Origin of the sequence: Lentzea fradiae, assembly GCF_900100955.1 — a bacterium.
In the GTDB taxonomy this organism is placed as follows: Bacteria; Actinomycetota; Actinomycetes; order Mycobacteriales; family Pseudonocardiaceae; genus Lentzea; species Lentzea fradiae.
Genome location: NZ_FNCC01000001.1, coordinates 113,639 through 169,667 on the forward strand (window position 1 = coordinate 113,639; position 56,029 = coordinate 169,667).

A 56,029-nucleotide genomic window follows, 5' to 3' on the forward strand; every position below is an offset into this window, starting at 1 on the left:
GTCACCGGCATCTCCGCCCTGTTCGGCGCGGTCGAGCTGAGCCCCGACCTGCTGCCGTCGCTCGGCTACGTGGTCCTGGGCGTCTGCGTCTCCGCCGTGCTGTCGGTCGTCGCCGCCGTCCGGCCCGCCCTCAACGCCGCCCGCGTGTCGCCGCTCGCCGCGCTGCGCGACGCGGACAGCGAGATGCCGACCCGGTCCGTGCGCCGCCTCCGGCTCGTGTTCGGCCTGCTGTTCACCGGTGGCGCCGTGCTGCTCGTGCTCCTCGCGATGGCGGCCAGGAGGTCCGCGGCCGGACCGCTCGCCATCACGTTCTCCGCGATCGCCGCGGTGACGGGCCTGTTCTGGATCCTCGGCCCGGTCACAGTCCCGTTCATCGCGCGGCTGTTCGGCAAGATCGGCGGCACCCAGTGGAAGCTCGCGGGAGCCGAGGTGCGCAGGATGCCGCAGCGGTCGGCGTCGGTCGCGCTGCCGCTGCTGCTGGCCAGCTCGATGGTGACGTTCTTCCTGGTCCTGCTGGGCACCGCCCAGGAGATGACCACCACGCTCGCCAACGAGGAACGCCCGGACGCCACCGTCGTGGACGCGGGCGACCGGCCGCTGCCGCCGATCCCCGCCCAGGACGGCGTGGCCGCCAGCGTCCTGCTGCACGAGGCGGAGCACGCCGCCGGCGCCGAACCCGAGGACTTCAAGAACTGGCTCAAGGCGCAGAACGTGGCGGGCGCCGAACGGTTCGCCGAGGGCACCGCGATCGTCCCCGACCACCTCTCGGACGAGAAGTTCGTCGACAGCGGCGGCAAGCGGTACGAGATCGTCGGGACCGTGCCCGGCACCCTCACCGGCTTCCAGCCGGTCCTCGGCGGCGTCACCTCGGGACCGGCGGTGAAGATGCTGGTCGCGCTCGACCAGGGCACCGACCCGGCCACGTTCCGGACGCGCCTGCAGGCCGCCCTGCCCGCCAACCCGACGGTCGTCGTGGAGACCGACGCCGACGAGCGCGCCGAGGCGGAGCGGATCATGCACCTCGGCACCGTGCTGATGATGGTCCTGCTCGGCCTGTCCGTGGCGGTCGCCGTGACCGGCATCGGCACCGCGCTGACCATCTCCGTGCAGGAAAGGCGCAAGGAGCTCGCGCTCAGGCGCGCCCTGGGCGTCACTCAAGGCGGTCTGCAGGGCGGCGTCATCGCCGAGGCGGTCATGCTCGCCCTCGTCGGGGTGATCGGTGGCGGCGTGCTCGGCTACGGGTACGCGGCACTGGCCGTCTTCGTCACCGGCATCCCGTTCGTCCTGCCGGGCGCCGGGGTGGCGTTGCCGCTGGTCATCGGGGCCGTGGGGGTCGTGGCGCTGGCCGTGGTGGCCGCGTTCGGGCCCTCCCGCGGCGCCGCCCGGATCAGGCCCGCCGCGGGACTGGCCTCCGGCTGAGCCGTGACGAGCCGTCCCCGCGCGGGTAGCCCGCCAGGGGACGGCTCGCACGTGCGACGTTCGAGCCGCGCTCACCACATTGTCGGGTCTAGGTCGTAGGGTGTGGCGTATGCGGCGGATCATGGGAACCGAGGTCGAGTACGGCATCGCGGTGCCGGGCGACGCGACCGCGAACCCGGTGCTCACTTCGACACAGGTGGTGCTCGCGTACGCGGCGGCGGCGGACATACCGCGCGCCAGGCGTGCCCGGTGGGACTACGAGGTGGAGTCACCGCTGCGCGACGCGCGCGGGTTCGACCTGGGCAGCCCCGGCGGCCACCCCGCGGACTCCGACGTGGAGGACCTCGGCGCGGCCAACGTCATCCTTACCAACGGAGCGCGGCTCTACGTCGACCACGCCCACCCGGAGTACTCCGCCCCCGAGGTCACCAACGCGCGCGACGCCGTGATCTGGGACAAGGCGGGGGAGCGGATCATGGAGGAGGCCGCGCTCAAGGCCGCCACCGTGCCCGGCCAGCCGCGGCTGCAGCTCTACAAGAACAACGTCGACGGCAAGGGCGCGTCGTACGGCACGCACGAGAACTACCTGATGCAGCGGTCGACGCCGTTCACGGCCGTCATCGCGGGCCTCACGCCGTTCTTCGTGTCGCGCCAGGTCGTCACCGGCTCCGGCCGGGTCGGCATCGGCCCGTCCGGCGAGGAGCCCGGCTACCAGCTCTCGCAGCGCTCCGACTACATCGAGGTCGAGGTCGGCCTGGAGACGACGCTCAAGCGCGGCATCATCAACACCCGCGACGAGCCGCACGCCGACGCGGACAAGTACCGCCGCCTGCACGTCATCATCGGCGACGCGAACCTGGCCGAGTACTCCACGTACCTCAAGGTCGGCACGACGTCGCTGGTCCTGGACATGATCGAGGCCGGCCAGCGGTTCGACGACCTGCGCCTGGTCGACCCGGTGCGCGCGGTGCACCACATCAGCCACGACCCGACGCTCAAGACCAAGGTCGAGCTGACCGGCGGCCGCAAGTTCACCGGCCTCGACCTGCAGTTCGCCTACCACGAGCGGGCCACCGCCTTCGTCGAGAAGGAGGGCGTCGGCGACCGCGAGGTGCTGCGCGTGTGGGGCGAGGTGCTCAACGACCTGGCCCAGGACCCGGCGCTGTGCGCGGACCGCCTCGACTGGGTCGCCAAGCTGCGGCTGCTCGAGGGCTACCGGCAGCGCGACGGCCTCGCCTGGGGCTCCGCCCGGCTCAACCTGGTCGACCTGCAGTACTCCGACGTCCGCCTGGACAAGGGCCTCTACAACCGCCTGGTCGCGCGCGGCTCGATGAAGCGCCTGGTCAGCGAGGAGGAGGTCCGCGAGGCCATCACCACGCCGCCGGAGGACACGCGGGCGTACTTCCGCGGCCGGTGCCTCGAGCGGTACCCGAGCTCCGTCGCGGCCGCGTCGTGGGACTCGGTGATCTTCGACCTCGGTCGTGAGTCACTCGTGCGGATTCCGACGCTCGAACCGCTGCGCGGGACGAAAGCGCACGTCGGAGCGCTGCTGGAGGCTTCGGACACCGCCGAGCAGCTGGTGGACGCGCTCACTCGTGGGTGATCGTCTACCCGAGTGGCTCACTATTTTTGTCGGTGCCGCTGGGTAGTGTTCTTGTCAGGCGAGTCAGTGGGAGGCCGAGATGTCCCAGGAACAGCAGCAGCGCCAGGGCGGTGGCGACGGCGACGACGGTGCCGAGGGCGCTGCCGGAGCCGGTCAGGAACGCCGCGAGAAGCTCGGTGAGGACGTGGACGCGATCCTCGACGAGATCGACGACGTGCTCGAGGAGAACGCGGAGGACTTCGTCCGCGCATACGTGCAGAAGGGTGGTCAGTAGGCCCTCGGCGGGCCTGCCGACCACCTCGGGGACGGGAGAACAACCAACACATGGACAACAGCTCGACCGGGCGTTACCCGGCCGCGGCGCTGCCGGCGGCGTACCTCACGCCGGGCTCGTCATCGTTCACGGACTTCCTGCGCGCACAGGCACCCGAGATGCTGCCCAGCGGCAGGAAGCTCCCCGACGGGGCCGTCCAGGCCCCGCACGGGACGACGATCGTCGCCGCCACCTACAAGGGCGGCGTGGTGATCGCCGGTGACCGGCGCGCGACCATGGGCAACGTCATCGCCCAGCGCGACATGAAGAAGGTCTTCGTGACCGACGACCACTCGGCCGTCGGCATCGCGGGGACCGCGGGCATCGCGATCGAGATCGTGCGCCTGTACGCCGTCGAGCTGCGGCACTACGAGAAGATCGAGGGCGTGCCGCTGTCGTTCGACGGCAAGGCGAACCGCCTCTCGGCGATGATCAGGGGCAACCTCGACGCGGCCATGGCCGGCCTCGCCGTGGTGCCCCTGTTCGCCGGGTACGACACCGCCGCGGCCGACCCGGAGCGCGCGGGCCGCATCGTGTCCTACGACGTCACCGGCGGCAAGTACGAGGAGTCGCAGGGCTACCAGGCCGTCGGCTCCGGCTCGCTGTTCGCGAAGTCGGCGCTCAAGAAGCTCTACGACCCGGACGCCGACGTCGACGGGGCCGTCCGCTCGGTCGTCGAGGCGCTCTACGACGCCGCGGACGACGACTCGGCGACGGGCGGCCCGGACCCGGTCCGCCGCCTTTACCCGATCGTGGTCACGATCAACGGCGCCGACGGCGCCGTGGAGCTGCCGGAGTCCCAGGTCCAGACGATCGCCGACGCGGTCGTCGAAGGCCGCAGGTCCCGCCCCGCGGGCTGAGTCCCCCACCGGTTCGACGTCAGGAGCACCACCCATGACGATGCCGCTGTACGCATCGGCAGAGCAGGTGATGCGCGACCGCTCGGAGTACGCCCGCAAGGGCATCGCCAGGGGTCGCAGCGTCATCGTGCTGAAGTACGCGGACGGCATTCTGTTCGTCGCGGAGAACCCCTCGAGCACGCTGCACAAGGTCTCGGAGATCTACGACCGCATCGGCTTCGCCGCCGTGGGGCGGTACAGCGAGTTCGAGAACCTGCGCCAGGCGGGCATCCGGTTCGCCGACGTGCGCGGATACCAGAACGACCCGCGGGACGTCACCTCCCGTTCCCTGGCCAACGTCTACGCGACGACGCTGGGCACCTACTTCACCGAGCAGATCAAGCCGTTCGAGGTGGAGATCTGCGTGGCCGAGGTAGGGGACGTCGCCGAGGCCGACACGCTGTACCGGCTGACCTATGACGGGTCCATCGTGGACGAGCCCCAGTTCATCGTGATGGGTGGCACCGTGGACGCCGCCAACACGGCTCTGAAGGACGCCTTCGCCGACGGGTTGTCGTTGGCTGAGGCTGTTTCCATCGCGGTGAAGGCCTTGTCGGCCGGGTCTCCGTCCACTGGGAGCTCTTCTTCCGAGCTGTTGCCCGCTTCCAAGCTGGAGGTGGCGGTGCTGGAGCGGGCTCGGCCTCGGCGGGCGTTCCGCCGGATCGCCGGTGCCGCGCTGGATTCGTTGATGCCGTCCGCTGCCGGGGCTTCCGGTGATGACAAGGACGTCAAGGATGTCGAGTTGCCTGCTTCGGACGACGAGTCCAAGTAGGGCGGTGGTTTCTGGGGGCTCTGCCCCCAGACCCCGGCGATCTGATCCGGGGCCTCCACCGCGCCACGGGTTTGTGTTGATGGCACGCCTGTTCACGTTCGGCGGTTCACTGGCAGGGCGGGTCTTGTGAAGATCGCTGCTGCTGTTGTGTCCAGCAGGCCGCCGCTGCCTGCGATTACGCCTACCTGGCTCAGGGACAGGAGCTTGCGCACGTCGCGCGGCTCGAGGACGGTCACCGCGGCACCTCGATGTCGGCAGGGTCCGCCACGGGCGCTGGTTCGTGGCGGACGAGGCTTGCCTCGCAGTGGTCGAGCCAGCGCAGCTCCGCCTCGGCCTGGAAGATCATCGCGTCGAGCACCAGCCGCCACGGCAGGTCTCCGGGTTCGGTCTTGAGCCGCGTGTACTCCTGCAGCGTCTGCGTGGTGGCCGTGCGCTGGGTCGTCACGACCGCGGTGATGTCGACGCCCGGTGTGGTGAGCGCTAGGGCCAGCTTGATCGCCACCTCGTCGCGGGGGCGGTCGACGTGCAGCACCGGCGTGGCGAACCACCTCTTCAGCTCGGCGCGGCCGTGCGCGGTGATCTTGTACGGCCGCTGGCCGTCGTTCTCGGGGAGGGCGGCGACCAGGTCGTCGCGCTCCAGGCGGGACAGGGTCGTGTAGACCTGCCCGATGTTCAGCGGCCACGTGCCGCCCGTGGCGGAGTCGAACGCCGCACGCAGCTGGTAGCCGTACATGGGTCCGCGTTCGAGCAGCGCGAGCAGACCGTGCTTGACCGACATGCCTACCGAGTATGCATACCGAGTATGTTCCTGGCAAACGGTGACGCCGAAACGCGCGTGCGAGCGGGCGGGCCATCCGGAACCCTGATGGGGCTGGAGACGCGGTTTGGGGGAAAGCACGTGGTCGACACCGCGCGGGGGCGAACGGGGCGGGTGAGCCTGCTGGGAGCGCCACGCGGACCCGAAGTGCCGCGAGTGGGCGTCCGTGACTACGAGACGGCCGACGAGACGTCGTGGCTGCGCTGCCGCGTGCTCGGGTTGCTGGACACGAGCCACCACGACGACGTGTGGCAGGTCCGGCGCCGTGCGGACCTGGAACTGGTCGTCGTGGAGAACGGCGAGGTCACCGGGGTGCTCGACGTGGCGGTGCCCGGCGCCGAGGCCGTTGTCGAGTCACTGGCTGTGCTTCCGGAACATCGGCGGCGTGGCCTTGCGTCGGCTTTGCTGGCGCAGGCGGTTCGGCGGCTCAGGCGGTGTGGTGTGCGCACGCTCGAAGCGTGGGTGCGGGACGACTCCGCGTTGACATGGTTCGACCGGCGTGGGTTCGTCGAGGCGGAACGTCACCTGCGCGTGCAGGCGTCCGCGGCCGAGATGGGCATGGTGCTGAGCGCCAGGTACGGGGTGGAGCCGGTCAGCGCCGTCCTGCGGGTCGAGGCCGGGCGGGAGGCCGAGATGCGGCGGCGGTTCGAGCGCGTCCACGTGTGCCGCAAAATGGTCCTGGACGTCAGGCCGTGATGCCGGTGAGCCGCGGGATCGTCGCGGTGCGCCCGGCCATCAGCATCACCAGCGCCTCGATCGGGCCACTGATCTCGGCGCCTTCGCCGGTCGACCAGCCGGCGTCCGTCGCCACGAGGCGATGGCCCGCGAGCCGGCGGCGTGCGTGGAACGGGAAGCCGATCCGCCACAGGTCGTCCGCCACGACCATGGCGGCGTCGACCGGCATGGGGTGCTCGACGCCGAGCGGCAAAGCGATGTCCTGCGCGTGGACCAGGACGTCGAGCAGGGCGTTCTTGAGGGTCTGACCGGGTGCGAGCCGGTGGCGGCCGACGGTGCCGCGCAGCTCGGCGACGATCTCGGGCACGGGTCTGCGGGCCTCGGCCCGTGCGGTCTGGTCGACCATGCGGTTGAAGCTGCCGCGTGCCTTCACGAACGCGGCGAGCGTGCCGCCGAGGCCCATTCGCGGGCCGAGCGTCAGGTGGGCGGCGACCTCGCGGACGGTCCAGCCCTCGCACAGCGACGGGTGGGCCCACTGTGCGTCGGTGAGGCTGGTGAGCAGGTTCGCCGTGGCCGCCCGCTCGGAGTCGATCCGCTGCCACATCGTGGTGTCGTCCATGACGGGCCTCCCTTGTTTTAGTTCGAGAGGCTGACTACTTTAGTCAGAGAATCTGACCAGTACAAGGGGTGCGCGTGAATATCGGCCTGTTGCTCTTCATCCCGAACCGCGAGGTGGAGAACCGCGTCCTGGCGGCGGTCAACGCGGCGGGCTTCGACCTCACGCAGGCCCAGCAGCGGGTGCTCATGCGCGTCGGTCCCGAAGGCACGCGGCTGACGGTGCTCGCCGAGTCCGCGCAGGTCACCAAGCAGACCGCCGGGTTCCTGGTCGACCAGCTGGAGAAGGCGGGCTACGTGGAACGGGTGCCCGACCCCGCCGACGGCAGGGCCAGGCTCGTGAAGGTCACGGACAAGGCGCTCGCGGCCGTGCCCGTCGCGAACGCCGAGCTGGCCGCGATCGAGGCCGAATGGGAACGGCACCTCGGCAAGCGGCGCATGGCCCAGCTGCGCGAGGCGCTGGAACGGCTCGGCGAGATCACCGACCCGTACCGCTGAGGGACGCCGCTACGGCCGGTAGATGCCCAGCGCCGCCGCCCGCGACCGGAACCGGAAGTGGGTGGCCTTGTCACGCACCTCGCCGTCGGTGGCGATCGAGATCGGCGGCCCGTGCACCTCCACGTTCAGCGACGCCACCTCCAGGTGCCGGTACGTGCGCGAGTGCTCCAGGGCCCCGAGCAGCGCGCCCAGGAAGAACCTGGTCCGCGAGAACCGCCGGTCCGCCCGCACGTACCGCACGTCCAGCAGGCCGTCGTCCAGGCGCGGGCGCATCGTCGGAGCGAAGCCCTTCGGCCGGTACGGGCCGTTGCCGACGAACAGCAGCCACACCAGGTGCCGGTCGCCGTCGATCGTCATCTCCAGCGGCCTCGCGCGCTGCAGCACGCGGAACAGCGCCATCGCCGCCGCCGGCCACTTGCCCCAGCGCTGCTGCAGCTTCTCGCGGATGCGGACCATGTCCGGGTAGCCGCCGAGCGACGCCGTGTTGACGAACCACTGGCCGTTGACCTGCGCGAGGTCCACCCGCACGCCCACGCCGTCCGCCACGGCCTGCGCCGTGTCGTGCAGGCCGGTGATGCCCACGTCGCGGGCGAAGTGGTTCAGCGTGCCGGACGGGACGAGCACCAGCGGCAGGTCTCGCTCGGCAGCGACGGCCGCCACCGCGGCCACCGTGCCGTCGCCGCCCGCCACGCCCAGCGCCTTCGCCTCCGGCAGGTCGCCGAGGTCCTCGACCGTGACGACCTGCGCCTTCGGCCACTCCTCGACGATCCGCGGGGTCGGGTCGGGCCCGATCCCCGAGCTCGGGTTCACGACGACGACCAGGCCGTCACCGTCCTGCAGCGCCGTGAGGTCGGCGTGCTCGTAGGCCGAGGCCGGCTCGTTGACGCCGAGCGGCCACCAGCGGCGGGTGAGATACGCGGCGCCCACGCCCACCGCCGCACCCGCCACGACGTCCGTAGGCCAATGAACGCCCGTGTGAACACGTGAATAGGCGACGGCGGCGGCGAGCGGTGCCACCACGGCACCCGCCCGCGGCGATTCCAGCGCCACCGCGGTCGCGAACGCGGCGGCCGACGCGGAGTGCCCGGAAGGAAAGGACGACGAGGTCGGCCGTTTCGACAGGCGCCGTTCCGGCGGAATCAGGTCCGCGGCGGGACGGCGGCGCGGGAACAGCGACTTCCCGACCAGGTTCGCGCTGGCAGAGGCCCCGGCGATGGCCGCGAGACCCCGCAACGCGCCGCGCCGGAACGGCCCTTTCCCGGTGGCCAGGACCGCCGCCACGACGAACCACAGCAGGCTGTGGTTCGCGGCTTTCGAAAGCCGCTTCAAACCGTTGTCGAGCCTGCTCGCAGGCAGGTCGGCCGAAGCCCTCATGAGCATCTTGTCGAGCACGCTGACTCGTTTCCACACCCCGCTGACACTAAACCGCAACCGGCGCGCCGCCCGAACGGATCACCCTGCTCCGCCTGGGAGTCGCCTACTGTTGGGGTATGCAGCGGCGGATCTTCGGCATTGAGACAGAGTTCGGGGTGACCTGCACCTTCCACGGGCAGCGGCGTCTCTCCCCGGACGAGGTCGCGCGGTACCTGTTCCGCCGGGTCGTCTCCTGGGGGCGTTCCTCGAACGTCTTCCTGCGCAACGGCTCCCGGCTCTACCTGGACGTCGGCTCCCACCCGGAGTACGCCACAGCCGAGTGCGACGACCTGGCTCAGCTCGTCACCCACGACAAGGCGGGGGAGCGGATCCTCGAGGACCTGCTCGTCGACGCCGAGCGCAGACTGGCCGACGAGGGCATCGGCGGCGACATCTTCCTGTTCAAGAACAACACCGACTCGGCGGGCAACTCCTACGGCTGCCACGAGAACTACCTGGTCGCACGGGCCGGCGAGTTCTCGCGGATCGCGGACGTGCTGCTGCCGTTCCTGGTCACCCGCCAGCTGATCTGCGGCGCGGGCAAGGTGCTGCAGACGCCGCGCGGTGCCGTGTACTGCCTCTCGCAGCGCGCCGAGCACATCTGGGAGGGCGTCTCGTCCGCGACGACGAGGTCCCGCCCGATCATCAACACCCGCGACGAGCCGCACGCCGACGCCGAGCGCTACCGGCGCCTGCACGTCATCGTCGGCGACTCGAACATGTCCGAGGTGACGACGCTGCTCAAGGTGGGCAGCGCGAACCTGGTGCTGGAGATGATCGAGCAGGGCGTCCAGTTCCGCGACTTCTCGCTGGACAACCCGATCCGCGCGATCCGCGAGATCTCCCACGACCTCACCGGCCGCCGCACGGTCCGGCTGGCGGGCGGCAAGGAGGCGTCGGCGCTCGACATCCAGCGCGAGTACTTCGAGAAGGCCGTCGAGCACTGCGCGAAGCGCTCGCCGGACCCGATGGCCGACCGCGTCCTGGAGCTGTGGGGCCGCACGCTCGACGCCGTCGAGTCGCAGGACCTCACCAAGATCGACCGCGAGATCGACTGGGCCATCAAGCACCGCCTGATGGAGCGGTACATGTCCAAGCACGACATGGACCTGTCGAACCCGCGCATCGCCCAGCTCGACCTCGCCTACCACGACATCCGCCGCGGCCGGGGCGTGTTCGACCTGCTGCAGCGCAAGGGCCAGGTCGAGCGGGTGACCGACGACGGCGAGATCGAGGCCGCCAAGGACACCCCGCCGCAGACCACGCGCGCCAAGCTGCGCGGCGACTTCATCGCCGCCGCGCAGGCCGCCGGTCGTGACTTCACCGTCGACTGGGTGCACCTGAAGCTGAACGACCAGGCGCAGCGCACCGTGCTGTGCAAGGACCCGTTCCGCGCGGTGGACGAGCGCGTGGAGCGCCTCATCGCGTCGCTCTAGCGAGCTTTCGCGTCGCACGCGGGGCCCTTTCGTACTGTCACACAGTACGAAAGGGCCCCGCGTGCGGTTCCGGGGAGCAGCCGATCGGGGCTGGTGGGTGGATCGGCTGCTCCACCAGAGTGACCCGCATGAGGATCATCGCGGCGACGCTCGCCGCCTTTCTGGTTCTTCCCGGGGTCGCCGCAGCCTCGGACACCTACTGGGAGCTCAAGCCCACCGGCACGGACGCGCGGCTGCGCGGGTTGTCCGCCGTGTCGGGGAAGGTCGCGTGGGTCAGCGGCTCCAAGGGCACCGTGCTGCGCACGACGGACGGCGGCCGGTCGTGGGACTCCGTCGGGCCGCCCGGCACCGAAGGGCTGGAGTTCCGCGACATCGAGGCGTTCGACGCGCGGAACGCCGTGGCGTTGTCGATCGGCGAGGGCGAGTCGTCGCGCATCTACCGCACGTCCGACGGCGGCAAGACGTGGCGTGAGACGTTCCGCAACGACGACCCGAGGGCGTTCTACGACTGCGTGGCGTTCTTCGACCCGTTCCGCGGTCTCGCGCTGAGCGACCCGGTCGACGGCAAGTTCCGCGTGCTGCGGACGTGGGACGGCGGCCGGTCGTGGCACGTGGACGACCCGAAGGGCATGCCGGACGCGCTGCCCGGCGAATTCGCGTTCGCGGCCTCCGGGCAGTGCGTGACGACGAGCGGCAACCACGCGTGGATCGCGACCGGCGGCGGCGCGAAGGCACGGGTGCTGGAGTCGCGCGACGGCGGCCGGTCGTGGCGGGCCTCGGAGGTGCCGCTGCCGTCCGGCGAGGCGGCCGGGGTGTTCGCGGTGGCGTTCAAGACGCCCTGGCACGGGGTCGCGATCGGCGGTGACTACCTGAAGCCGACCGACCCGACGCCCGCGTTCGCCACGCACGACGCCCGCGGCTGGAAGGCCGGGACGTCGGCACCGGTCGGCTACCGGTCCGGCATCGCCTACCGCGGTCACTCGCTGGTGGCGGTCGGCCCGTCCGGCACCGACACCAGCAGGGACGGCCGGACCTGGGAAATCGCGGACACCGGCAGCTTCGACACCGTGGACTGCGCGGGCACGGCGTGCTGGGCCGCGGGGGAGAAGGGCAGGGTCGGCAGGACCTGACCGCGGCGCCGGGTCGTTTCCCGTCCGGCCCGGACGGGTAGATCAGCAGGGTGTTCGAGGGATTCTCGTTACGTCGCGTCGATGTCGGCGAGGCCGTGTTGCGGGTGAGGACCGGTGGAGCAGGGCCGCCGGTCCTCCTCCTGCACGGCCACCCCCGGACGCACACGACGTGGCACCGGGTCGCGCCGTTGCTCGCCGACGACCACACGGTCGTGTGCCCGGACATGCGCGGCTACGGCGAGTCCACCAAACCCGGTGACTACTCGAAGCGCGCGATGGCACGTGACTTCGTGAACCTGATGCGCGAGCTCGGGCACGACCGGTTCGCCGTCGTCGGCCACGACCGGGGTGCCGCGGCCGCGATCCGGCTCGCGCTCGACCACCCGGGCGCCGTCACGCACCTCGCCGTGCTCGACGGCCTGCCCATCGGCGCCCACCTGCGGCGATGCGACGCGCGGTTCGCGCAGGCGTGGTTCCACTGGTTCTTCCTCGCCCAGCAGGACATCGCCGCGCCGATGATCAGCCAGAACCCCGAGCAGTGGTACGGCAGGCGCTACCGGGACACGCCGCTCGCGATGGGCGTCGAGAACTGGGCCGACTACCAGCGCGCCATCCACGACCCGGCGACCGTGCGCGCCATGTGCGGCGACTACCGGGCGGGCCTGGAGGTCGACCGCGTCCACGACGACGAGGACCACGCGCGGGGCCGGAAGATCACCTGTCCGGTGCTGGCGCTGTGGGCGGCCAAGGACGACCTGGCCGACCTGCACGGCGACCTGCCCGCGATCTGGGCGGAGTGGGCCGACGACGTGCGGGTACGTCCCCTCGACTGCGGGCACCACATGGCCGAGGAGGCACCCGTCGAGCTGGTGCGCGAACTGAGGACGTTGTTCTGAACGGACCGTTCAGGACAGGTGTTGGTGAGGGTTCCGGCGCGCGCACGGGTTAGGGTTGTCCGTGGCCATCGCACGCGCCGAACGACTTGTCAACCTGGTGCTGTGCCTGCTGTCGACCCGTCAGTACCTGACAGCGGAGCGCATCCGCGCCATCGTCCCGGGCTATCACGAAGCTCCGACGGACGAGGCGTTCTTCCGCATGTTCGAACGCGACAAGTCCGAGCTGCGCGACCTCGGCGTGCCGCTGGAGACCGGCAGGCAGTCGAACGCCGAGGGCGCGGAGGACGGCTACCGGATCGCCCGCCGCGACTACGAGCTCGGCGACATCGACCTCGAACCGGACGAGGCCGCCGCCGTGGCGCTGGCCGCCCGGCTGTGGGACTCTCCGCAGCTCACGGGCGCCGTGCACGGGGCGTTGATCAAGCTGCGGGCCGCCGGGGTGGACGTCGACCAGGACGCGCCGGCCGCCGTCGAGCCCAAGGTGCGGGCGAACGAGCCCGCGTTCCCGCCGCTGCTGCAGGCCGTGCAGGCGGGCCAGGTCGTCACGTTCGGCTACCGCAAACCGCCACCGGGAGGCCACAAGGACCGCACGGTCGAACCGTGGGGCGTGGTCGCGTGGCGCGGCCGCTGGTACCTGGTGGGCTGGGACCGCGACCGTCAGGACACGCGCTGCTTCCGGCTCTCCCGCGTCGTGGGCGCCGTGAAGCCCGTCGGCAAGCCCGGTGTCGTGAAGGTGCCTGAGGGCACGGACCTGATGAGCCTCATCGAGCGCACGCAGGCCGACCCGCACCAGACCGCGCCCGCGCGCATCTGGGTCGCCAAGGGCCGTGCGCAGGGCGTCCGCCGGCACGCCAAGATCGTCGAGGAGCGCGACGGCGGCGACGTCGTCGAGATCGACCTGAAGTTCCCCGACTCGGCGGCCAAGTGGCTCGCCGGGTTCGGGCCCGACGTCGTGGTGCTCGAACCCGAGGTCCTCGCCAAGTCCGTGCGGGACCGCCTGCAGGGCGCACTGGAAGGAGCGCGGTGACCGCGTCGAACGAACGGCTGCCGCGGCTGCTCGCCCTCGTGCCGTACCTGCTCAACCGGCCGGCCATCACCGTCAAGGAGGCGGCGGCCGACTTCGGCATCACGCCCAAGCAGCTGCGCAAGGACCTCGAGCTGCTGTGGATGTGCGGCCTGCCCGGCTACGGGCCCGGCGACCTCATCGACCTGTCCTTCGAGGGCGAGACGATCACCGTCTCGTTCGACGCGGGCATGAACCGGCCGCTGCGGCTCACCGCGGCCGAGGCGGCGTCGCTGCTGGTCGCGCTCAGGGCGCTGGCCGACACCCCCGGCGTCGTCGACACCGACGCCGTGCAGCGGGCGCTCGCGAAGATCGAGGCCGCGGTCGGCAAGGCGCAGCCCGCGGGCATGGTCGTCGGGCTCGGCGCGTTCGAACGCGAGGAGACGGCCGAGATCCGCGCCGCCGTGCAGGACGCCGTGAAGCGTGAACGCGCTGTGCGCATCCGTTACTACTCGCAGTCACACGACGCGATCAGCGACCGCGTGGTCGACCCGATGCGGCTGCTGCTGCTCGAAGGCCGCGGCTATCTCGAAGCGTGGTGCCGCTCGGCGCTCGGCGTGCGGTTGTTCCGGCTGGACCGGATAGACCAGGTGGACGTGCTGGACGAGCCGTCCGCGCCACCGCCGCACGCCCAGCACACCGATACATCGGAGGGCTTGTTCCAGCCGAGGGACAGCCAGAAGATCGCCGTCCTGCTGCTCGAACCGGACGCGCACTGGGTGGCCGAGTACTATCCGGTCGACCACGCCGCGGAGCTCTCGGACGGCCGCACGCGTGTCCTCATGCGCTACGACGACCCGTCGTGGATGGTGCGGCTGCTCCTCGGGCTCGGCGGGGACGTGCACGTCGAACAGCCGTCCGAGCTGGCAGCGGAGGTGCGCCGCCAGGCGGAGGAGGCATTGCGGCGGGCAGATCACCTGCTGTCCACCTGAGCCGTATACGGTGGGGACCGTGCCGTCTACACCGACCTTGGCGTTGATCGCGCTCGGACTCGTCGTGGTGATCGTGATCGCGGTCCGAGTCATCCGATCCTTGCGCCGATTCTCCCGCGCCCGCACCCTGGTGGGGGACAGGCTCGGCGACCGGGTCGGCCTGCTGAAGGCGCGCAGGGCCGCGCTGAAGGTGGCGTTCGCCGGCAGGCGGAGTCAGAACGGCGTCCAGACCAGGGCGAACCCCGCGTACGATCGACGTCGCGGGGCAGACAGGAGGACGAGCAATGCCTAACCTCGGACCCACCGAGCTGATCATCATCGCCGTGGTGATCATCCTGCTCTTCGGTGCGAAGAAGCTCCCGGACATGGCTCGCTCGCTCGGCCGGTCGGCGAAGATCTTCAAGGCGGAGACCAAGGGCCTGCGCGACCAGGACCCGGCGGACGACCAGCCCGTGCAGCCGCAGCAGCCCGCGCAGCAGCCGGTCCAGCAGCTCCCGCCGGCCCAGCCGCAGGTGCCGCAGCCGCAGCAGCCGCAGGTCGCGCCTCCGATCGAGCAGACCGCGCAGAACAAGGCCGCCAACAACTGACCTCCCGGTCCCTGACTCGTAAGGACGGTCGGCGAGGTGGCAAGTCCGTTCCGGTGGTTCGCTGAGCGCCGGGAACGCGGCAGGCGTCGTCGGGGCAACCCCGACGGCACGATGTCGCTCAAAGAGCACCTGTACGAGCTGAGGTACCGGCTCGGCCTGGCGATGCTGGTCATCGTCGTCGGTGCGATCCTCGGTTTCGTCTGGTTCCAGGTGCGCATCGGCCCGATCCCGTCGCTGGGCGACATCCTCACGGGCCCGTACTGCCAGCCCGACCTGGCGCCGTACCGCGCCGACATCACCAAGGACGGCCGCTGCGCGCTGCTGCAGACCAAGCCGTTCGAGATCTTCCTGGTGCAGCTGCAGGTCGGCACGGCGGCGGGAGCCGTCCTGCTCAGCCCGCTGTGGCTGTACCAGATCTGGGCGTTCATCACCCCCGGCCTGTACGCGAAGGAGCGCAAGTTCGCGCGGATCTTCGTCGGCATCGGCGGGTTGCTGTTCGTGGCCGGCGCGGTGCTCGCCTACCTGGTGGTGCCCGAGGGCCTCAAGGTCCTGCTGGGCTTCGGCAGCGGCAACTGGACGACGGCGCTCACCGGCAGCGAGTACATCAGCTTCGTCATCACGATGCTGTTCATCTTCGGGGTGAGCTTCCTGCTCCCCCTCGTCGTGGTGATGCTCAACCGCGCGGGCGTGGTGTCCTACGCGCGGCTGGCGAAGTGGCGCCGGGGCCTGGTGATGGGCCTGTTCGTGTTCGCCGCGATCGCCACCCCCGGCACGGACCCGATCTCGATGGTGGTGCTGGCCATCGCGCTGGTGCTGCTGTTCGAGATGGCCATCCAGGTCGCGCGGGTCAACGACAAGCGCAAGGCGAAGCTGCGCGCCGCGGAGGGCTGGGACGCGCTCGACGACAACGAGGCGGCCCCGTTCGACTACGTCGCCTCCGACGCCGACGGCAACATGCCCGGCGAGAAGGCCGTCGCTTCGGAACCGGCGAAGCGCGTGAACTACGACGACGCCACGTGACGCGGGCGGCCCTGCTGGTCTGCCCGGCGTCGGGCAAGGGGCGGGCGGCCCGCATGGCCGGGTCGACCGCCGCCGCGCTGCGCCCGCACGTCACCTCGCTGACGCAGCTCGTCGCCCACGACGCCGCCGGCACGCTCGCGATGGCCCACCAAGCCGTCGAGGACGGCGCGGACCTGCTCGTCGTGCTGGGCGGTGACGGAGCGGCCCACCTGGCGATCCAGGCGTGCGCGGGCACGACGACGGCGCTCGGCGTCGTCCCCGCCGGCACCGGCAACGACTTCGCGGCCGCCGCGGGCTCCCGGAGTGTCGAGGACGTCGTCCACGGCACCCGCAAGCAGTTCGACCTGGGGCGGCTGTCGACGGGCCGGTGGTTCGCGACGGTGCTGTGCGCCGGGTTCGACTCCGCGGTCAACGAGCGGGCGAACGCCCTGCGCTGGCCCGCCGGACCGCGCCGCTACGACCTCGCCGTGGTGGCCGAGCTGATGTCGCTGCGCTCGGCGCCGCTGCTGGTCACGACGGAGACCGGCACGTTCTCGCTGGACGCCACCCTGGTGGCGGTCGGCAACACGCCGAACTACGGCGGCGGCATCCCGGTGTGCCCCGGCGCCGACGCCTCCGACGGCCTGTTCGACGTGACGGTCGTGGAGGGCGGCAGCCGCACGGCCCTGGCCAGGATGCTGCCGACGCTGCGCAGCGGCAGGCACACCGAGCACCCGGCCGTGCGGACGTTCCGGGCGCGCGAGGTCTCGCTGTCGGGCGGTAACGGCTGGGTCGCCTACGCCGACGGTGAACGTCAGGAGGCGCTGCCCGTCTCCGTTCGCACGGTCCCCGGCGCACTCACCGTCGTGGGTCGCTAAATTTGTAGGTTGTTCGTTCCGCTTCTGTTCTTCAGTGGGGATGCATGGAAACGCTCGAGTTCCAGTCCGAGGCGCGTCAGCTGCTGCAGCTGATGATCCACTCGATCTACTCGAACAAGGACACGTTCCTGCGCGAGCTGGTGTCGAACGCCTCCGACGCGCTGGACAAGCTGCGCCTGGAGTCGTTCCGGGACAAGGACATGCAGGTCGACACCGACGACCTGCACATCGTCGTCGAGTCCGACCCGTCCGAGCGCACGCTGACCGTGCGCGACAACGGCATCGGCATGACCCGCGAGGACGTCGTGCGGCTCATCGGCACGATCGCCAAGTCCGGCACCGCGGAGTTCCTCAAGCAGCTCAAGGAACAGCAGTCCGCCTCCGGCTCGTCCGACCTGATCGGCCAGTTCGGCATCGGCTTCTACTCCTCGTTCATGGTCGCCGACAAGGTCACCCTCGTGACCAAGCACCCGCACGCCGAGAAGGGCGTCCGCTGGGAGTCGACCGGCGAGGCCACCTACACGATCGACGACGTCGACGACGCGCCGCAGGGCACCTCGGTCACCCTGCACCTGAAGCCGTCCGACGACGAGGACAAGCTGCCCGACTACACCGAGCCGGCGAAGATCCGCGAGATCGTCAAGCGCTACTCGGACTTCATCACCTGGCCGGTGCGCCTGGGCGGCGAGGACATCAACTCCCGCAAGGCCCTGTGGGCCCGCCCCGCCTCCGAGGTGACGGAGGAGGAGTACGCCGAGTTCTACCGGCACATCAGCCACGACTGGAACGCGCCGCTCGAGACCATCCGCATGCAGGCGGAGGGCACGTTCGAGTACCAGGCCCTGCTGTTCCTGCCCGCGCAGGCCCCGCTCGACCTGTTCATGCGCGACGGCAAGCGCGGCGTGCAGCTCTACGTGAAGCGCGTCTTCATCATGGACGACTGCGCCGAGCTGATGCCGGAGTACCTGCGCTTCGTGAAGGGCGTCGTCGACGCGGCCGACCTCTCGCTGAACGTCTCGCGCGAGATCCTCCAGCAGGACCGCCAGATCCAGCTGATGCGCCGCCGCCTGGTCAAGAAGGTCCTGTCGTCGATCAAGTCGCTCCAGTCGTCGCGCCCCGACGACTACCGGAAGCTCTGGGGCGAGGTCGGCGCGGCGCTCAAGGAGGGCCTGCTCTCCGACCACGACAACCGCGACGCGATCCTGGAGGTCTGCTCCTTCGCCTCGACCCACTCCGACTCCGAGCTGACGACGCTGGCCGCGTACGTCTCCCGGATGAAGGAGGGCCAGGAGCACATCTACTACATGACCGGCGACTCCCGGGTGGCCGTGGAGAACTCGCCGCACCTGGAGGCGCTGCGCGCCAAGGGCTACGAGGTCCTGATCCTCACCGACACGATCGACGAGATGTGGGTCGACTCGGTGCCCGCGTTCGACGGCAAGTCGTTCCAGTCGGTGGCCAAGGGCCAGGTGGACCTCGAGACCGAGGAGGAGAAGTCCGCCGCCGCGGCCAAGGCCGAGGAGTTCGCCGCGCTGCTGGAGTGGATGAAGGGCGTGCTGGAGGCCGAGGTCAAGGAGGTCCGGCTGTCCTCCCGGCTGACCACCTCGCCCGCCTGCGTCGTCGGCGACTCCTACGACATCACCCCCACGCTGGAAAAGATGTACAAGGCGATGGGGCAGGAGCTGCCCAAGATCAAGCGCATCCTGGAGCTCAACCCCTCGCACCCGCTGGTGGAGGGGCTGCGGACCGCGTTCGAGGGCGGGGAGCGGGAGTCGCTGACCGACGCCGTCGAGCTGGTGCACGGGCTGGCGCTGCTGGCCGAGGGCGGGGAGCTCGGGGACCCGTCCCGGTTCGTGAAGCTGGTGGCGGATCGGGTGCAGCGGACGTTCTGACGCCCAGGTGAACACGCTCTGAGGTGGTGCTGCCGCCCCTGGCCCGGTTCGGGTGACACCGACCCGGGGCTGGGGGCGGTCTGCCGCCGGGCGCGCCCCCAGCCAGCCGCCCCCATCGTGCTCTATAGCTTCAGTGTAAACTGAAGTTAATCTATCTCGGCGGCGATTGTCAGGGGGATGTGACAGCCTGGAGGGGTGTCACATGCTTCGCGGTCCCCGGCCGAGGCTTATGCCCACTCCAGGCGCAACGCCCAGCGGCCCAAGCTGACCGACTTCGGCTCCGTCATCTCGTTCGAGCTGGACCCGTTCCAGCGCCAGGCTTGCGAGGCCCTGGAGGACGGTCACGGAGTGCTCGTCTGCGCGCCCACCGGTGCCGGTAAGACGGTGGTGGGTGAGTTCGCCGTGCACCTCGCCCTCACGGAGGGCCGGAAGTGCTTCTACACGACGCCGATCAAGGCGCTGAGCAACCAGAAGTTCGCCGACCTCACCGCTCGGTACGGGGCGGAGAGCATCGGGTTGCTCACCGGGGACACGAGTGTCAACGGGAACGCGCCGGTCGTGGTGATGACGACCGAGGTGCTGCGGAACATGCTGTACTCGGGTTCGTCCACTCTGGACGGACTCGCGTACGTGGTGATGGACGAGGTGCACTACCTCGCCGACCGGTTCCGCGGGCCGGTGTGGGAGGAGGTCATCCTGCACCTGCCCGAGCACGTCCAAGTGGTCGGGTTGTCGGCGACGGTCAGCAACGCCGAGGAGTTCGGCGAGTGGCTGGTGGAGGTGCGCGGCGACACGACCGTGGTCGTGGACGAGCACCGGCCTGTGCCGTTGTGGCAGCACATGATGGTCGGCAACCAGATGCTCGACCTGTTCGAAGGGGACGAGACGCACGCCCGGATCAACGCGCAGGTGTTGCGCAAGACCGAGGAGCTGACGCGGTACCACGTGCCGTTCAGCCGCGGGCGGCGTGGCGGCAACAGCGGGCGGGCTCCGCGCAACAGCGGGTTCAAGCCGCCGTCGCGGATCGACATGATCCAGCGGCTGGACAACGCGAACCTGCTGCCCGCGATCGTGTTCGTGTTCAGCCGTGCCGGGTGTGACGCGGCGGTCGCGCAGACGGCGCGGGCCGGGCTGCGGCTCAACTCGCCGGAGGAGACCGAGCAGGTCCGGCGGATCATCGACGAGAAGACGCGGGACCTTCCCGAGGCCGATCTGATGGTCCTCGGGTTCTGGGAGTGGCGGGAGGCGCTGGAGCGGGGCATCGCGTCGCACCACGCCGGGTTGCTGCCCGCGTTCAAGGAGACGGTCGAGGAGCTGTTCGTCCGGGGGCTGGTCAAGGTCGTGTTCGCGACCGAGACGCTGGCGCTGGGCATCAACATGCCGGCGCGCACGGTCGTGCTGGAGAAGCTCGTCAAGTACAACGGCGAGGCGCACGTCGACCTCACGCCGGGGGAGTACACGCAGCTCACGGGGCGTGCCGGGCGTCGCGGGATCGACGTGGAGGGGCACGCGGTCGTCGTCTGGCAGCCCGGGATCGACCCGAAGGCGGTCGGCGGGCTCGCGAGCACGCGCACGTACCCGCTGCGGTCGTCGTTCCGGCCCGGCTACAACATGGCCGTCAACCTGGTGCACCAGCTCGGGGCGTCGGCGGCGCGCGAGATCCTGGAGCAGTCGTTCGCGCAGTTCCAGGCGGACCGGTCGGTGGTCGGGCTGGCGCGGCGCATCGAGCGCAACAAGGACGCGCTGGCGGGCTACAGCGAGTCGATGACGTGCCACCTGGGCGACTTCAGCGAGTACGCGTCGCTGCGGCGGCGGATCGCGGACCGGGAGAAGCAGCTCGCCAAGCAGAACACCAACGCGCGGCGGATCGAGACGGCCAAGTCGCTGGAGAAGCTGCGCAAGGGCGACGTGATCGCGGTGCCGTCCGGGCGGCGCAGCGGGCTCGCCGTCGTCATCGACCCCGGCCTGGAGCCGCTGGGCGAGGCGCGGCCGCTGGTCGTCACCGAGGACCGCTGGTCGGGCCGGCTCACGTCGGCGGACTTCCCGGCGCCGGTCGAGGTGCTCGGCCGGGTCCGGCTGCCGCGGCAGGTCGACGTGCGGTCGCCCAAGTCGCGGCGCGACCTCGCGTCCACGATCCGCAACACCGGCATCACCGTGCCGTCGCGGGGGCGCAAGCAGACGACGGCGGACGACGACCCGGAGCTCGCGACGCTGCGCCGTGCGCTGCGCTCGCACCCGTGCCACGGCTGTGACCAGCGCGAGGACCACGCGCGCTGGGGCGAGCGCTACCACCGGCTGCTCGCCGAGACCGAGCAGCTGGAGCGCAAGGTCGCGGCCACGACGCACTCGCTCGCGCGCCAGTTCGACCGCATCCGGGGGCTGCTGCGCGAGCGCGGCTACCTGTCGGAGGCGGACGAGGTGACGCCCGACGGCAAGCGTCTGACCAGGCTCTACAGCGAGTCGGACCTGCTGGCGGCCGAGTGCCTGCGGCACGGCGTGTGGAAGGGCCTCAAGCCGGAGGAGCTGGCGGCCGTCGTGTCGTCGCTGGTCTACGAGGCGCGCAGGGACGGCACTGTCGAGGCGCGGCTGCCGCAGGGGCCGGTGGCCGACGCGATGCTCAAGACCGTGCGGCTGTGGGCGGAGATCGAGGACGACGAGCGCCGCCACCGGCTGGAGCGGATCACCCGCCAGCCCGACGCCGGGTTCGCGTGGCCGGTGTACCGGTGGGCGCGCGGCGAGTCGCTGGAGAAGGTGCTGAGCGCCGCCGAGGCGGGCGGCAACGAGCTCGGCGCGGGTGACTTCGTGCGCTGGTGCCGGCAGGTGATCGACCTTTTGGACCAGATCCGCGACGTGGTCGGCCGAGGCGACGGCGTCGGTTCGGCGGCGGCGAAGGCGGTCGACGCCCTCCGGCGGGGAGTCGTGGCGATGATGTGACCCGGAGCGGGCCCCGCAACGTCCCGCGATGAGGCATCGTCTGACGCAGGTTTTGCGAGTCGGAGTGAAAGCTGACGTCAGCGGTGTGATTGGATTTCGCCGCAACGTCGTACACACGGAGGTCGACAGATGAGCAGCCCGTACGGACCGTCCGGAGGGAACGATCCGCAGCAGCCCTGGGGCCAGCAGCCGCAACAGCCGCAGCAGCCCTATGGTGGCGGTTTCCCTCCCGGGACCCCGTCCGGCGGCTTCCCGGCTCAGAACCCCTACGGCCAGCCCCAGCAGGGGCAGCAGCCGTATCCCGGTTTCGATCCGTCGCAGCAGCAGACGCAGCAGTACGGCGTGCCGGGCCAGCAGCCGCAGTCGAACCCCTACGGCACGCCCGCGCAGGACCCGTACGGCCAGCCCCAGCAGCAGTACGGCATGCCGCCGGGCCAGCAGCACAACCCGTACGGCCAGCAGCCGGGCTACGGCCCGCCGCCGCAGCAGAAGAAGTCCAGCGCGGCCATCTGGGTCGCCGCGGTGGTCGTCGTGCTGCTCGTCGGTGGTGTCCTGTTCACCGGGTTCGTGTCGCCGGCGTTCTTCAAGAAGAAGATCTTCGACAACACGGCCGTGCAGAACGGCATCGTCCAGATCCTGAAGGACGAGTACAAGATCTCCGACGTCGGCAGCGCGACCTGCAGCGGTGAGAACGAGGTCAAGCCCAACACCTCGTTCGAGTGCAAGGTCCAGGTCGGCGGCAAGGACAAGAAGGTCAAGATCGTCGTCAAGACCGAGGACGGCGAGTACGAGGTCGGCCAGCCCACGGGCTGAGCGACGTCACACCGAAACCGGGGTGCGCCCGCGGTCGTGCTGGGACACGATCGCGGGCGTGACCGAAATCCGCCTTCTCACCGACGAAGCGCAGTACCGCGCCCACATCACGCTCTTCCGCCGGGCCATGCACTGGGGTCCGCCCTCGGACGAGCAATGGGCCGTCACCCTGCCGTCCTATGAACCCGACCGCGTCCTGGCCGCGTTCGACGGCGACGAGATGGTGGGCACCACCCAGTCCTACGGCTCCTCGCTCGTGGTTCCCGGTGGCGCTCGCGTGCCGCACGCCGCTGTCTCGCGCGTGGGTGTTCGTGCCGACTACACGCGCCGTGGCGTTCTCACCGCCCTGATGCGCGCACAACTTTCCTCACTGCCCGACCCGGTGGCGACGCTGCGTGCGTCCGAGGGTCGTATCTACGGACGGTTCGGCTACGGCCTGGCGGGACGCGTGCGCATCGTCGAGGTCGACACGCGCCGTGCCGTGATCCGCGGCGACATGACCGGTCGCGTGCGGATGCTCGACCAGGACACGGCCGACAAGCTGCTGCCCGAGTTGCACGAGGCGATCGGCCTGCGCCGGCCGGGGCAGATCTCGCGCTGGCCTGGCTGGTGGGCGCGGCAGCGCGACCGCAAGACCGAGGCCGAGAACTCCGTCACTGTCGTCCACAGTGGACCCGATGGTGACGACGACGGTTTCGTGACCTACAAGGTCAAGGAGGAGAAGGAGTTCAAGCACCGGCTGTCCGTCGAGGACTTCGAGTGGGCGAACGACGACGCGTGGCGCGACCTGTGGATCTACCTGACGCGCCTGGACCTGGTCAACCACGTCGAGAACCACGTCGCGCTCGACTCTCCGGTCAGCTGGCTGTTCGAAGATCCGCGTGTCGTGTACACGAAGGACGTCTTCGACGAGATCTGGCTGCGCCTGGTCGACGTGCCGCGGATGCTGTCCGCACGCACGTACGGCGCCGCCGAGGCCGTGGTGATCGAGGTCCAGGACGCGTTGCTGCCCGCGAACTCCGGTTGCTACCGGATCTCACCGGAGGGAGCGGAACGCGTCGAGGAGCAGCCGGACCTCACGATCCCGGTGGACCTGCTCGCCGCCGTCTACTTCGGTGACGTCACGTTCTCGCAGCTCGCGGCGACCAAGCGGATCACGGGCACCCGCCTGGCCGACGCCGACGCGCTGTTCGCCGTGCCGGAGAAGCCGATCTGCGGCACGTTCTTCTAGGACGGGACGGGGCTTCCCTGTCGGGAGGCCCCCACCCGCCGGGTGAGGAGCAGCAGTCCGAACGCGGCGCCGGTGGCGAGCACGTAAGCGTTGCCCGCCAACGACTCCAGCGGCGTCCACAGCTGCTCCTCGCCTTCGCCGCGCGGCACGAGCGCGAACGTCCATCCCGCGGACAGCGTCATCACGGCCGCCGCGGACCCGAACCGCCGCCGGGCGAGCAGCACCGCGCACAGCGGCACCACCCACACCCAGTGGTGCGTCCACGAGATCGGGCTGACGAGCAGTCCCGCGAACGCCGTCACCAGCACCGCCCCGACGGCGTCGCCACGCCGGTGCAGGTCGCGGACCAGCCAGGCCGCCACGCCGAGGCACGCCAGGGCCAGCAGCGCGAGCACGACGGGGGAGCCGTCCGTGACGCGGTGGACCAGGCCGCTCAACGACTGGTTGCCCCACCACGCGTTGCCGCTCGCCTTGTTCGCCCCCAGCATCGTGGACGTCCAGTACCGCACCGCGTCACCGGGCAGCAGCACCAGCCCCGCGACGCCCAGCCCGGTGAACACGGCCAGCGCCCGCACCGCGTCCCTCGGCCGTCCGGTCAGCAACAGGTGCGCCACGAACACCAGCGGCGTCAGCTTCACCGCCGCCGCGACGCCGATCAGCACCCCGCCGAACCGCGTCCCGCGCAACGCCAGCACGTCGAGCAGCACCAGCGCCATCAGCACCGCGTTGACCTGACCCAGCCCGATCGTCCGCCACACCGGTTCCAGGCACAGCAGCAGGGGCAGCGCCCACCACGGCCCGCCGGCGAGCCGCACGGACGTCCGCAGCGCCAGCACCGTCCCGGCCGCCAGCACGCCCCACGCGAGTTGCGCGGGCACGAGGGCGAGCGGCAGGAACAGCACGGCCGCGATCGGCGGGTAGGTGAACGGCAGGGCGGGGGACCAGTCCGGGATCGCCGCCAGCGGCTCGTAGAGCGACTGCCCGCGCAGCACCGCCAGCGCACCCGCGCGGTAGACGGCGCTGTCCACCCCGAGGGGCCGGTCCGCGAGCCAGCAGACGACCGCGAGGACGACGGGAGCGGCGGTCAGCAGCGGTTTGATCATCCGCTCGACGCTAGGAACCGCGGCCCGCGAAAGCGTCCCGCCGGTGTGGTGTCCTGACGTGCCCCGCCGGTACCGGTCGCCGCGGACCCGTACCCCGGTACTACTCGGCCGGCACGACCAGGCCGCACTCGTAGGCGAGCACCACGGCTTGAGCGCGGTCGCGGAGGCCGAGCTTGGTCAGCACGCGGCTCACGTGGCTCTTGGCGGTCTGCTCGGCGATGGTCAGCGCCTCCGCGATCTCCGCGTTGGACAGGCCGCGGGCGACCAGCCGCAGCACCTCCGCCTCGCGCGGGGTGAGGTGGCGCAACGCGGTGCCGTCCGGCTTGCCCGGCGCGCGGTCGGCGTAGGCCGCGACCAGCCGCCGCGTGATCGACGGGGCGAACAGGGCGTGCCCGGAGGCCACCACCCGCACGGCGTTGATCAGGTCGGACAGCGGCGAGTCCTTGAGCATGAACCCGCTGGCGCCCGCGCGCAGCGCCCCGTAGACGTGCTCGTCGAGGTCGAACGTCGTCAGCACCAGCACCTTCGGCGGCGCCTCGCCGGAGCCGGTGATCAGCCGCGTCGCCTCCAGGCCGTCCATCACGGGCATCCGCACGTCCATCAGCACCACGTCCGGCGCGAGGTCGCGGGTCAGCGCCACCGCCTCGGCCCCGGTGCCCGCCTCGCCGACGACGTCCACGTCGGACTGGCTGTCCAGGGCGACACGGAAGCTCTCCCGGATCATCGCCTGGTCGTCGACCACCAGCACCCTGATCGTCACGCCGTGTCCCCTCCGTTCAGCGGCAGGCGCGCGACCACCGCGAACCCGCCCTCGGGCGTCGGCTCCGCGGTGAGCTCGCCGCCCAGCACGCGCACCCGTTCCGCCATGCCGACCAGGCCGTGCCGGGGCCGGTCAGGGTCGTTGTCGAGCGCGGGCCGGGTCGCCGCGGCGTTGCGCACCTCGACCTCCAGCACGCCGTCGTCCTCGGTGACCGACACGGAGACCGCGCCGCCGGGCGCGTGCCTGCCGCTGTTGCTCAGCGCCTCCTGGACGATCCGGTACGCCGAGAGCCCCACCCCGGCGGGCACCGGGCCCGCGCCGAGCCGCAGCGCCACGTCCGCGCCGGTCTCGCGGAACCGGGCCACCAGATCCTCCACCCCGGACAGGCCGGGCTGCGGCGCGGTCCCGTCCCCGTCGCCGTCGCGCAGCACGACGAGCAGCCGCCGCATCTCGGTGAGCCCGTCGCGGGCCATCCGCCGCAGCACCTCCACCTCGTCCAGCACCTCGGGCGCCAGGCCCGGCAGCCGGTACGAGACGGCGTCGGCCCGCAGGACGAGCGCGGACAGGTGGTGACTCACGACGTCGTGCAGCTCCCGTGCGATGCGCGTGCGCTCGTCCGCCGCGACCAGGCGGATCTGCTCGTCCCGGTGCCGCCGCTGGGCCTCGCGGCGCTGCCGCACGGTGGTGCCCAGCAGGACCGCTCCGGCAACGAGCAGGCCGGGCAGCGGCGCGTCACCCCAGTCGTCCAGCCGCGGCCACGTCGCCACCCACGTGGCCGCCGCGGCCGTCACCACCACGACGGTGCGCAGGCGCAACGCGACTTGGTAGAGGAGGTAGCCGGCCGCCGCTGTCAGACCGAGTGTCCACGGCCAGCCCCACTCCAGCTCGGGGCCGGTGCGCGTGCCGTAGAAGCCGGGCAGGACGAGCAGCAGCACCACGCAGAGGAACCACGAGCCGAGCAGGTTCCGCGCCGACACCAGCACCACGACGGCCGTCACGACCCCGCACACCAGGTTCACCGCGTGCCAGCCGTCCGGACGGTGGAAGCCGGTGGGGACGACGGCGAGCAGGAAGCACGCGACCGCCACGAGGTGCGCCGGCGTGGTGCGGCGGACCACCGCCGAGCGGAGGCCGCGCGAGCCCACGGCCGTCAGGCCCTGCGCTCCATCGCGTTGACCAGCCGCGGCACCGAGCTGCCCAGGCCCCACCGCTGCGTCAGCTCGCGCAGCCGCTCCGGGTCGGCGGGCACGCGCGGCACCTCGTCGTCGCGGTCCTTCACGACCGGGGCGTCCAGGGCCGTGCGCACCACCGTGGGCGCGGCGGCCAGGTACTCCTCGGCCGCGATGAGCGAGTTGCGGGCCTTGGTGGTGAGCTTGCGGTCCATCGGGTCCTTGACGGCGGCGAGCACCGCGTCGAGCGAGCCGAACTCGGTGATGAGCTTAGCGGCCGTCTTCTCGCCGATGCCCGCCACGCCCGGCAGGCCGTCGGACGGGTCGCCGCGCAGCACGGCCATGTCCGCGTAGGCGGAGCCGGCGTTCTCGACGGGCAGCGAGTACTTGGCCGCCAGCTCCTCCGGGCCCAGGACCTCGACCTTGTTCCAGCCGCGGCCCACGTACAGGACGTGCACGGGCGTCGGTTCGGACCGCACGACCTGGAACATGTCGCGGTCGCCCGTGACCACCTCGACGGGTGACTTCTTCTCGTGGTGGGCCAGCGCGCCGATCACGTCGTCGGCCTCGTAGCCCGTCGCCTCGCCGGTGCAGATGCCCGCCGCGTCGAGGACGTCCAGGATGATCGGGATCTGCGGCGTGAGGGTGTCCGGGACCTCCTCGGAGCCGTCGGCGGCGTCCTCGGCGACGCGGTGCGCCTTGTACGACGGCAGCGCCTTCACCCGGAACTCGGGGCGCCAGTCGGCGTCGAGGCAGGCGACGAGCCGGCCCGCGCCGCGGTCGGTGATGACGCGCGCGATCGTGTCGACGAACCCGCGCACGGCGTTGACCGGCGTGCCGTCGGGCGCGGTCATCGAGTCCGGCAGCGCGTAGTACGACCGGAAGTAGAGGCTCGCGGAGTCCAGCAGCACCAGGGGAGAGCTCACGGGTGAACAAGCTACTAGCAAGGTCCGACAATTTCCGGATTGCCCTGGTAGCCGCTTGTCCACCACCCGGTTCGACCCGAGGTCTTCGTCCGAACCGGATTGTGCGGGCGAGAACGGGAGCGGCGGCTACTCCGCGAACACCGGCGTGAGGTCGCCGTAGAGCCGCTGCTCGGTGAACGCGCCGGCGGCGTCGATCGTCGCGAAGACGCAGCCGGGGAGATCGAGTTGGCGGCCGTTCTTCAGGCTGTACTTGATGCGGATCTCGGCCATCACCTCTGTGCCGCCGTCAGCCGCGGGGCGTTCGAACCAGGTCACGACGGTGTGGAGGATCTCGTCGCAACGGTCGAGAACCGCTCGCAGCGATGCCTGCGCGGCTTCTCTGCCTAACACGGGCTCGCTGTTGGCGAAGGTGAGCTTCACGTCGTCGGTCATCATCGCGACTGCTTCGCCGAGGCGGCCCGAGTCGATGAGCGCGTAATAGTTCTCGACCACAGAACGCGGAGCGGTGGGTGAGGACATGTGCATTCTCCTTTGATGTACAGCGCGTCTCCGTGAACCATTTTGATCGCGAACGGTCAGATGGCGGGGCCGCTTTCCTTCGCGGGCCCACGAGTCGTGCCGGGAGCCGAACGCGCCCGGCGAGCAGCGCGGTCAACGCACTAGGCTTTCCGCCATGGCAACGATCACCGGGCCCATCGACGTGTCCGCGCTGCGTGCGCGGCTTGACCGCGCCGCCCAGGCGGCCGGGCAGGCGGGCGTCGACGCCCTCCTCATCTCGCCCGGCTCGGACCTGCGGTACCTGATCGGTGCCGGTGGCGACTCGTTCGAGCGCCTCACCTGCCTCGCGCTGCCCGTGGACGGCACGCCGCGGCTCGTCGTGCCGAAGCTGGAGCAGCCGGGCTACGCGGGCATCCCGACCGACGAGCTCGGCGTCGAGGTCGTCACGTGGGTCGACGGCGAGGACCCGTACGCGCTGGTCAAGGCCGCGTTGAAGGGCTCGCGCGTGGCCGTGGCGGACATGATGCCCGCCCTGCACACCCTCAAGCTGGGTGACGCGATCGGCGGGCCGCAGTCGCTGGCCGGGCCGATCCTGCGCGAGCTGCGGATGCGCAAGGACGCCGCGGAGATCGCCGCGCTACGCAAGGCCGGTGCCGCGATCGACCGGGTGCACGCGCGCATGGGCGAGTTCCTGCGCGTCGGCCGCACCGAGCGCGAGGTGGCGCGCGACATCGCCGCCGCCATCGTCGAGGAAGGCCACACGGTCGCCGACTTCGTGATCGTCGGCTCCGGCCCGAACGGCGCGTCGCCGCACCACCGCGACTCCGACCGCGTGGTCGGGGCGGGCGAGGTCGTCGTCATCGACATCGGCGGCCCGGTCGCCGAGGGCTACAACTCCGACTCCACCCGCACGTACGTGATGGGGGAGCCCGCCCACGACGACGTGTGGGACACCTATGCGGTCCTGCAGGCGGCGCAGCAGGCGGCCGTCGACGCGGTGAAGCCCGGCGTGACCTGTGAAGAGGTCGACGCGGCCGCCCGCACCGTGATCGCCGACGCGGGCTTCGGCGAGTTCTTCGTGCACCGCACCGGCCACGGCATCGGCCTGGACGTGCACGAGGAGCCCTACATCGTGAGCGGCAACGCGCTTCCGCTCGAACCCGGCATGTCCTTCAGCGTCGAACCCGGCATCTACCTGCCCGGCCGCTGGGGCGCGCGCATCGAGGACATCGTCGTGGCCACCGCCGACGGCGTGGAGTCCTTCAACAACCGACCTCACGAGCTGGTGGTGCTTTGACCCTCGAACAGATCGACAGAGCGATACTGAAGGAGCTCGCCTCGGACGGGCGGTGCAGCTTCACCGACCTGGCCGAGCGCGTGGGCCTGTCCGTCTCGGCGGTGCACCAGCGCGTGAAGCGGCTGGAGCAGCGCGGCATCGTGAAGGGCTACGCCGCGCGCCTGGACGGCGCCGAGATCGGCCTGCCGATGTCCGCGTTCATCTCGCTCTTCCCGATCAACCCCTCCGAGCCCGACGACTACCCGAAGCGGCTCGAACACCTGCAGGAGATCGAAGCCTGCTACTCGGTGGCGGGTGACGCCTCGTACGTCCTGCGCGTGCGGGTGGCGTCGCCGGTGGCGCTGGAGGAGCTGCTGCAGAAGATCCGCGAGTCGGCGAACGTGTCGACGCGGACGACGGTCGTGCTGTCCACGCCCTACGAGGACCGCCCGCCCGCCGTGTGAGCGACGGGCGGGTCAGCTGACCTGCCCGTCCGCCAGCACCAGCACCCGGTCGGCCGCCTCGTGCACGGCGTCGTGGTGGGTCGCGATCAGCACGGCCGCGCCCTCGTCGGCCGCCCGGCGCAGCAGGCCGACGGCGGCCACGGCGCTGACGGCGTCGAGGTGCGCGGTCGGTTCGTCGGCGAGCAGGGCGGCCGGCCGGGCGATGACGGCCCTGGCCAGTGCCGCCCGCTGCTGCTGCCCGAACGAGACCTGCGCGGGGAACCGCGCCGCCAGGTGCCCGATGCCCAGCTCGGCGAGCAGCTCGGTGACCCCGGCGACCTCCCGCCCGGCGAGCCGCAGGGGCAGGGCGACGTTCTCCTCCAGGGTCAGCTCGGACGCGAGCCCCAGCGACTGCGGCAGCACCGCGCACGCCGACCACGACGCGGGTCCCGGCAGCACCGAGCCCCGGTCGGGCAGGTCGAAGCCGCACAGCAACGACAGCAGCGCCGTCTTCCCCGACCCGGACGGCCCGCTCAGCGTCACGAGCTCCCCGGCGCGCACCGCCAGGTCGACCCCTCGCAGCACCGAGACCCCGCCGAACGTCCGGTGCACCCCGCACGCCTCGATCATGACGCCACCAAGGGAACGCACACGTCCGCCAACTCCACCAGCCGCGGGTCGTGGGAGGCCACGACAGCGGGAACGGGCAACGACGACAACGTCTCCAGCACCAGGTCGGCCGACCGCACGTCCAGCTGCGAGGTCGGCTCGTCGGCCACCACGACCGACGCCCCGCGGGCCAGCGCGCACCCGAACGCGAGCCGCTGCTGCTGCCCGCCGGACAGGGCGCCGATCCGCCAGGTCGCGGAGCCGCCCAGCCCCAGGCTGTCCAGGATGGAGTGGTCGGAGGCACCCGCCGCCCGCAGGTTCTCCCCGACGGTCAGGTGCGCGATGAGGTTGTCGGCCGGGTTCTGGAACACCACCGCGATCTCCTTGCGCCGCAACGCCCGCAGGTCCGGCCAGGACAGCCCGGACGTGGCGACGTCGCGCACGAACACCTCGCCGGTGGACGGGCGTTCGACCAGCGACAGCACGCGCAGCAGGGTCGACTTGCCGGAGCCGGACGGTCCGGACAGCACGGTGAGACCGGGCGCGATCGACAGCGACACGTCCGCGACGGCGCGCACGGAACCGTAGGACACCCCTACGCCACTAGCGCGGATCACCTGAGCAGCTCTCCCATCCGCGCGGTGCGGGCACCGCGCAACGCAAGCCACGCCGCCACCACGACGACGAGCAGGCCGCCGAGCACCATCGTGCCGACGAGCGGCGTCAGGTTCGGCAACGACGGCGCCGGGTTCAGCCACGGCGCGGGGTCCAGGCGGGGCACGGCCGCTCCGGCGCTCGCGAACGAGGCCAGCGCGCCCACCAGCAGCGCGACCGACGCGAGCGCGCCGATCTCCATCAGGTGGCTGGACCACAGCACGGCCGGGCGCATGCCCATCCTGGTCGACAGCGCCCCGGAGACGGCGTTCTGCCGGCGCCGCACCTCGATGGCGAGCAGCAGCGCCACGGCGGCGACGACGGCCAGCACCACGCCGATCGCGGTCACGAAGCCGAACGTCCACTCCACGGTCAGGAACGGCAGGCCGTCGAGCACACGGGCGCGATCCGCGACGTTCGTGTAGTGGATACCGGCTTCCTGCAACGTCGAGGTGAGCGCCGACAGCGGCAGCGACGACCACAGGTGCCACGACCCGACGTGCTCGGGGGCGGTCACCGACTCGCGGGACAGCACGTAGCCGCGCGTGCCGAGCTTCGGGAACGTCGCCAGCGACGCCACCGGCTTCAGCAGCGGCAGGCCGGTGATCTGGATCTCCTGGTCCGCCGCGCGGCCGATGCGCAGCGCGGGGGCCACGTCACCGCTGCGGCGCAGGCCGGAGACCAGCGTCCGCACCTCGGCGGCGTCGTCCAGCACGGCCGCGTCGGTGAACGTGGCGGGGTCGACGACCAGCGCGCCGGTGCTCACGCCCACGAGCGTCGTGGTGCCCTGCAACGACGACGGCAGCTCGACCTTGCCGAGCGCGATGTCCTGCGACACCTGCACGGTGCTGTTGGCGCCGACGAACACACCGGACTTCGAGTCGAGCGCCGACCGCTGCGCACCCGCCACCGAGCTGCCGACGGCGATCGTGCCGACCGCCAGCACCCCGACCAGCACCACGCCGGTCACGGGTCCGACGGCCGCGGCGAGCCTGCGCAGCGCGAGCTGGGCGGCCGGGACCCGCCACCACTGCACGCGGTGCGACAACGCCAGCGCCCAGCGCAGCAGCCGTGTGGCGAGCAGTGCGGTCGCGAGGACCACGAGCAACGGGAACGTCAGCGCCGCCACGTCGATGCGCGGCAGCTCGGTACCCTTGAGCGTGGTGCCCAGCCCGTTGCGGGACAGGCGGAACCACGCCAGCACCGCGAGCCCGGCGACGACCAGCTCCCACGGCACCACCGCGAGCCGCCACGACCGCGCCCGCCGCTGGAACGTCCGGTGCGTGCGCCACGCGGCGACGAACACCGTCACCGCCAACGACGCCAGCACCACCGCGAGCACGAAACCCAGCGCGCTCCAGAGCGTTCCCGGTGCCAGCGCGACACCCGGCGCGTACAGGGGCAGCAGCAGCCGCGCCGCCACCAGGCCGAGCAGACCGCCGACGACCAGCGGAAGCCCCAGCTCCAGCACCCCGCGGAAACCGAGTGCGAGCGGACCCGCGCCGCGCACCCACAACAGCCGCAGCTCGGAGTGCCGCCGTTGCGCCCACTGCACGGTCACCGTGCCGACGCCCGCGAGGCCGACCAGCACGCTGATGAGCACCAGCGGCAGCAGCGCGGACGCGACGTTGCGTTCGGCGGCATGGGCCGCGGAGATGGCGCCGGACACCAGGTCCGTGCGCGTCAGCGGCAGGCCGAGCGACTCGACCAGCGCGTTGCCCTTGTCCCGCAGGGTTTCCGCGTCGGCGACCGTCGCCGGGGCGTCGGTGGGGAAGCGCAGCGAGACCGAGGCGCCCCCGGCGAACTCCGGCGGCAGCGCCGCGAGGTCGGACGGCTGTCCCACCCAGATCACCGAGGTGCTCTCGCCGTCGCCGCCCAGCGCGTTCGGCACGACGGTCTTGACCTCGGAGCACCACCAGTCCTCGACCGGGTGCGCCAGGTCGGCGTAGATCGCGCTCACGGTCAGCGGCGACCCGGTGAGCCGGTCGCCCACCTTCACGCGGGCCGCGGTGGCGATGGTCTGCGGCACCCACAACCCGGAGCCGCCGCCCTCCAGCACCGTCAAGTGCGCCCGCGCCTCCGGCCGGTAGCCGAACCGCCCGTAGGTGGCGAGACCGTTGAAGTCGGGCCGCCCGATCCGCGTGTACACGGCTCCGAGGTCACCGTGTGCCGCCATCGGGACGGCGTCGGCCAGCGGCAGGCCCTCGCCGTCGAGCGACGGGTGCACGGACTGCGAGCACATCCGGCTCTGCTGGTAGGCGAGCGCGGCACCGCCCGAGGAGGACGAGTGCATCACGGCTGCGGCCACGACGAAGCCCAGCAGCAGCGTCGTCGCGATGCTCACCACCAGCGTGAGCGGACTCGACAACGCAGCCCTGGGCGCGGCTCTCCACGGCAACTGCACCTGCGCACGCTAACCGGCGATCCGCCGTTTGGGGAGGCTTTCGGAGGTAACAGTACGCACGCCGCCGAACAGGAACCCGCGCCACAGCCCGGATCCGGGGCGCACGGCTACAACACGAAGCCCTCGGGGAACGGGTCCGTCGGGTCCAGCAGGTACTGGCCCATCCCGGTGACCCACGCCCGTCCGGACACCGTCGGCACGACCGCCGTGCGGTCGCGCAGCGGCACCTCCTCCAGCAGCCGCCCGACGAACCGGGTGCCGATGAACGACTCGTTCACGAAGTCCGCGCCGATCTCCAGCTCGCCGCGGGCGTGCAGCTGCGCCATCCGCGCGGAGGTGCCGGTGCCGCAGGGGGAGCGGTCGAACCAGCCGGGGTGGATCGCCATCGCGTTGCGCGAGTGCGCGCCGTCCAGCCCGGGAGCGGTGAACTGGACGTGCTTGCAGCCGCTGATCGCCGGGTCGACCGGGTGCACCGGCCGGTCGGCCGCGTTGATCCGGTCCATGATGGACAGTCCGGCGGCCAGGACGCGGTCCTTCTCCGCCCGGTCGAACGGGATGCCGAGCTGTTCCAGGGGCAGGATCGCGTAGAAGTTGCCGCCGTAGGCCATGTCGTAGCGCACCTCGCCCAGCCCCGGCACGTCGACGACGGCGTCCAGCCGGTGCGCGTACGACGGGACGTTGCGGATCGTCACGAGCTTGGTGCGCGTGTCGTAGTCGGCGAGGACCAGCCCGGCCGGGGTGTCGAGCCGCACGGTCGTGACGGGTTCGGTCACCTCGACCATGCCGGTCTCCACCAGCACGGTCGCGACGCCGATCGTGCCGTGGCCGCACATCGGCAGGCAGCCGGACACCTCGATGTAGAGCACGCCCCAGTCGGCGTCCGGACGGGTGGACGGCTGGAGAATCGCGCCGCTCATCGCCGCGTGCCCGCGCGGTTCGTTCATCAGGAACCGGCGGATGTCGTCGTGGTGCTCGATGAAGTTCAGGCGCTTCTCCGCCATCGTGGCGCCGGGGATGACACCGACGCCGCCGGTGACGACCCGTGTCGGCATTCCCTCGGTGTGCGAGTCGACGGCGCTGTAGTAGCGGGCGAACCTCATGACGTGGCCAGCTTCATGTCCGCGGTGACCTGGTCGGCCTGCTCCTGCGACAACGGGCCGCGAGGCGGGCGGCACGGACCGCCGTAGCGGCCGACGAGGTCCATCGAGAGCTTGATGGCCTGCACGAACTCGGTGCGCGAGTCCCAGCGGAACGCCGGCACGAGCTTCTCGTACATCGCGCGGGCCTCGGTGACCTCGCCGGCGAGCGCGAGGTCGAACAGCTCGGTGCACTCGGCGGGGAAGACGTTGGGGTAGCCCGCGAACCAGCCGGTGGCGCCCATCAGCAGGCTCTCCAGCACCACGTCGTCCGCGCCCGCCACGACGGTGAGGTGCGGGGCGGCCGCGCGGATCTCCAGGACCCGCCGCACGTCGCCGGAGAACTCCTTCACCGCCACCACGTTCTCGATCTGGCCGATCTCGGCGAGCAGGTCCGGCGTCAGGTCGACCTTGGTGTCGATCGGGTTGTTGTAGACCATGACCGGCAGCCCGGCCTTCGCGACCTCCCGGAAGTGGTGCACCACCTCGCCGCGGTTCGCCCGGTACATCGTGGGCGGCAGGCACAGCACGCCGTCCGCGCCGTCCTCGGCCGCCAGCTCCGCCCAGTGCCGGGCCTGGTGCGCGCCGGCGCCGTGCACGCCGATCACCGCGATGCCCTTGCCCTTCACGGCGGCGATGGCGGTCTTGGCCACCTCACGGCGTTCCGCGTCGGTCAGCGACGAGTACTCGCCCAGCGACCCGTTCGGGCCCACGCCGCGGCAGCCGCTCTCGACCACCCACCGGCAGTGCTCGGCGAGCTTGTCCAGGTCGGGGCGCAACCCCGCCGGAGCCTGGGGGTCCTCGGCGTAGGGGAGCGCGGTGGCGACGATGACGCCGTCGAGGCGTTCGGTCATGACGTTTCCTCCGTGAGGTCGGCGAGTTCGCCAAGGGGGATCGGCACCGCGACCACGCGGCGCTGGCCGTCGAACGGGACACCGGTCAGCTCGGCGGCGTTGCGGGCGCAGATCCGCCCCTGGCACCGCCCCATCGCGACCCGGCTGGTGAGCTTGAGCTCGCGCATCGTGGTGGCGTCGCCGAGGTCCGCGAGCTGGACCTGCTCGCAGCGGCACACTGTCGTCTCCCGGGTGAGCCACGTCCGCCAGCCCGGCCGCACGGCGTGCACCCGGCCGAGCGCCTCGGCGAACAACCGGCCCCTCCGCACCGCTTCCAGGGCGGCGCGCGGCGGTTCCCGTCCGGCCGCCGCGGCTCCGGCGACGACACCCTCCGCCTCGGCGAGGTCCGCGCCACCGATGCCCGTCACCTCACCGGCCGCGTAGACGCCGGGGACCGAGGTCCGCTGGCGCGCGTCGACGTTCAGGAAGTCGTGGGTGCGCTCGGCTTCGGGGACCAGGTCGGTGCGCGGCAGGAAGCCGTGGCCTGTGCAGACCAGGTCGGCGTGCTCGGTGCGGTGGCCGACCGGGCGCCACTGGTCGTCGAGCTTCGCGACGGTGACGCGGTCGCCGTGCTTGGCGATGACGGCCGTACGGGTTCGCAGGTGCCGCACCACCTTGCGGTAGCGCGCCAGCTCCGTGATCTTGTGCCGGTTGGCGGCGACCGCCTTGCCCTCGCGGAGCCATCCCGCCGGGGAGTTCGCCTCGTAGACGCCGACGAGCGTGGCACCGAGGTCTTGCAGCGCCGCGGCGACGGGCAGCAGGAACGGACCGGTGCCGCTGACGATCACGCGTCGGCCGAGGACGACACCCTGCTTCGCGAGCGTCTGGGCGGCACCGGCCGTGATCACGCCGGGGCCGTCCCAGCCGGGAAAGGGGAGCGGCCGGTCGTACGCGCCCGTCGCGATGACCAACGCGTCGAACGGCAGTTGCCGCGGCCCGCGCAGGTGCAGCGTCCGGTCCTCGACGAGCCACGCCTCGGTGTTCTTCAGGTGCGTCACGCCGGGGTGGCGCAACCGCGCCCGTCCACGCAGGTACTGGCCGCCGGCCTCGGGTTCCGAGTCGACCACCGTGACCTCGGCGCCCGCGTCGGCCGCTGTCCGCGCCGCCGCCATGCCCGCCGGTCCGGCTCCCACCACCACGACTCTCATGACGTCGTCCTGATCCGGTCGCCGTCGCGCAGCGGGTGGCGGCACGCGCGGACCTCGGGCACACCGTTGATCTCCGCGACGCAGCCGAAGCACACGCCGATGCCGCAGAAGAACCTGCCGGGCAGCAGTTCCGCGACGTGGCTGACCTCGCGTGGCAGACCGTTGAACGTCACCTTCACACCGGCACCTCCTGGCGGTCGACGCGGAACGGGTGGGGGTCGACGAGCGGGGTCTCGCCCGTGAGCAGCTGGGCCAGCAGCAGCCCGGTCGCCGGGGCCAGGCCGACGCCCGCGCCCTCGTGCCCGGTGGCGTGCCACAGACCGGGCGTGCGCGGGTCCTCGCCGATGATCGGCAGGTGGTCCGGCGCGTAGGGCCGGAAGCCGCCGTACGCGCGCATCACCGGCACCCCGGCGAGCATCGGGAACAGCGCGATCGCCCTGCGCGCCAACGCTTTCAGCACCTTGCTCTCGATCTTCTCGTCGAACCCCTTGCGCTGGCGGCTCGACCCGATCAGGACCGTGCCGGCCTTCGTGGACTCGACGACACCGGACGTCTGCAGGTCCGCGTCACCGCTCGCCACAGCGCCGACGTAGTCCGCGTCGTAGACCTTGTGCCGGATCGCACCGGGGATCGGGGTCGTGACCAGCACGACGCCGCGCCGCGGCAGCACGTTGACACCGAACCTGCCCGCCCACGGACCGGTTGCGTTGACGACGGCGCCGCAGCTGACCACACCGTCGTCCGTCGTGACGCTGCGTCCGTCCGTTGTGGACACCTCCGCTCGGCGGACGGGGATGCCGCGCAACAGGTTCCTGGTGGCCTTGACCGGGTTGAGCTGCGCGTCCTGCGGGTAGTGGACGGCCGCCGTGATGTCCGGGTTCAGGTGCGGTTCGAGGCTCAGCGCCTCGTCCACCGTGATCGCGCGGGCGTCGACCCCGGCGGCCCGCTGGCCGTCCGCGAAGGCCGTGAGCGGCTCGGCGGCGTCGCCGGTCGTGGCGACCACCAGGCCGCCCTTCTCCTCCCACTCGGCGTCGCCCGCCAGCTGAGGCCACAGCTCCCGGCTCGCCCTGGCGAGGTCGAGCTCCGGCCCCGGCCCCTTGTCGCTGACCAGCACGTTGCCCTCACCGGACGCGCTCGTGCCGGACGCGGGCCCGTGGCGGTCGAGCACCAGCACGTCGAGCCCGCGGGCCCGCAGCGCCTGCGCGCAGGCGGCACCGATGATGCCCGCGCCCACCACCACGACATCCGGGTTCATCGGCCACCTCCGTTCAATAGAATGAACGTTAGTGCTTCGGGTACTCCAGCACCAGTACCGATCTGACCTCGCCGCCGACCGTCTCGTAGAGGTGCGGCAGCGAGCCGGGGAAGCACACGTAGTCGCCGGGCCCCAGCTCGTAGGGCTTCTCCGGCGGCCCCACGCGCAGCGCCCCGCTCGTGACCAGCACGTGCTCCTTGCCGGGATGACCTTCGCTGGTCTGCGTCGCGCCGGGTCGCACGCGCTGGTCGTAGATCTCCAGCACCGTGTCCCCGACGTCCATCCGCCGCATCAGCCGCAGGTCGACCGCGTTGCTGCTGAGCACCTCCACGTCCGCCGACCGCACCAGCACCACGTCCGGAGGCGTCCGCTCCGTCACCAGCTCCGACACCGGCACGTCCAAAGCGTTCGACAAACTGAACACCGTCTCGATCGTCGGATTGCCCGACCCGCTCTCCAGCTGGGACAGCGTGCCCTTGGCGATGGACGACCGCCGCGCGAGCTCCGACAGGGACAACCCGCGCTGCTCCCGGAACGCCCTGATGTTGGCGCCGAGCACCTGACCCGCACTCATAGCCGCTGATCGTTGCATAGGCTGGCGGCCATGACTGCGTACACGGAGGCGGAGGGACAGACCCTCCGCACAGCCGTTTTCGGTGCCATGGTGCTCGTGTCCACGGCGGACCCCGGCGCTCTCGACGCGGAGAGCCATGCGGGGGTGAGGGCGATGAGCCTTCTTCCCGAGGACTTGCGCGCTGTCATCGGTGCTGCGCCGCCTGTTCTTCCTGCTGGGTCGGCTGCCGATGTGGAGGCCGGGGTGTTGGCGGCTTTACGGTCCTCGGTGGGGATTGTCGGGGCTCGGGAGCCCGGGGAGGTCGCCGTGTTCCGGAGTGCTGTGGTGGAGATGTGCCGGTCGGTGGCCGGGGCGGACGGGGACGTGGCTGCGGCTGAGAGGGAGATGGTGTCGAAGGTGGTGGAGGCGCTCGGGTGAGGTGAGGGCGTGTTCGCCGTCCGTGCGGAAGGCGGGAGGTCAGGAAGCGGCCTCGTATTCGGTGAGTAGGGCCTGGAGGCCCTTCACCACGTCGTCCGGTAGCCAGCCGGTGGCCAGCATGTCGCGGAGCGGTTCCATCGCGGTGCGTGCCGAGCGTCTGCGGTGTTCTGGTTCGAACTCGCTCAGGCCCTGGCGGACCGCGGCCACCGCGGCGTCGGGGTCGCCGTCGAAGGCGAGGGTTTCGGCGTGGTCGAGTCTGCGCCACGGGGTCGGTTCGGTCGCGATGACGTATTCGGCGAGCTGGCGGAGTTTGCGGAACTCGGCCAGGGCTGTCTCGCGGGACTGCCGGGTGTCGGCCAGCAGGACGTCCAGCCTGCGGAGGTTCGCCAGGGGGTAGAGGTCGTTCTTGTCGATTCTGCTGGCGCCTTGGTAGGCGTCTCTGGCTTGGCGCAGGTTTTCCAGTTGGTGGTCGGTGGTGCGGGCTTTGCGGCGGTAGACGCCGCCCAGGCTCGCGTAGGTGCCTGCGTTGGTGCTGTCCAGGTCCACTGCCTTTTGCAGGGAACGGGCGGCTGCGTCCAGGTCGCCGCTGTGGCTTTGGGCGATGCCCAGTTCTCGCCACCATTCCGGGCGGTCCGGGTCGATCCGGGTCGCCGTGTCGAGAAGGGTGATCGCCTCGGCCTCCTGGCCGGCTGCGCTCAGGGCCTTGCCCAGTTCGCCGTAGGCGTCGGCCCGGCCGGGGTTCACGTCGATCACTTGGCGCAGCAGGTCCGTTCGTTGCTGGTGGGCGTGGGTTTTCATGGCCGCCGTGAACAGGTCGTCGCCGCGTGCTTCCTGGAGGCGGGCGACCTCTCGCCGGAGGTCGTCGAGCTCTTGGCGGGGGAGGGTGACCATGTGCACGCCCTTGCGCACCAGGCTGTCGACGTGGCCGCTGTCCAGGCCGTTCGCGATCACCCTGATGATCTTGTCGAGGGCGGCTTCCAGCTCGGCGGGGCGTTGGCCGTACGGGATGGTCCTGCCTGCCAGGACGTTGAACTTCACGTCCTGGCTCACGTCCTGGCAGACGGGCACCGTGACGTTGTCCCGCAGTGCCCAGCGCACGCCCAGCTCCAGGTAGACGTTGGGGTTCGCGCCGGTCAGGTCGGCCAGGTAGACCTCGGCGGTCATCGCGGCTTCGAACATCGTGTCGTGGATCGGGCCGGCGGCGTCGCGGTCCTTCTCGATCACCAGCTCGACCTCGCGGCCGAGCCTGCTGCTGAGCCTGGTGGCCAGCGGTTCGTAGAAGTACTTCCTGATGTCGTCGGGGTCGGTCCACGTCGCGTGCGCGCCGAGCGACGCGCGGGAGCCCGGCATCGCGACGAACAGCGTCAGTGGCTTCACAGTCGGTCTCCTGCGGGTCAGGTCGTGCTCGGGCGCGAGGCGAGCCAGGCGGCGTGTTCCTTGCTGATCACGGCCTCCGCCTCGGCGACGGTGGTGGCCCAGTCGCTCTCCTCGGCGAAGGCGAGCTGGCGGTGGATGCGGGCGAGGTCGCCGGCGGCGGCCAGGTAGGAGAGGCCCAGGTTCTCGTACTGCCGCAGGCCGATCCACGCCGCGCCGCCCGCGACCGCCGCCGCCATCACGCCGGACAGGTCGACGTCCCAGACTCCGGCGATGCGCAGGATCGCGAGCACGATCGCCACAAACTCCCCGCCGAACAACAGGAACCGCCACAGCGTCGTGCGCCTCTCGTTGCGCTTGGCCCGCTCGCTGTACCAGGTCAGCTGGCCGAGCACGCGGGTCTCGCGGTAGGCGTCCCTGCGTTCGGCGAACGGCTTGGCGCGCAACGCGTCCATGGCCTGCTCACCGGCCGGGTTGGTGCTGGTGAGCAGCAGCTTGGCGGTGTGCTCCGCGACGATCTCGTCGATCTTCTCCTCCAGCTCCCTGCGTGCGCGCGGAGAGTCGGTGGGGAACGGGTCGCCGCCCACGGCGTAGCGCCACGCCAGGGACTTGACGCGCTCCGCGACCGCCCTGCCCGCGTTCCACCTGAGCTCCGGGTGCATCGCCCACAGCAGGAACTCGCTGAACAGCGCGACGAGGAACCCCGCGAGCGCCACCCACGCCCAGACGTCGACGCCGCCGCCGATCTTCCACTTGAACGCGCCGCCGATCGCGGCGAGCACCGCTCCGAACAGCCGCACGCGGCTGAGTCTCAGGGTGACGCTCTGGCCGTGCGCGGACGCCTTCTCCGCATCGTGGTAGATGCCGGGCAGGTGCGAGTCGTCCATCCGCTTCCGTTCTCCTCGTCGCGCATCAGCTGATCGTGAGAGACCAAACGTGTGTTACCACGTTCGGCGGTTCGGGGAGCAGCGTTCCAGTGCGGAGAGAAGGCGTTCACCCGTACAGCGGGGAGCCGGGGCCCGCTAGGGTGTCGGTCCCATGCGGGGGTTCCACGAGCTGCACCTGGCGGCGGCGTTCGGCACGGCGGACGAGGTCGCGGCCCTGATCTCGGAGACCGAGGACATCGACGTCTTCTTCGAGGGGCGCACGGCGTTGTGGCAGGCGGTCAACGCGCGCAACCACGTGAGTGCGGCGTTGTTGCTGGCCGCGGGCGCCGACCCGGCGCGTCCGATGATGTCCGGCTGGTCGCCCGCCCGCCTCAGCCTCGCCACGGACCACCCCCTCCCCACCACCGAGGTCCTCACCCAGCAGGAACGGGCCGCGATCGCCGAACGGGACCGGCTCGTCGCCGCGCTCGCCGGGGTGCCGGAGTTCGACGGGTACAGCATCGCCTGCGTCGCCGGGATCGACGCGGACGAGGCCGTGCGGCGGCTGGAGGCCGAGGTGCTGCCGCCCGGCGAGGTTCCCGCCCAGCTGGACTGGTGGGAGGAGCCGTTCGCGGACGACACGGAGGTGGTCGTCGGCGTCACGGACGTGCCGGGCGGGTGCGTCGTGGTGCAGCCCTGGTCCTACGCGGCGTCGTTGCCGGTGGTCACGCGCCCGCTGTCGGCGGGCACCGTCACCTACTCCATGTACGCGAACCCCAAGAGCGGCAACCAGGGCAGCATCGACCGCGACGGCGCTGCCGTGGACCGGGACCTGCTCCCCGGCGGACGCTCTGTGGAGGACGACGGCACGGCCGGGGTGTTCCTCGCTCACCTCTACGTCCACGAGCCCATCGCCTACTGCTGCGCGTACACGGGTCTGCGGCCCGAGAACCCCCGGGCGTTCACCGGGCCGGACCGGTGGGTGCTCCTGCCGGACAGGATTCGCTGGGACCTGTGACCGGATAGCGCATGATGGAGAGATGCTGGAGACACTGCGCAGGCAGCTGAGCGAAAGTCTCTTCGAACGGGTCGCGGGCCCGGACCGCGCGAGGCATGCGCGGCGGATCCACGAGACGTCCGGCCCGCGCATGTTCGCCGACGACAGACCGATCCGGCACGTCCACGCCGACCACGCCATGTTCATCGGCGGACTGCGGGCGTTGCTCTTGCAGTCGTTGCACCCGCTCGCGATGGCGGCGGTCGCCCAGCACTCCGACTACCGCACGGACCCGTGGGGACGGTTGCAGCGCACGAGCCTGTTCATCGGCACCACCACCTACGGCACGGCTGAACACGCGCACCGGACGATCGAACGACTGGCGCGCGTCCATGAACGCATCCGCGGCACAGCATCGGACGGTCGCCCCTATCGCGCCGACGACCCGCACTTGCTCGCATGGGTGCACGTGGCCGAAGTCGACAGCTTCATGCGCTGCCACCAGCGTTATGGCGAGAAACCCCTCGACGACTACGACGGCTATGTGGCCGACATGGCGGTGATCGCCGACGTCATGGGCATCCCGGACCCGCCGCGCACGACCGCGGAGCTGGAAGCGCGCCTGCGGTCCTACCGATCCGAGCTCCGCGGCACGCCCGAGGCCCGGGAGGCCGCCCGGTTCCTCCTGCTCAAGGCGCCGCTGCCGCTGCTGGCGCGCGGGCCGTACGCGGTTCTGAGCGCCACGGCCGTCGCAACGCTGCCGGTGTGGGCGCGGGCCCCGCTGCGGCTGCCGTACCTGCCGATCTCGGAGGCCACCGGCGTGCGGTTCGCCGGTCACGCGCTGATGCGCAGCCTGCGCTGGGTCACGAGCTGAGCGGGACGCCGTTCCGGGGTCAGCTCTCCAGGAAGTCGGCCACGAGCGGCGTGGCCTCGTCGGCGAACTCCTCGAAGTAGGCGTGCCGGGCGCCTTCGATCAGGTGCATGCGCGCGCCGGGGATGCGTTCGGTGATCAGCGGGGCGTTGGCCGTGGGGTTGAAGATGTCGTCCGTGCCGTGCACGACCAGCGTCTGTGCGGTGATCGACGGCAGCACGTCCCACGCGTCGTGCTCGGCGCTCGCGAACAGGTGGCGCTTGCGCGCGTGAGGCGGCATCGCGGGGTCGCCGATCGTGTTGTACGGGCCGCGGTACGACGGCGTGTACATCAGCGCTTCGAGCGCCCGGCGGGCCTTCATCGGGTCGGTCTGCGCGAGCGACTTGCGCACCTCGGCGCTGCGCTCGAACCCGTACGGGCCGCCGGGGGAGGTGCAGCCGAGCACGAGCCGGTCCACCCGGCCGGGGTGCGAGGCCGCGATCCACTGCGCGATCCGGCCACCCATCGACGTGCCGTAGACGTGCGCCCGGTCGACCCCGGCGTCGTCGAGGATCGCGACGCAGTCGTCGGCGAACATCCGGGTGCTGTACGGGGCGTCCGGCTTGTCGCTGGCGCCGGTGCCGCGGTGGTCGGTGGTGATCGTCGTGAACGAGCGCGCGAAGCCCGGCAGGACCTGGGACCACCAGCGGGAGGAGTTGGACTGGCCCGCGATCAGCAGCAGCGGAGGACCCGACCCCTCGACCGAGTAGAAGAGCCTGGTTCCGTCGGCGGCACGAGCGTGGGGCACGGCCGGTCAGTCTAGAGCCCTTGACTCAGGAGTGATGGTCTAGTCCAATTCGTGCTGGACCCCCTGCCGGCCGCCAAGCGTGGGATGGAGCAGCCATGCTGTTGTTCGCTCGAATATCCGCGGTGGCCGCACTGGTGCTCGGCACCGTGGTCGTGAGCCTCGCCCCTGCCAGCGCCGCCGGTGTCACGGCGACGTTCACCAAGCAGTCCTGGGACACCGGCTACACCGCGACGGTCACGATCAAGAACGACACCAGCGCGGCGCTCAGCTCGTGGAAGCTGGAGTTCGACTACCCCGCCTCGACGTCCGTCGGCGCCTACTGGGACTCGCTGCTCACCAAGAGCGGCAACCACAACACGTTCGCCAACCGCGAGTACAACGGCTCGATCGCGCCCGGTGCCAGCGTGTCGTTCGGCTTCAACGCCTCCGGCACCGCCGACCCGGCGAACTGCAAGATCAACGGCGCTGCCTGCACCGGTGGCGGCACGTCACCGACCACTACCACCACCACGAGCACGACCAGCAGCACCACCACCACGACCACAACGACGACGACCACGACCACGACGCCGCCGGGTTCGTTGCCGCGCAAGGTGCTCGTCGGCTACCTGCACGCGAGCTTCGCCAACGGCTCCGGCTACATCCGGATGCGCGACGTGCCGGACGAGTGGGACGTCATCAACCTCTCGTTCGCCGAGCCGACCAGCGCCACGAGCGGTGAGCTGCGGTTCAGCCAGTGCCCGGTCGCGGAGTGCCCGAACGTCGAGTCCGAGGCCGACTTCATCGCCGGCATCCGCGCGCAGCAGCAGAAGGGCAAGAAGGTCCTGATCTCGATCGGCGGCCAGAACGGGCAGGTGCGGCTGGAGACGACGGCCGCGCGGGACGCGTTCGTGCGCTCGGTCTCGGCGATCATCGACAAGTACGGCCTGAACGGGCTCGACGTCGACTTCGAGGGCCACTCGCTGTCGCTGAACGCCGGCGACACCGACTTCCGCAACCCGACCACGCCCGTGGTCGTGAACCTGATCTCCGCGCTGCGCTCGCTGAAGTCGCGCTACGGCGCGAACTTCGTGCTCACGATGGCGCCGGAGACGTTCTTCGTGCAGGTCGGCTACCAGTTCTACGGCGGCGCGGGCGGCGGTGACTCGCGCACGGGCGCGTACCTGCCGGTGATCGAGGCTATGCGCAACGACCTGACGTTGCTGCACGTGCAGGACTACAACTCCGGGCCCGTGATGGGGCTGGACAACCAGTACCACAACATGGGCGGCGCGGACTTCCACGTGGCGATGACCGACATGCTGCTGGCCGGGTTCCCGGTGCGCGGCGACACGTCGAAGGTCTTCGCGCCGTTGAAGCAGGAACAGGTCGCGATCGGCCTGCCCGCCGCGATGTACGCGGGCAACGGCTTCACGTCCGTCGCGGACGTCCACACGGCGCTGGACTGCCTCACCAAGGGCACGCGGTGCGGCAGTTACAAGCCGAAGGGCGTCTACCCGAACCTGCGCGGGCTCATGACGTGGTCGATCAACTGGGACAAGTACAACAACTACGAGTTCTCGAAGTCCCACCGGGCGTATCTGCCCCGATGACCGGTGTGGGGGCGGGACACCCCGCCCCCACCAGGTCAGGCCAGCGTGGACCAGAACTGCAGCTCGTAAGCCTGCAACAGGCGGCCGTAGCGCCACGCGTGCTTCGGCTGCCAGCCGCTGTCCAGCGCGGCCTGCACGGCGGCGAGCGCCCGTTCCTCCAGCTGCGGCGCGGGAGTGGCGAAGAAGTCGACGAACGCGCACGCCTCGTCGCCGAACCCGTAGTGCTCGCGCAGCCCCTTGGCCATGCGCGCGCAGTAGCCGCCCCACGCGGTGAAGTTCGCGAGGATCGCCAGGATCACGTCGGTCGGCTCGCCGTTCATCGCCATCCACGCCTGGTAGGCGGGGTAGCCCTGGCAGCCGGGGAACGGCTCGTAGCCGTGGAAGTCCTTGGCGGACATTCCCGCGGCCTCCGCCAGCGGCTGCAGCATCGGCAGCACCAGCTCCTCACCGCCCGCCAGCAGCGTGAAGAACGCCCGCGCGTTCGGCTCCTCGGCCTTGGCCGCGAGCGCGAGGAACGTCCGCCAGTCCGACGACACGATGTGGTTCTCCTCGGCCGCGAAGGTGGCGATCACCGCCCGCGGGGCCTCACCCGTCTCGATCAGCCTGACCACGAGGTTGTCGTGCTCACCGGGGTGCAGCTCCGTCCGGATGCGCGTGACCAGCTCTTGTGCCTTCATGGGCGGCGATTCTTCCGCACCGGGGAAATCGTTCGCCAGATCGGCGGGTGATCGGGGACCATGTCCGCTCGTGGCTGAACACACCTACCGAGTACTCGTCCGCGGCCGCTTCGCCGACCTCACCGACGACCAGCGCGCCGCGCTGCGGGACCGGCTGAAGGGCTTCGACTTCCTGCGGGAGGGCGGGTTCTCCGAGGAGGGCGCCCTGACCTACGACGAGAAGCTCGACTTCTTCAGCTACCGCGTGGTCCTGACGGCCGCGGAGAAGCCGGACGAGGCCGGTCTGCGGCGGGCGACCGCGGCGCTCGACGAGCTGGGCGTCGACTTCCGGGGCCTCAAGGCGAAGGTCACCGACATGGACGAGATGAAGATCAACCGGCCGAAGCGGCTGGTCTGAAGCCCCGGGTCTCCGTGCTCCCGGGAGGGGAGCACGGAGACCCGGCCTGTCACGGGCCGGGGTAGTGGGCGAGGTACGCCTCCGTCGACCCGGCCGTGGCCGTGCCGCCCGCGTTGTTGATGACCCGCTGGATGGTTCCGTTGCCGCCCAACGACACCGTGACCATGCTGTGGAACTTCACGCCGGGCGTGTCCGGCACCTCGAAGGCGCGGTCCGCCGTCACCGAGGCGTTGTAGCGCATGTAGATGTAGCTGCCCAGGCCCCACGCCTCGTGCGTCGTGACGTGGTTCGCGACCTTGTACGCGGCGTACCCGCGGGTCGAGCCGTTCATCCACGCGGCCTGGTTGGGCGCTTCGTAGGGCATCTCGTTCTGGTAGAAGTACGTCCGGCCGCCCTGGCCGTTCCAGACGGTCTGGTACTTCTGGTAGTGCTCGACGAAGAGCCCGTACATGGTGACGTTGTCGCCGTTGACGACCAGACCGGTGTCCGCGGTGTTGAGGTCCCAGCCGACGCCGTAGGAGTGGTCACCGCGCCACAACCACAGGTGGTCGCCGATCACGTTGTGACTGTTGACGACCAACGAGGTGGTGGCCCGCCCGACGGCCGAACCGCCGATCCGCACGTACACGTCGTGCAACGACGTGGGGTTGGCCGAGTGGTTCGCGTTGCTGCCGGGGGCCCCGATCTGCGCCAGCAGGGGAGAGTTGGCCGGAGCCGCGTCGATCAGCAGCCCGGCGATCTTCACGCCGTCCACGTCGGCCACGTCCAGCGCCATGTTCCCGTTGGTGGGCATGACGGTCGCGAGACCGAGACCCAGCACGACGGTGTCCGGACGGGTGACCCTGATCGGCTCGCTGACCTGGTGGACGCCCGGCGTGAGCAGCAGGTGCTTGCCGGCCGCGAGCTGCTGGTTGATCGTCGCCGCGCTGGTGCCGGGCTTGGCGATGTAGAACCGCGACAACGGGATGTTCGTGCCCTGCTGGTTTCCGCTCGCCCACGTGGTGCCGCTCGAGCCGGACCGCAGCGCGGGGACGAACACGTTGTAGCTGCCGCCGCTGTCGACGTTCAGGAACGGCTTCTCCCGGATCAGGGGCGTCTGCGACACGGTGGTGTAGGGCGGCTCGGGGAACGACGTCTGCGGTGCGTTGCGCGCACCGACGAACACCATGTTCCAGTTCTCGCCGGTCCACGAACCCCACTCGGTGTTGCGCGACAGCCACTGCTGCTGCGAACCCGACCGCACCTGCCCGGTCACCACGGAGTCCGCGAGGAACCCTCCGCTGGACCAGCCGCCGTCGTCGAGCCGCATGTTGCCGTAGGTCTTGGTGCGGCGCATCGCGGACGCCTGCGAGACCGCCCAGGTGTTGGTGCCGCCCGGCGGCCGGATCGCGAGGTTCTCCGCGCCGCGCCAGAAGTTGTGCGTCGCGTTGCCCTCGAACCAGTCGGCCTCGACGTGCACCTGGCCGTTGATCGTGACACCGTCCGGCAGCAGGCCCAGTCCGAGCACCTGCGTGAAGAAACCGATGTTGACGTCGACGTCGTAGTTGCCGGGCTTGAACAGCACCGCGTACCGGCGCGCGTCGTACTGACCCTCCTCCTGCTGCCGGAAGACGTCGTTCAGCCGGGCCTGGATGGTCGACGCGGGCATCGACGGGTCGAAGACCAGCACGTTCGGGCCGAAGTCGGGCTCGCCGGGATTGTGCGTCGCCGTGCCGAGCCGGAAGAGCTGCGCGTTGGTCCCGTTGCAGGTGTACTGGACCAGCTGCACGTCGTTGTTCGTCGCGGCGGGCACGTCCAGGCACTTGCCGCTGTGCCTGCTCACGAACCGGTAGGTGTCGGTGCCCACCTGTTCGGCGCGCCACTGCTGGTTGTTCGCCGAGAAGTTCTGCCACATGTGGATCGCCGCGTTGTCCGCGGTGGAGACGTTCGAGACGTCCCAGACGGCGCCTTCGCCGACCGTGTAGTAGCCGTCGCTCGTGGGCGTGAACTTCCACGTCTGCCCGGAGCAGCCTTGTTGGCGGAGCTGTGCGCCGTTGGCCGTTCCCAGCGACTCCACACACTTTCCGCTACCGACGTTCGTCACCTGATAAGCGGTTCCGGGCACCACGTCGGCCTGCGCCGCGACCGTCCACACGGGAACGACCGCTGCTGCCGCCAACGCTGCCACCAGCAGGGGGATTCTCACGGCCTTCAGGGTGGGTGCGCCCGGACACAACCGTCAACGAAGTTACCTGTTTCCGGTCGCGTTCCGGTATTGACCGATCAGTTTGTCGAATGGAACCGTGCGGGGCGTGGAACTGTCCCCGCTGCGCCGCTCGCTGCTGGAGCTGCTGAAGTCGCCCGCCTCGGCGACCCAGCTCGCGGCGGCACTGGACTTACCGCGCCAACGGGTGAACTACCACGTCAGAGCCCTGGAACAGGCGGGCCTCGTCGAGCTCGTGGAGGAACGGCAACGCCGCGGCTGTGTCGAACGCGTGCTGCGCGCCCGCCCCGGCCGCGAGATCGCCGCGGACGTGCAGGACCAGTTCGCCGCCACGCACCTGGTGTCCGTCGCCTCCGGCGCGGCCCGCGAGGTGGACCGCATGTCCGGCGCCGCGGCCGACGCGGGAAAGCGTTTGCTCACGTTCACCGTGGAGACGACGGTCCGCTTCGGCACCCCCGGCGACGTCCACGAGTTCACCAGCGACCTGGCCGAAGCGGTGCGGCAGGTGGCCCTGAAGTACGACACCGACGAAGGCCGCCCGTACCGGGTGGTCGCCCTGGGTCACCCGGGAGTCTCCGATGAGCGATGACGGCGTCCGGATCGAGATCACCGTGGCCGCGCCGGTCGACGAGGTCTGGCAGTCCTTTCGGGACAAGGAGAAGCTGCGCCACTGGCACGGCTGGGACACCCCGGAGCTCGACGCCGAGATCGACGAGATCTACTTCGACAACGCCACGGAGAACGGCGCCACCCTGGTCGTCCAGGGCCACGACACGTTCACGCTGACCCCCGTCCCCGAAGGCACGCGCGTGGTGCTGACCCGTGCGCCCAAGGGCGCCTCGCCCGAGTGGGACGACTACTACGACGAGATCACCGAGGGCTGGATCACCTTCCTGCACCAGCTCAAGTTCGCGCACGAGCACCACCCCGGACAGCAGCGCCGGACGCTGTTCTGGCCGTCCGAGGTCTCGCTCGGTCTGGCGGGAACGCCGTTCTTCGAGTCGGAGAACCAGCGCGGGGTCGTGGTCGAGGAGCTCGGGCCCGGGCTGGTGATCACCAGCCCGACGCTGACCGTGGTGACGACGTACGGGCTCTCCGACGCCGAGCTGGAGGCGTTGCGCCGGAAGGGGCCGGAGCAGGTCACCTCGTGACGGTGCCGGTTCCGTCGAGCAGGGCTTCCGAGCGGTCCCACAGCCCTCTGGCCAGACCCGCGTCGAGCGCGAGCTTGTTGAGCCGCTTGCCCGGCGCGCCACCCGCGTAGTACTCGCCCGAGCGCCAGTCCACGCCAGGGGCGCCGGTGGCGAGCCGCACCAGCTCGCGGGCGCCGTTGTCCGGGGTCGTCAGCAGGACGGCGCGGGAGAGGGGGTTGGTGGCCAGGAACCGCATCAGCCGGCTGGTGGTCTCCGAGCCGAAGTTCGTCGCCACGTTGCCGGGGTAGAACGCGGCCGCCGACAGGCCCTGGTCGTGGTAGCGCCGGTGCAGTTCCTTGGTGAACAGCACGTTTTCGAGCTTGGCCGCGTTGTAGGCGCGCACGGCGTTGAGGCCGCGGTCGTGGTTGAGGTCGTCGAGGTCGAGCGTGCGGACCATGCCCCCGTGCAGGGTCGTGGTCTGGATGACGCTCGCCCGCGAGGCGAGCAGCTTGTCCAGCAGCAGCCGCGTGAGCAGGAACGGTGCCAGGTGGTTGACCTGGAACGTCCGTTCGAACCCGTCCGCGGTCCTGGCCGGGTCGCCGAAGACGCCGCCCGCGTTGTTCGCGAGCACGTCGATCCGCTCGTGGGCCGAGTCCAGCTCGGCGGCGAGCCTCCGCACGTCGTCGAGACGTGTGTAGTCGGCGACGTGGTGGTCCGTGCCGAGCTCGCGGGCGACGGCCTCGGTCTTGCGGGCGTCACGCCCGACGACCACCACCCGGTGGCCGTCCCGGTGAAGCCGCCGGGCGGCCGCGGCCCCGATGCCGTCACTGGCCCCGGTGATGACGATGGTTCTGCGCATGTCGACAGTCTATGCACAAAGTGACAGTGACTGTCACGTTCGACGGTGCCAGTTAAGATGGCGCGATCATGGCCGAGAAGGAACCGGGGCTCCGGGAGCGCACGCGCCGCGCGGTGAAGGCGGAGATCGCGGCCGTCGCGAAACGGCTGTTCGTCGAGCGCGGGTTCGAGGCCACGACCATCGACGACATCGCGGCCGTGGTCGGGATGTCGCAGCGCAGCGTCTTCCGCTACTTCGCGACCAAGGAGGAGATCGTCCTCGGCGGGTACGACGCCGTCCTGGCCGACCTGCTCGCCGAGTTGTCGGCGCGACCGGCGGGGGAGGACGATCTGGCGTCGCTGCGGTCCGTCCTCGCCTTCCTGGTGAAGATCTCCGACCCGCCCGGCCACCGCGACGTGATCGCCTCGGCCTTGCGGCTGGTCTTCGAGACACCGCTGCTGTACGCCGCGTACCTGGAGAAGCTGCAGAAGATGCAGGACGCGATCGTCGCGGTGCTGTTCGAGCGCGCGCGTGCGGAAGGGCGTCCGCGCGCGGTGGACGACCCCGAGCCCAGGGTGCTCGTCGCCGCCGAGTTCGGGGCCTTCCTCGCCGCGCAGCACTCCTGGCTGGCGCTCGGCGTCAAGGGCCCGTTCGCCGGCGTCCACGCACGGGCCGTGGCGGTGCTCGACGCGCCCCGCGGTCAGGCCGAGGTGGCCGGTCCGAAGTAGCGGGTCAGGAACTCGTTGCGGAACACGCCCTTCGGGTCGTGCTCGTTCAGCAGGGCGCGGAACGCGTCCCAGTGCGGGTAGCGGGCCGCGAGCAGGGCGGGCGGCACGGTGAAGAGCTTGCCCCAGTGCGGGCGTGGCGCGATCGCCTCCTCCAGGCGCGGCAGCACGGCCAGCACGGCCGGGGTGTTCGGCACCCAGGTGAAGTGGATGGCGAGGCTGTCGCGGTCGTGGGCGGGGCTGAGCCACGCGGCCTCGTCGGACACGGTGCGGATCTCGCAGGTCTGCACGAGCGGGGAGATCACGGTCGACATCTCGGCCAGTGCGCGCAGCGCCGTCACGGCGCGGCTGCGGGGGACGAAGTACTCGGTCTGCAGCTCGTCGCCGACGGACGGGGTGAACTCGGCGCGGAAGTGGGGGAGGCGCTCGTGCCACGGGCCGGGCTCGCCGCCCTGGACGGTGCAGTGCAGGGCGGGCTGGCCGGGCACCGGGTGGACGGGGGTGGTGGCGGGGCGGCCGGGGAAGGCGTACGGCGGGTCGCCCACGCGGTGCTTCACGAACAGCGTCGCGCCGCCCTGCCAGTCGACGAACGCGCTCACGCTGTACGCGCCCGCGAAGATCTGGTCGAGCTGGACCAGCAGCGTCGTCCAGGCGACTTCCTCGTAGATGGTCTGCGCCACCTCGAACGACGGCACGACGTCGAGCGTCACGGTCGTGACGACGCCGAGGCCGCCGAGGGACACGACGGCGCCGGGGTGGGTCAGTTCGACCACCGAGCCGTCGCCGCGCATCACCTCCATCGCACGGACGGCGCCCGCGAGCGAGTGGGAGCCGGAACCGTGGGTGGCGGTGGCGACGGCGCCCGCGACGGTGATGTGCGGCAGTGACGGCAGCGTGTGCAGGGCCAGGCCCTCGGTCTCCAGACGCACCGACAGCTCGGCGAGGGTCATCCCGGCGCTGACCTTGGCCGTCGAGCCGGACACCTCGAACGTCGCGGGCATGGCCGACAGCGACACCTGCGTACCCGCGGTGTCGGCGATCGGGCTGAACGAGTGGCCGGAGCCGACCACGTGGACGGCCGACGAGCCGCGGACGAGTGCGCGCAGGTCGTCGGCCGAAGCGGGGGTGACCGCTTCGGCCGAGGTGAACGTGACGTTGCCCGCCCAGTTGGTCCTCATGACCACCACGGTAACCGGGCCGGGTGTCGTTCAGCGTTGTTGCTTCAGTGTTGACCGAAGAAAATCACTCGGTGAGCATCGCGAGACGCTCTTGGGCCTCGGCCAGGTCGTCGGCTGTGGGCGCGTCGTCCTGCGTCAGCTTCCGGCGCCAGTAACCGGCGAACTCGATGTCCTTCTTGGCCACGCCGAGAGCGACGAAGTGCCGCCGCAACGCGCGCACCGCGGAGGCTTCACCGCCGAGCCACACCCACACCGACTCCGGGACCTCCAGCGCCGGCACCGCCGAGACGAGGTCCTCCCCGGCACTGCGGTGCACCCACCGCACGCCCGGGACGTCCTGTTCCTCCGCCGGGTCCGCGACCTCGACCACGGCCTGGAACCGTTGCGTCGGCGGCAGCGTCTCGAGCAGTGAGGCGATCGCGGGCAACGCCGTCTCGTCGCCCGCGAACACCAGAAGATCGGCCGTCCCCACCGGGCGGGCGTAGTCGCGGGACGGGCCGAACCGGCCGATGACGTCGCCGGGCTGAGCCCGGGCCGCCCACCTCGCCGCCGGTCCGCTGTCGCCGTGCAGCACGAAGTCGACGGTCAGCACGCCGCCGGCCAGCGACCGCACCGTGAAGCTGCGCATCCACGGCCGTTCGGCTTCCGGCAACGCCAGGTAAGCCTGGTACCAGACGCCGACGTCCGGGGAGTCCGACACGTGCGCGGTGTGACCCGGTTTCGGGAACAGCAGCTTCAGCTGCTGGTCGGGCCACGTGCCGAGGTCCGCCAGCCCGTCGCCGGTGAAGCGGACCCTGGTCATCCGCGGGGTCAGCGGCTCGACCGAGGTCACCGTCAGCGTGGTCACGACAGGTACTCCTTCAGGTGCCGGGCGGTGAGGGTGTCCGAAGTGGACACGAGGTCGGCGGGGGTGCCGGTGAACACGACCCGGCCGCCGTCGTGGCCCGCGCCGGGGCCCAGGTCGACGACCCAGTCCGCGTGCGCCATCACGGCCTGGTGGTGCTCGATCACGATCACCGTGTTGCCCGCGTCGATCAGCTGGTCGAGCAGGCCGAGCAGCTGGTCGACGTCCGCGAGGTGCAGGCCGGACGTCGGTTCGTCCAGCACGTACGTCGACGCCTTCTCGGCCATGTGGATCGCGAGCTTGAGCCGCTGGCGCTCGCCGCCGGACAGGGTGGTGAGCGGCTGGCCGAGCGAGAGGTAGGACAGGCCGACGTCGTGCAGGCGGCTCAGCACGGCGTGCGCCTGGCCGGACGGGAAGAACTCGCGGGCGTCGGCCACGGACATGGCCAGCACCTCGCTGATGTTCTTGCCCCGCAACGTGTAGCGCAGCACCTCGGGGGTGAACCGCTTGCCTTCGCACTTCTCGCACACGGTCGCGACGCCGGCCATCATGGCGAGGTCGGTGTAGACGAGGCCGATGCCTTTGCAGTTCTCGCAGGCACCCTCGGAGTTCGCGCTGAACAGCGCGGCTTTGACGCCATTGGCCTTGGCGAACGCGGTCCTGACCGAGTCGAGCAGGCCGGTGTAGGTGGCGGGGTTGGACCGGCGCGAGCCGCGGATCGGGGACTGGTCGACGGTGACGACGCCCGGCTTGCCGCGCAGGGACCCGTGGATCAGCGACGACTTGCCGGAGCCCGCGACGCCGGTGACGACGGTGAGCACGCCGAGCGGGAGGTCGACCGAGACGTCCTTGAGGTTGTTCGTCCGTGCGCCGGTGATCGGCAGGAACCCCTTGGGGGAGCGGAACTCCGTGCGCAGCTTCGCGCGGTGGTCGAGGTGGCGGCCGGTCAGCGTGCCGGACGCGCGCAGCCCCGCCACGTCACCGGCGTAGCAGACTTGGCCGCCGTTGACGCCCGCGCCAGGACCGAGGTCCACGACGTGGTCGGCGATGGCGATGGTCTCGGGCTTGTGCTCCACGACGAGGACCGTGTTGCCCTTGTCCCGCAGGCGCAGCAGCAGGTTGTTCATCCGCTGGATGTCGTGCGGGTGCAGGCCGACGGTCGGCTCGTCGAACACGTAGGTGATGTCGGTGAGCGAGGAACCCAGGTGCCGCACCATCTTCACCCGTTGCGACTCGCCGCCGGACAGCGTGCCGGACTCCCGGTCGAGCGACAGGTAGCCGAGGCCGATCTCGACCAGCGAGTCCAGCGTGTCGCGCAACGTCGTCAGCAGCGGTGCCACCGACGGGTCGTCGATCTCGTGCACGAACTTCGCGAGGTCGCTGATCTGCAGGGCGCAGCAGTCGGCGATGTTCAGGCCGCGGATCTTCGACGCGAGCGCGGCCTCGTTGAGCCTCGTGCCCCGGCAGCTCCCGCACGCCGTGAAGGTGACGGCGCGGTCGACGAACGCCCTGATGTGCGGCTGCATCGACTCGCGGTCCTTGGACAGGACGGTGCGTTGCAGCTTCGGGATCAGGCCGTCGTAGGTGACGTTGGTGCCGCCGATGTTCAGCTTCGTCGTCGGCTTGTGCAGGAAGTCGTGCAGCTGCTGCTCGGTGAACTCGGCGATCGGCCGGTCGGCGGGGTAGAGGCCGGAGTGGGCGAGAACCTGCCAGTACCAGGTGCCGACGCCGTAGTTGGGGGCGTCGATCGCGCCGTCGTTCAACGACTTCGACCGGTCCACGATCGCGTCCACGTCGATCGTGGTGACCTTGCCGAGCCCCTCGCACACCGGGCACATGCCCTCCGGCAGGTTGAAGCTGAACGCGCCGGACGTGCCGGCGTGCGGTTCGCCGAGGCGGCTGAACACGATCCGCAGCATCGTGTGGGCGTCGGTCGCGGTGCCGACGGTGGAGCGGGAGTTCGCGCCCATCCGCTCCTGGTCGACGATGATCGCCGCGCTCAGGTTGTGCAGGGCGTCCACGTCCGGCCTGCCGATGGACGGCATGAAGGACTGCAGGAACGCGGTGTAGGTCTCGTTGATCATGCGCTGTGACTCGGCCGCGATCGTGCCGAAGACGAGCGAGGACTTGCCGGAGCCGGACACGCCGGTGAAGACGGTCAGGCGGCGTTTGGGCACGTCGAGCGACACGTCCGCGAGGTTGTTCTCCCTCGCCCCGCGGACCTGGATCACGTCGTGGCTGTCCGCGACAGCGTTCACCGCTGGTTCCCCCAATGATTCTTTATGGCGTAAAGTGTGAGGCGCCGAGATTACTTTACGTCGTAAGGAGTCGCAACCGTGGTCGTCTACGCTGGTCAGGGCGATCCGCGCCGGTCCATCGAGCTGCTCTGGCGCGGCGCGGCCGAGACCAGGCGGCCGGGGTCGAAACCGGCGCTGAGCGTGGACGCGATCGTCGACGCGGCCATCGCGGT

At 70.9% G+C, this 56,029-nt stretch carries 58 protein-coding genes (2 of these 58 cut by a window edge); 31 read left to right on the plus strand and 27 right to left on the minus strand.

Translation table 11 applies throughout. The features are described from left to right. The 5 genes from BLT23_RS00520 to prcA form a co-directional block, all read left to right on the plus strand. On the plus strand, positions 1–1,419 hold the 3' portion of the coding sequence (locus tag BLT23_RS00520) for an FtsX-like permease family protein (protein WP_090044404.1). It extends 978 nt beyond the left edge of the window; 1,419 of the gene's 2,397 nt are visible here — the last part of the coding sequence; its start codon lies off the left edge, out of view; it ends in the stop codon at positions 1,417–1,419. Positions 1,420–1,528: 109 nt separating this feature from the next. Continuing rightward, the gene (gene dop, locus BLT23_RS00525) at positions 1,529–3,022 is read left to right on the plus strand and encodes a depupylase/deamidase Dop (RefSeq protein ID WP_090044406.1); all 1,494 of its coding nucleotides are present in this window, start codon (positions 1,529–1,531) and stop codon (positions 3,020–3,022) included. Between the two features lie 79 nt (positions 3,023–3,101). Next, a complete protein-coding gene (locus BLT23_RS00530; RefSeq protein WP_090044407.1) occupies positions 3,102–3,296 on the plus strand; it encodes a ubiquitin-like protein Pup in 195 nt (64 codons plus the stop codon). Between the two features lie 50 nt (positions 3,297–3,346). Next, a complete protein-coding gene (prcB, locus tag BLT23_RS00535) occupies positions 3,347–4,195 on the plus strand; it encodes a proteasome subunit beta (protein WP_090044409.1) in 849 nt (282 codons plus the stop codon). A gap of 34 nt (positions 4,196–4,229) precedes the next feature. Continuing rightward, complete coding sequence (gene prcA / locus BLT23_RS00540) at positions 4,230–5,006, plus strand: proteasome subunit alpha (protein ID WP_090044410.1); 777 nt, start codon at positions 4,230–4,232, stop codon at positions 5,004–5,006. Between the two features lie 92 nt (positions 5,007–5,098). Here prcA and BLT23_RS40425 read toward each other — a convergent pair whose 3' ends face one another. Together BLT23_RS40425 and BLT23_RS00545 are read right to left on the minus strand one after the other, a co-directional pair. After that, entirely contained in the window at positions 5,099–5,242 is a 144-nt protein-coding gene (locus tag BLT23_RS40425; RefSeq protein WP_176946526.1) for a hypothetical protein, read from the minus strand. Continuing rightward, positions 5,239–5,784: a PadR family transcriptional regulator gene (locus tag BLT23_RS00545; protein ID WP_090044412.1), complete on the minus strand. Its 546-nt coding sequence runs from the start codon at positions 5,782–5,784 to the stop codon at positions 5,239–5,241. Before BLT23_RS00545 ends, BLT23_RS40425 begins: the two co-directional genes overlap by 4 nt. Before the next feature lie 195 nt (positions 5,785–5,979). On the opposite strand from BLT23_RS00545, the gene BLT23_RS00550 reads away from it, so the two are divergent. Further along, the gene (locus BLT23_RS00550; protein WP_176946527.1) at positions 5,980–6,519 is read left to right on the plus strand and encodes a GNAT family N-acetyltransferase; all 540 of its coding nucleotides are present in this window, start codon (positions 5,980–5,982) and stop codon (positions 6,517–6,519) included. On the opposite strand, the gene BLT23_RS00555 is transcribed toward BLT23_RS00550, so the two are convergent. Then, positions 6,509–7,117 carry a maleylpyruvate isomerase family mycothiol-dependent enzyme gene (locus BLT23_RS00555; protein WP_090044415.1) on the minus strand — a complete coding sequence of 203 codons (609 nt, stop codon included), beginning with the start codon at positions 7,115–7,117 and terminating at the stop codon, positions 6,509–6,511. The genes BLT23_RS00550 and BLT23_RS00555 overlap by 11 nt on opposite strands. 74 nt (positions 7,118–7,191) lie before the next feature. Between BLT23_RS00555 and BLT23_RS00560 the strand changes: the two genes are divergently transcribed. Continuing rightward, the gene (locus BLT23_RS00560; protein ID WP_090045625.1) at positions 7,192–7,611 is read left to right on the plus strand and encodes a MarR family winged helix-turn-helix transcriptional regulator; all 420 of its coding nucleotides are present in this window, start codon (positions 7,192–7,194) and stop codon (positions 7,609–7,611) included. Positions 7,612–7,620: 9 nt separating this feature from the next. Here the strand turns inward: BLT23_RS00560 and BLT23_RS00565 are convergent, their stop codons facing one another. Then, on the minus strand, positions 7,621–8,991 hold the full coding sequence (locus BLT23_RS00565; RefSeq protein WP_090045627.1) for a bifunctional phosphatase PAP2/diacylglycerol kinase family protein: 1,371 nt from the start codon (positions 8,989–8,991) through the stop codon (positions 7,621–7,623). Between the two features lie 110 nt (positions 8,992–9,101). On the opposite strand from BLT23_RS00565, the gene pafA reads away from it, so the two are divergent. From pafA to BLT23_RS00630, 13 genes are all read left to right on the plus strand, one after another. After that, a complete protein-coding gene (gene pafA, locus BLT23_RS00570; RefSeq protein WP_090044417.1) occupies positions 9,102–10,460 on the plus strand; it encodes a Pup--protein ligase in 1,359 nt (452 codons plus the stop codon). Between the two features lie 128 nt (positions 10,461–10,588). Beyond that, positions 10,589–11,590, plus strand: coding sequence for a beta propeller repeat protein (locus BLT23_RS00575; RefSeq protein WP_090044418.1), 1,002 nt, complete (start codon positions 10,589–10,591; stop codon positions 11,588–11,590). Between the two features lie 104 nt (positions 11,591–11,694). After that, complete coding sequence (locus BLT23_RS00580) at positions 11,695–12,486, plus strand: alpha/beta fold hydrolase (protein WP_342713629.1); 792 nt, start codon at positions 11,695–11,697, stop codon at positions 12,484–12,486. 61 nt (positions 12,487–12,547) lie between these two features. Continuing rightward, positions 12,548–13,513 carry a helix-turn-helix transcriptional regulator gene (locus BLT23_RS00585; RefSeq protein ID WP_090045629.1) on the plus strand — a complete coding sequence of 322 codons (966 nt, stop codon included), beginning with the start codon at positions 12,548–12,550 and terminating at the stop codon, positions 13,511–13,513. Beyond that, positions 13,510–14,481: a helix-turn-helix transcriptional regulator gene (locus tag BLT23_RS00590; protein ID WP_090044422.1), complete on the plus strand. Its 972-nt coding sequence runs from the start codon at positions 13,510–13,512 to the stop codon at positions 14,479–14,481. Before BLT23_RS00585 ends, BLT23_RS00590 begins: the two co-directional genes overlap by 4 nt. A 19-nt stretch (positions 14,482–14,500) precedes the next feature. Beyond that, positions 14,501–14,773, plus strand: coding sequence for a bacteriophage holin (locus BLT23_RS00595; protein ID WP_176946528.1), 273 nt, complete (start codon positions 14,501–14,503; stop codon positions 14,771–14,773). Beyond that, positions 14,766–15,068 (plus strand): Sec-independent protein translocase subunit TatA, encoded by a 303-nt coding sequence (tatA, locus tag BLT23_RS00600; RefSeq protein WP_090044424.1) that lies wholly within the window; start codon positions 14,766–14,768, stop codon positions 15,066–15,068. The genes BLT23_RS00595 and tatA overlap by 8 nt, the downstream gene beginning before the upstream one ends. A gap of 111 nt (positions 15,069–15,179) precedes the next feature. Beyond that, positions 15,180–16,088: a twin-arginine translocase subunit TatC gene (tatC, locus tag BLT23_RS00605; RefSeq protein ID WP_090045630.1), complete on the plus strand. Its 909-nt coding sequence runs from the start codon at positions 15,180–15,182 to the stop codon at positions 16,086–16,088. Further along, positions 16,085–16,945, plus strand: a complete 861-nt coding sequence (locus BLT23_RS00610; protein WP_090044425.1) for a diacylglycerol/lipid kinase family protein — start codon at positions 16,085–16,087, stop codon at positions 16,943–16,945. The genes tatC and BLT23_RS00610 overlap by 4 nt, the downstream gene beginning before the upstream one ends. Positions 16,946–16,989: 44 nt before the next feature. Beyond that, complete coding sequence (gene htpG, locus BLT23_RS00615) at positions 16,990–18,837, plus strand: molecular chaperone HtpG (protein WP_090044426.1); 1,848 nt, start codon at positions 16,990–16,992, stop codon at positions 18,835–18,837. Between the two features lie 195 nt (positions 18,838–19,032). Further along, a complete protein-coding gene (locus BLT23_RS00620; RefSeq protein WP_090044428.1) occupies positions 19,033–21,771 on the plus strand; it encodes a DEAD/DEAH box helicase in 2,739 nt (912 codons plus the stop codon). A 129-nt stretch (positions 21,772–21,900) separates the two neighbouring features. Further along, positions 21,901–22,584 (plus strand): DUF4333 domain-containing protein, encoded by a 684-nt coding sequence (locus BLT23_RS00625; RefSeq protein ID WP_090044430.1) that lies wholly within the window; start codon positions 21,901–21,903, stop codon positions 22,582–22,584. 58 nt (positions 22,585–22,642) lie between these two features. Then, positions 22,643–23,815: a GNAT family N-acetyltransferase gene (locus BLT23_RS00630; RefSeq protein WP_090045632.1), complete on the plus strand. Its 1,173-nt coding sequence runs from the start codon at positions 22,643–22,645 to the stop codon at positions 23,813–23,815. On the opposite strand, the gene BLT23_RS00635 is transcribed toward BLT23_RS00630, so the two are convergent. From BLT23_RS00635 to BLT23_RS00655, 5 genes are all read right to left on the minus strand, one after another. Beyond that, positions 23,812–24,918, minus strand: a complete 1,107-nt coding sequence (locus BLT23_RS00635; protein ID WP_090044432.1) for a glycosyltransferase 87 family protein — start codon at positions 24,916–24,918, stop codon at positions 23,812–23,814. The genes BLT23_RS00630 and BLT23_RS00635 overlap by 4 nt on opposite strands. A 100-nt stretch (positions 24,919–25,018) precedes the next feature. Beyond that, positions 25,019–25,678, minus strand: a complete 660-nt coding sequence (locus tag BLT23_RS00640) for a response regulator (protein ID WP_090044434.1) — start codon at positions 25,676–25,678, stop codon at positions 25,019–25,021. Further along, a complete protein-coding gene (locus tag BLT23_RS00645; protein ID WP_176946529.1) occupies positions 25,675–26,823 on the minus strand; it encodes a sensor histidine kinase in 1,149 nt (382 codons plus the stop codon). The genes BLT23_RS00640 and BLT23_RS00645 overlap by 4 nt, the downstream gene beginning before the upstream one ends. A 5-nt stretch (positions 26,824–26,828) precedes the next feature. Then, a complete protein-coding gene (locus BLT23_RS00650) occupies positions 26,829–27,773 on the minus strand; it encodes a 5'-3' exonuclease (protein ID WP_090044437.1) in 945 nt (314 codons plus the stop codon). Positions 27,774–27,899: 126 nt separating this feature from the next. Then, on the minus strand, positions 27,900–28,292 hold the full coding sequence (locus BLT23_RS00655; RefSeq protein WP_176946530.1) for a nuclear transport factor 2 family protein: 393 nt from the start codon (positions 28,290–28,292) through the stop codon (positions 27,900–27,902). A 154-nt stretch (positions 28,293–28,446) separates the two neighbouring features. On the opposite strand from BLT23_RS00655, the gene BLT23_RS00660 reads away from it, so the two are divergent. Both BLT23_RS00660 and BLT23_RS00665 read left to right on the plus strand, forming a co-directional pair. After that, positions 28,447–29,568: a M24 family metallopeptidase gene (locus BLT23_RS00660; protein WP_090044441.1), complete on the plus strand. Its 1,122-nt coding sequence runs from the start codon at positions 28,447–28,449 to the stop codon at positions 29,566–29,568. Next, the gene (locus BLT23_RS00665; protein ID WP_090044443.1) at positions 29,565–30,011 is read left to right on the plus strand and encodes an Lrp/AsnC family transcriptional regulator; all 447 of its coding nucleotides are present in this window, start codon (positions 29,565–29,567) and stop codon (positions 30,009–30,011) included. The genes BLT23_RS00660 and BLT23_RS00665 overlap by 4 nt, the downstream gene beginning before the upstream one ends. A 12-nt stretch (positions 30,012–30,023) precedes the next feature. On the opposite strand, the gene BLT23_RS00670 is transcribed toward BLT23_RS00665, so the two are convergent. The 9 genes from BLT23_RS00670 to BLT23_RS00710 all read right to left on the minus strand — a co-directional run bounded on the left by BLT23_RS00670 (position 30,024) and on the right by BLT23_RS00710 (position 38,663). Continuing rightward, positions 30,024–30,620: an ABC transporter ATP-binding protein gene (locus BLT23_RS00670; RefSeq protein WP_090044445.1), complete on the minus strand. Its 597-nt coding sequence runs from the start codon at positions 30,618–30,620 to the stop codon at positions 30,024–30,026. Beyond that, positions 30,617–31,192, minus strand: coding sequence for an ABC transporter ATP-binding protein (locus BLT23_RS00675; protein WP_245743389.1), 576 nt, complete (start codon positions 31,190–31,192; stop codon positions 30,617–30,619). The genes BLT23_RS00670 and BLT23_RS00675 overlap by 4 nt, the downstream gene beginning before the upstream one ends. A 20-nt stretch (positions 31,193–31,212) precedes the next feature. Then, positions 31,213–33,657 carry an ABC transporter permease gene (locus tag BLT23_RS00680; RefSeq protein ID WP_143035769.1) on the minus strand — a complete coding sequence of 815 codons (2,445 nt, stop codon included), beginning with the start codon at positions 33,655–33,657 and terminating at the stop codon, positions 31,213–31,215. Positions 33,658–33,764: 107 nt separating this feature from the next. Next, positions 33,765–34,757, minus strand: a complete 993-nt coding sequence (locus BLT23_RS00685) for a proline racemase family protein (protein ID WP_090044451.1) — start codon at positions 34,755–34,757, stop codon at positions 33,765–33,767. Then, complete coding sequence (locus BLT23_RS00690; protein ID WP_090044453.1) at positions 34,754–35,647, minus strand: dihydrodipicolinate synthase family protein; 894 nt, start codon at positions 35,645–35,647, stop codon at positions 34,754–34,756. The genes BLT23_RS00685 and BLT23_RS00690 overlap by 4 nt, the downstream gene beginning before the upstream one ends. Next, positions 35,644–36,834 carry an NAD(P)/FAD-dependent oxidoreductase gene (locus BLT23_RS00695; RefSeq protein WP_090044455.1) on the minus strand — a complete coding sequence of 397 codons (1,191 nt, stop codon included), beginning with the start codon at positions 36,832–36,834 and terminating at the stop codon, positions 35,644–35,646. Before BLT23_RS00695 ends, BLT23_RS00690 begins: the two co-directional genes overlap by 4 nt. Continuing rightward, positions 36,831–37,013, minus strand: a complete 183-nt coding sequence (locus tag BLT23_RS42160; RefSeq protein WP_090044457.1) for a 2Fe-2S iron-sulfur cluster-binding protein — start codon at positions 37,011–37,013, stop codon at positions 36,831–36,833. Before BLT23_RS42160 ends, BLT23_RS00695 begins: the two co-directional genes overlap by 4 nt. Then, a complete protein-coding gene (locus tag BLT23_RS00705) occupies positions 37,010–38,089 on the minus strand; it encodes an NAD(P)/FAD-dependent oxidoreductase (RefSeq protein ID WP_090044460.1) in 1,080 nt (359 codons plus the stop codon). The genes BLT23_RS42160 and BLT23_RS00705 overlap by 4 nt, the downstream gene beginning before the upstream one ends. A gap of 28 nt (positions 38,090–38,117) precedes the next feature. Next, a complete protein-coding gene (locus tag BLT23_RS00710) occupies positions 38,118–38,663 on the minus strand; it encodes a helix-turn-helix domain-containing protein (RefSeq protein ID WP_090044462.1) in 546 nt (181 codons plus the stop codon). 30 nt (positions 38,664–38,693) lie between these two features. On the opposite strand from BLT23_RS00710, the gene BLT23_RS00715 reads away from it, so the two are divergent. Then, complete coding sequence (locus BLT23_RS00715; RefSeq protein WP_090044463.1) at positions 38,694–39,080, plus strand: TerB family tellurite resistance protein; 387 nt, start codon at positions 38,694–38,696, stop codon at positions 39,078–39,080. Positions 39,081–39,119: 39 nt separating this feature from the next. On the opposite strand, the gene BLT23_RS00720 is transcribed toward BLT23_RS00715, so the two are convergent. Together BLT23_RS00720 and BLT23_RS00725 are read right to left on the minus strand one after the other, a co-directional pair. Then, positions 39,120–40,457, minus strand: a complete 1,338-nt coding sequence (locus BLT23_RS00720; RefSeq protein WP_090044465.1) for a tetratricopeptide repeat protein — start codon at positions 40,455–40,457, stop codon at positions 39,120–39,122. Between the two features lie 17 nt (positions 40,458–40,474). Further along, entirely contained in the window at positions 40,475–41,341 is an 867-nt protein-coding gene (locus BLT23_RS00725) for a DUF4231 domain-containing protein (RefSeq protein WP_090044467.1), read from the minus strand. Positions 41,342–41,492: 151 nt separating this feature from the next. On the opposite strand from BLT23_RS00725, the gene BLT23_RS00730 reads away from it, so the two are divergent. Beyond that, positions 41,493–42,338 (plus strand): DUF6461 domain-containing protein, encoded by an 846-nt coding sequence (locus BLT23_RS00730; protein WP_245743392.1) that lies wholly within the window; start codon positions 41,493–41,495, stop codon positions 42,336–42,338. 22 nt (positions 42,339–42,360) lie between these two features. Next, the gene (locus BLT23_RS00735; protein ID WP_090044469.1) at positions 42,361–43,191 is read left to right on the plus strand and encodes an oxygenase MpaB family protein; all 831 of its coding nucleotides are present in this window, start codon (positions 42,361–42,363) and stop codon (positions 43,189–43,191) included. Between the two features lie 19 nt (positions 43,192–43,210). On the opposite strand, the gene BLT23_RS00740 is transcribed toward BLT23_RS00735, so the two are convergent. Further along, complete coding sequence (locus tag BLT23_RS00740; protein ID WP_090044471.1) at positions 43,211–43,975, minus strand: alpha/beta fold hydrolase; 765 nt, start codon at positions 43,973–43,975, stop codon at positions 43,211–43,213. Positions 43,976–44,070: 95 nt separating this feature from the next. Between BLT23_RS00740 and BLT23_RS00745 the strand changes: the two genes are divergently transcribed. Further along, positions 44,071–45,567 (plus strand): chitinase, encoded by a 1,497-nt coding sequence (locus BLT23_RS00745; RefSeq protein ID WP_090044473.1) that lies wholly within the window; start codon positions 44,071–44,073, stop codon positions 45,565–45,567. 35 nt (positions 45,568–45,602) lie between these two features. Here the strand turns inward: BLT23_RS00745 and BLT23_RS00750 are convergent, their stop codons facing one another. After that, positions 45,603–46,244: a thiaminase II/PqqC family protein gene (locus BLT23_RS00750; protein WP_090044475.1), complete on the minus strand. Its 642-nt coding sequence runs from the start codon at positions 46,242–46,244 to the stop codon at positions 45,603–45,605. Between the two features lie 70 nt (positions 46,245–46,314). Between BLT23_RS00750 and BLT23_RS00755 the strand changes: the two genes are divergently transcribed. Further along, entirely contained in the window at positions 46,315–46,641 is a 327-nt protein-coding gene (locus tag BLT23_RS00755) for a DUF6204 family protein (RefSeq protein ID WP_090044477.1), read from the plus strand. 49 nt (positions 46,642–46,690) lie between these two features. Here BLT23_RS00755 and BLT23_RS00760 read toward each other — a convergent pair whose 3' ends face one another. Further along, positions 46,691–48,826 (minus strand): RICIN domain-containing protein, encoded by a 2,136-nt coding sequence (locus BLT23_RS00760; RefSeq protein WP_425434332.1) that lies wholly within the window; start codon positions 48,824–48,826, stop codon positions 46,691–46,693. A 106-nt stretch (positions 48,827–48,932) separates the two neighbouring features. Between BLT23_RS00760 and BLT23_RS00765 the strand changes: the two genes are divergently transcribed. After that, positions 48,933–49,433 carry an ArsR/SmtB family transcription factor gene (locus BLT23_RS00765; protein WP_218133589.1) on the plus strand — a complete coding sequence of 167 codons (501 nt, stop codon included), beginning with the start codon at positions 48,933–48,935 and terminating at the stop codon, positions 49,431–49,433. Then, positions 49,423–49,995 (plus strand): SRPBCC family protein, encoded by a 573-nt coding sequence (locus BLT23_RS00770; protein WP_090044482.1) that lies wholly within the window; start codon positions 49,423–49,425, stop codon positions 49,993–49,995. The genes BLT23_RS00765 and BLT23_RS00770 overlap by 11 nt, the downstream gene beginning before the upstream one ends. Here the strand turns inward: BLT23_RS00770 and BLT23_RS00775 are convergent. Continuing rightward, positions 49,985–50,833 (minus strand): SDR family NAD(P)-dependent oxidoreductase, encoded by an 849-nt coding sequence (locus BLT23_RS00775; protein ID WP_090044484.1) that lies wholly within the window; start codon positions 50,831–50,833, stop codon positions 49,985–49,987. The two genes, BLT23_RS00770 and BLT23_RS00775, sit on opposite strands and share 11 nt — an antisense overlap. Before the next feature lie 68 nt (positions 50,834–50,901). On the opposite strand from BLT23_RS00775, the gene BLT23_RS00780 reads away from it, so the two are divergent. Then, positions 50,902–51,540, plus strand: coding sequence for a TetR family transcriptional regulator (locus BLT23_RS00780; RefSeq protein WP_090044486.1), 639 nt, complete (start codon positions 50,902–50,904; stop codon positions 51,538–51,540). On the opposite strand, the gene BLT23_RS00785 is transcribed toward BLT23_RS00780, so the two are convergent. The 3 genes from BLT23_RS00785 to BLT23_RS00795 form a co-directional block, all read right to left on the minus strand. Then, positions 51,513–52,715: a D-arabinono-1,4-lactone oxidase gene (locus BLT23_RS00785; protein ID WP_090045635.1), complete on the minus strand. Its 1,203-nt coding sequence runs from the start codon at positions 52,713–52,715 to the stop codon at positions 51,513–51,515. The genes BLT23_RS00780 and BLT23_RS00785 overlap by 28 nt on opposite strands. A gap of 64 nt (positions 52,716–52,779) precedes the next feature. Next, positions 52,780–53,562 carry a siderophore-interacting protein gene (locus tag BLT23_RS00790; protein WP_218133590.1) on the minus strand — a complete coding sequence of 261 codons (783 nt, stop codon included), beginning with the start codon at positions 53,560–53,562 and terminating at the stop codon, positions 52,780–52,782. Continuing rightward, positions 53,559–55,817, minus strand: a complete 2,259-nt coding sequence (locus tag BLT23_RS00795) for an ATP-binding cassette domain-containing protein (protein ID WP_090044487.1) — start codon at positions 55,815–55,817, stop codon at positions 53,559–53,561. The genes BLT23_RS00790 and BLT23_RS00795 overlap by 4 nt, the downstream gene beginning before the upstream one ends. A 78-nt stretch (positions 55,818–55,895) precedes the next feature. Between BLT23_RS00795 and BLT23_RS00800 the strand changes: the two genes are divergently transcribed. After that, positions 55,896–56,029, plus strand: the start of a protein-coding gene (locus tag BLT23_RS00800) for a TetR/AcrR family transcriptional regulator C-terminal domain-containing protein (protein WP_090044489.1). It continues 640 nt past the right edge of the window; only the first 134 of its 774 coding nucleotides appear in the window; it begins with the start codon at positions 55,896–55,898; its stop codon lies off the right edge, out of view.

Coding starts and splice junctions, on each gene's coding strand:
- dop (WP_090044406.1), top strand. CDS start 1,529: ATGCGGCGGATCATGGGAACCGAGGTCGAGTACGGCATCGCGGTGCCG.
- BLT23_RS00530 (WP_090044407.1), top strand. CDS start 3,102: ATGTCCCAGGAACAGCAGCAGCGCCAGGGCGGTGGCGACGGCGACGAC.
- prcB (WP_090044409.1), top strand. CDS start 3,347: ATGGACAACAGCTCGACCGGGCGTTACCCGGCCGCGGCGCTGCCGGCG.
- prcA (WP_090044410.1), top strand. CDS start 4,230: ATGACGATGCCGCTGTACGCATCGGCAGAGCAGGTGATGCGCGACCGC.
- BLT23_RS00545 (WP_090044412.1), bottom strand. CDS start 5,784: ATGTCGGTCAAGCACGGTCTGCTCGCGCTGCTCGAACGCGGACCCATG.
- BLT23_RS00555 (WP_090044415.1), bottom strand. CDS start 7,117: ATGGACGACACCACGATGTGGCAGCGGATCGACTCCGAGCGGGCGGCC.
- BLT23_RS00565 (WP_090045627.1), bottom strand. CDS start 8,991: ATGCTCATGAGGGCTTCGGCCGACCTGCCTGCGAGCAGGCTCGACAAC.
- pafA (WP_090044417.1), top strand. CDS start 9,102: ATGCAGCGGCGGATCTTCGGCATTGAGACAGAGTTCGGGGTGACCTGC.
- BLT23_RS00575 (WP_090044418.1), top strand. CDS start 10,589: ATGAGGATCATCGCGGCGACGCTCGCCGCCTTTCTGGTTCTTCCCGGG.
- tatA (WP_090044424.1), top strand. CDS start 14,766: ATGCCTAACCTCGGACCCACCGAGCTGATCATCATCGCCGTGGTGATC.
- tatC (WP_090045630.1), top strand. CDS start 15,180: ATGTCGCTCAAAGAGCACCTGTACGAGCTGAGGTACCGGCTCGGCCTG.
- htpG (WP_090044426.1), top strand. CDS start 16,990: ATGGAAACGCTCGAGTTCCAGTCCGAGGCGCGTCAGCTGCTGCAGCTG.
- BLT23_RS00625 (WP_090044430.1), top strand. CDS start 21,901: ATGAGCAGCCCGTACGGACCGTCCGGAGGGAACGATCCGCAGCAGCCC.
- BLT23_RS00635 (WP_090044432.1), bottom strand. CDS start 24,918: ATGATCAAACCGCTGCTGACCGCCGCTCCCGTCGTCCTCGCGGTCGTC.
- BLT23_RS00655 (WP_176946530.1), bottom strand. CDS start 28,292: ATGTCCTCACCCACCGCTCCGCGTTCTGTGGTCGAGAACTATTACGCG.
- BLT23_RS00660 (WP_090044441.1), top strand. CDS start 28,447: ATGGCAACGATCACCGGGCCCATCGACGTGTCCGCGCTGCGTGCGCGG.
- BLT23_RS00670 (WP_090044445.1), bottom strand. CDS start 30,620: ATGATCGAGGCGTGCGGGGTGCACCGGACGTTCGGCGGGGTCTCGGTG.
- BLT23_RS00685 (WP_090044451.1), bottom strand. CDS start 34,757: ATGAGGTTCGCCCGCTACTACAGCGCCGTCGACTCGCACACCGAGGGA.
- BLT23_RS00690 (WP_090044453.1), bottom strand. CDS start 35,647: ATGACCGAACGCCTCGACGGCGTCATCGTCGCCACCGCGCTCCCCTAC.
- BLT23_RS00695 (WP_090044455.1), bottom strand. CDS start 36,834: ATGAGAGTCGTGGTGGTGGGAGCCGGACCGGCGGGCATGGCGGCGGCG.
- BLT23_RS00705 (WP_090044460.1), bottom strand. CDS start 38,089: ATGAACCCGGATGTCGTGGTGGTGGGCGCGGGCATCATCGGTGCCGCC.
- BLT23_RS00710 (WP_090044462.1), bottom strand. CDS start 38,663: ATGAGTGCGGGTCAGGTGCTCGGCGCCAACATCAGGGCGTTCCGGGAG.
- BLT23_RS00715 (WP_090044463.1), top strand. CDS start 38,694: ATGACTGCGTACACGGAGGCGGAGGGACAGACCCTCCGCACAGCCGTT.
- BLT23_RS00725 (WP_090044467.1), bottom strand. CDS start 41,341: ATGGACGACTCGCACCTGCCCGGCATCTACCACGATGCGGAGAAGGCG.
- BLT23_RS00730 (WP_245743392.1), top strand. CDS start 41,493: ATGCGGGGGTTCCACGAGCTGCACCTGGCGGCGGCGTTCGGCACGGCG.
- BLT23_RS00735 (WP_090044469.1), top strand. CDS start 42,361: ATGCTGGAGACACTGCGCAGGCAGCTGAGCGAAAGTCTCTTCGAACGG.
- BLT23_RS00745 (WP_090044473.1), top strand. CDS start 44,071: ATGCTGTTGTTCGCTCGAATATCCGCGGTGGCCGCACTGGTGCTCGGC.
- BLT23_RS00750 (WP_090044475.1), bottom strand. CDS start 46,244: ATGAAGGCACAAGAGCTGGTCACGCGCATCCGGACGGAGCTGCACCCC.
- BLT23_RS00770 (WP_090044482.1), top strand. CDS start 49,423: ATGAGCGATGACGGCGTCCGGATCGAGATCACCGTGGCCGCGCCGGTC.
- BLT23_RS00775 (WP_090044484.1), bottom strand. CDS start 50,833: ATGCGCAGAACCATCGTCATCACCGGGGCCAGTGACGGCATCGGGGCC.
- BLT23_RS00780 (WP_090044486.1), top strand. CDS start 50,902: ATGGCCGAGAAGGAACCGGGGCTCCGGGAGCGCACGCGCCGCGCGGTG.
- BLT23_RS00785 (WP_090045635.1), bottom strand. CDS start 52,715: ATGAGGACCAACTGGGCGGGCAACGTCACGTTCACCTCGGCCGAAGCG.